Genomic DNA, 57,671 nt, shown 5'->3' on the forward strand with positions numbered 1-57,671 from the left:
GCTTATCGCTTACCCCATCATTGGCCGTTACGGACTTCAGCGAAACCCTGCTGTGGCACTCAGTGTGGGGTCTACCATGATAGCGTTGTTCCTCTCCCTGGTGGTGTTGGCTATGATCGTGGCAGCCCATCACGAAGGTGGCGACGCGCTTTTTTGGCTTTGGTTTGTGCTTAAAGTTGTGGCTTTCTGTGCGGGTATGGCTTTTTTCGTGCCTCGTCTCACACGTTGGTTCCTGCGTCGATATAGCGATGCCGTGATGCAATTTATCTTCGTGATGGCCATACTCTTCCTTAGCGCGTCCATTTCTTCAACCATTGGGCTCGAAGGTATCTTTGGCGCGTTCTTGGCAGGTCTTATCCTTAACCGCTATGTACCACGACTTTCGCCGTTGATGAACCGCATCGAGTTCATCGGAAACGCCATTTTCATTCCCTATTTCCTTATCGGTGTGGGCATGCTCATCAACCTTCGCCTGCTGTTTCAAGGTCAGGGCATCATCTGGGTTGTGCTGGCCATCACCGTTGTGGGCACATTGGGCAAGGCCATAGCGGCCTATCTCGCGAGTTGGAGGTTTCGAATGCACGCTCCTTCGGGACAAATGATGTTCGGTTTAACCTCTGCCCACGCTGCGGGAGCTATCGCCATCGTGATGGTTGGCATGCAATTAGAGATTGAACCAGGTCGTTATCTCATCACCGACGATATTCTTAACGCCGTGGTTATTATGATATTGATAACCTGCATCATCTCTTCGGTGATAACCGAACGTGCTGCCAAGACCTTTATATTGAGCGAAAAGAACATACCTGCTAGCGAATCAAACGAGCAAGACGATGAAAGCATGCTCGTGCCCGTGAAATATCCCGAGTATGCCAACCGCCTAATGGGCTTGGCTATCATGATGCGCAACCCCAAACTGAACCGTGGCATCATCGCATTGAACCTTGTTTACGACGACGAACACATGCGCGCCAACCAGGAAAAGGGGCAACAGCTGCTCGATCAAGTATCGAAATACGCTGCCGCCACCGATGTACGAACACAAACGCAGGTGCGTATCGCGGCTAATATTGCCAACGGCATTAAGCACGCCTTTAACGAATTTCATGCCTCCGAGATTATTATTGGTCTGCATAGGCATAAGGATGTGTCGCCAAAGTTTTGGGGGCAGTTCCACCAGAGCCTGTTCAATGGACTGAACCGACAGATTATCATGGCGCGATTGAACCAACCCCTAAGCACGATTCGTCGTATTCAGGTGGCCGTTCCCTCGCGTGCGCAATACGAACCAGGCTTCTATCGCTGGCTCGAACGCCTCGCACGCGTGGCGTTGAACCTCGAATGCCGCATCGTTTTCCATGGTCGTCAAGACACGTTGGCACTCATCAACGAGTTTGTTCGTAATCGTCATGCCACCATGCGTGCCGAATACGCGCTGATGAACCATTGGAACGAATTGCCATCGCTGGCTGCCACCATCGCGTCCGACCATCTCTTCGTGGTGGTTACGGCACGAAAGGGCACCGTGAGCTATAAAACGGCACTCGACCATTTGCCCGATGAACTGACCAGACATTTCTCGGGGACAAACCTCATGATTGTTTTCCCCGACCAATATGGCGATGGAAGCGAGGAACTTACCTTTGCCGAGCCACAGCATACCGAAGGAACTAGCGCCTATGAAGACGTTGGGAAGTGGATGAAGAAGTTGAAGAAGTAGTGGAAGTAGTAAGGTAGTAAGTGATAAGTAGTAAGGTAGTAAGTGATAAGTAGTAAGGTAGTAAGTGATAAGTAGTAAGGTAGTAAGTGATAAGTAGTAAAGGGATGAGTAGTAAGAATAAAGTAGTAAGTGGTAGTTTGAAATGTTAAGCAATTAAGGTGTTAAAAGAAATAGGGTAATACCTTTATGGGTTAGTTGGTGAGTTAACAAGTTAACGAGTTGACAAGCTAAGGAACTTACATGTGTGTTTGCCACTCTGCTTCTGAATCATTTGGCTTAACTCCTTTTACTCCTTTACTTCTTTACTCCTCAAGAAACTAAATCAATATGATAACAATAAAATCAATAACCAAGAGTTTCGGCTCGTTGCAAGTGCTTAAAGGCATCGACTTGCAGATAAACAAAGGCGAAGTGGTGAGCATCGTAGGACCTAGCGGTGCCGGAAAAACCACGCTGTTGCAAATAATTGGTACACTCGATCGACCTGATGGCGGTGAAGTGGTGGTTGATGGTGTGGATGTTGGTACGCTATCGAGTAAGAAATTGAGCGACTTCCGCAATCTGCATCTGGGCTTTATCTTCCAGTTTCACCAGCTGTTACCCGAGTTTACGGCCTTAGAAAACGTGATGATACCGGCCTATATCGCTGGTAAGAAGAAAAGCGAAGCCCTCGAAAGGGCCAACGAATTGCTTACTTTTCTTGGACTAGCCGACCGCGCTAACCATAAGCCAGCTGAGCTCTCGGGTGGCGAAAAGCAAAGGGTGGCCGTGGCGCGCGCATTGGTTAACGAGCCTGCAGTGGTGTTGGCCGATGAGCCTTCGGGTAGTTTAGACTCTAAAAACAAGGCCGAACTACATCAGTTGTTCTTCGACCTGCGCGATAAGTTTGGTCAAACGTTCGTCATTGTCACTCACGATGAAGAACTAGCGAAGCTTACCGACCGCACCATTCATCTGCGCGACGGCATGGTGGAGCGCGATTTGGCTGCCGACCAACCTGCTGAACCCACTCCGCAAGAGGCAGAAGAGGTTTTGTAAACAGCTTTCCGCCGTTTCGTATCTTATTCTCTATGCACTAAAGCAATCACGTTTTTCGTGTTTTTGCGTGAGGTGGTGCAAGGCACATGGAGGCCTTGCACCACCTCTTTTACTATTATCCGATTTGCGAAGTATTTATTTCTAAAGCACGTTTAATAAGATTTTGCAGCGAGCTTTTTAATTACTCGCCTTGTTACAGCTTAGATGGAATAGGGTTCCAGATGACATGGAACATTGTTCCAGATGATATGGAACAGGATTCCAGATGACATGGAATTGGATTCCCAATGGTTTAAACTTTTCCTATAGGCAAACTTTTGAATAACGTTCTTATAAGTAGTGCATAATGGCATTTATATAAGCGCATTACATTCGCACTTATGATGCACCAAGTCGAGATAACAAACAACACGTAATACCCTACTTACAATTGAGTGGTATTAGTTCTACTGCCAGGTGGTGGTTGAACTTTTGGACGGTAAGGGAAACAAAAGTGAAAGCGTGAGAAGGCGAAAATATAATATCAAGAAAGAAAAAGACCAAGACCTACGGCCTTGTTTCCTTCTTTCATTGCCTAGGCAGGGTAGGTCGCTTTGGCTCCCAACCCTGCCCTCCCAACAGACCAACCGCTACGCGGTAGTTGGCTCAATGCAAATGCTGTTTTTACTCCCGGCTCACATCAATCATGCCAACCGCTACGCGGTAGTTGGCGAAATACAAGCGTTTTTTTCCTCCAAACTCGCATCAATCATGCCAACCGCTACGCGGTAGATGGCTCAATGCAAATGCTGTTTTTACTCCCAACTCACATCAATCACGCCAACTGCTATGCGGTAGTTGGCTCAATGCAAATACTGTTTTTACTCCCAACTCGAATCAATCACGCCAACCGCTACGTGGTAGTTGGCTCAATGCAAATGCTGTTTTTACTCCAAACTTGCATCAATCATGCCAACCGCTACGCGGTAGTTGGTTCAATAAATGTTGTTTACGTTTTGTGCTTGCTTAATAGATATGGTTTCTTATCCTGAATAAACGAATTAATATATTGGGTTGTGATGGCAAATAGCTTGTAAAAGGTGGCATGTGGGTAAATGATATTACTAGACTGGCAGTTGGGTAAGCAAACAAAAAAGTTGGCAAGTTTACGAGCTTGTCCGTGCTTAACAAACATACGGACTTGCATACTCGTAAACTTGCCAACTTATTTATTTCTTAACTAGTTGGTTTATTTGTTTATCAGCTTGTTTTCTTGTTTGGTGTTGAGTTGCCTATTGGTTACACTGAGCAATATAATTACTCGAAAGCGCACCGGCTTTAAGTTCACAAATCTGATGAACTTACACCCTTATAAACTCACCTTACATATATCCCAACGCCCTCAACACATCGTTAAGGTTGGCCAATACCATCAGGATGATGAGGATGGAGATGCCTGCATACTCGGCACGTACCATGAATTTTTCGCTGGGTTTGCGCCTTGTTATCATCTCGTAGAGCAAGAAAAGCACATGGCCACCATCGAGAGCGGGTATGGGAAGAATGTTCATAAAGGCGAGAATGATGCTAAGGAAGGCCGTCATGAGCCAGAACATGTGCCAATCCCACATTGGGGGGAAGAGGCTGCCAATGGCTCCAAAGCCACCCAACGACTTGGCACCATCGGCCGAGAACAGGTATTTCATGTCGCCAACATAGCCTTTAAGCACCTTCACACCATAAGCTGCACCGGCTGGGAAACTTTCGAAAAACCCATATTCTACATGCGTTTCCTTGTATTTGGCTAGTCCGTTGGTGAACACCATGCCAAAAAGCAAGTCGGCATTAAGCTTAACCGAAGCGATGGTAGGTATTGAATCGCCCTGGTGAACAAAGGCAATGGTGGTGTTTAGAGCCTTGGCGCTGTCGGCAGGAGTAGTTGCTGCAGCCAGTATATCACCCAAACGCTCTTTCTCGTAGTTGAAATCGTTTTGCGAATCGATAGGTTTTCCTGCAAAAGCCACGATTTTATCGCCTGCTCGCAGACCCGCTTTGGCAGCCACGCTGTTAGGCATTACGCTGTCGATGGTGTTGGGCATCATGATCATCACGAAGCGCGGTGACGACTTGAGCATGTTTAGCAAGTCGAGATTGCCAGGCATGGGCAGACTCATTTGTTTGCCTTGGCGCACCAAGTCTACGCGAGTGGCAGTTGCCAAGTCGCGGAAGAAGTCGGCGTCGAAGGTCTTAAACTCGCCCTTCTCTGTTCCAAGAAGCACGTCGCCATCTTTAAATCCAAGGGCTTTGGCCTCTGAATTAAATTTCATTCCAGCCGTCATGTCTTTCACTTGCACGTAGCTGTCGCCCCAATGGAATAGCACCATCGAATAGATAAATAAGGCCAAGAGGAAGTTGACGATAACGCCACCCAGCATGATGAGTAGCCTTTGCCATGCCGGTTTTACCCTAAACTCCCACGGTTGGGCAGGTTTGGCCATCTGTTCGGTATCGAACGACTCGTCAACCATTCCCGAAATCTTGCAATAACCACCTAAAGGAAGCCAGCCCATGCCATAAGCCGTGCCGCTTTTTTTAGACTTAAATTCGAAGAGATGAAACCAAGGGTCGAAGAAAAGGTAGAACTTTTCTACCCTTACGCCAAACAATCGGGCAAAGAAATAGTGCCCTCCCTCGTGGAGTAGTACTAAAATAGATATGGCCAGCATGAACTGCAACAGCCTGATAAGAAATATTTCCATGTTTGTTTTATTGTTTTCTGTATTGTAAGTGGTGGCGTATGGGCTTGTGTTGAAGCCCTTTACGGTATGTTAATGTGCATTGCTCGAAACGGCATGAGCCGTCTTGTGCGGTGGGTTTTATCGCAGCTGGGCTACTAGTTCGCTAGCCTTTTGGCGCGCTTCGGCATCGGTTTGCAGATAGGTGTCTAACGAAGGAGCCGCATCGAAGGTCACTTTTTGCATCGTTTCTTCGATAACTCGTGGCATGTCTAGGAATCCAATGCGGTCGGCCCTAAATGCTTCGTTCACCACTTCGTTTGCTGCATTGAGTATGCAAGGCATGTTCCCACCGCGCTTGATGGCATCGAAGGCCAGTTGTAGGCAACGGAATTTGCGCATGTCGGGTTTGAAAAATTCCAGCGGTTGTGAGAAAAAGTCGAGTCTTTTGCCGTTAAGCGGTAGCCGATCGGGGTAAGAGAAGGCGTATTGGATGGGTAAACGCATGTCGGGTAATCCCAGTTGGGCCTTCACCGAGCCATCTTCGAACTGCACGGCACTATGAATAATGCTCTGCGGATGCACCAGCACCTGTATCTTTTCAGGCTCTACGCCGAACAGCCACTTAGCTTCGATCACCTCGAAGCCCTTGTTCATCATCGTGGCAGAGTCGATCGTGATCTTCGCACCCATGTCCCACGTGGGGTGGCGCAGTGCGTCGGCCTTGGTAACTTTGGCCAATTGGTCTTCGGGTAGCAAGCGGAAAGGGCCTCCGCTAGCAGTGAGCAATATTCGTTCGATGGCATTATCGCCCTCGCCTACAATGCTCTGGAAGATGGCCGAGTGCTCGCTGTCTACGGGAAGTATGGGTGCGCGGTGGGCCATGGCTAACTCGTTGATAAGCTCACCGGCAACAACCAGCGTTTCTTTGTTGGCCAAACATATCTTTTTATGTGCCTTAATGGCGTGTATGGTGGGTTCTAGTCCCGAAAAACCAACCATCGCCGTGAGCACCATGTCGATGGGTTGGGCCTGCACGATGTCGCAAAGCGCCTGCTTGCCAGCGTAAACCTTGATGTCGGGAAGGTCGGTTAAGAGGTCTTGCAGCTGTTGGTAGCGGCTCTCGTCGGCCACAACTACGGCCGCAGGATTGAACTTCCGTGCCTGTTGGGCCAATAGTTCAACGCGGGTGTTTGCCGTTAGGCTGTACACTTCGTACTTGTCGGCATGTTGCTCAATCACGTCGAGGGCTTGCGTGCCAATCGAACCCGTGCTGCCAAGAATGCATATTTGTTTCCTCATTTGTTCAGTCTAGGTCTAGAATTCCATCGGGAATGTGCATCGTTATTTCATGTTTCTGTGCGTCAACGCCTGCTATCAGGTCGTAAGAGGCAGGCAGAAGCAGGGGCGAAGAACCGTTAACGTCTACTTCGAAAAGGGTGTTCACGGTGCTATCGTCTACGGCTAGGATAGTGCCCAGCGGTTTGTTGGTGCCCGCATCCTTAACCGTGAAGCCCACGATAGCCGCCCATGACAGTTCGGCATCGGGGTTATCAGCACCCTGACGCGGAAAAAACACGTTGCAGCCCGTTAGCTCCTTTGCCCGTTCTTGCGTGTCTATGTTCACGAATTTCACCAATGCCGTTTCGCTGCCTTTGAACCGATATTCTTCGAAAAAGAAAGGAACGAGCAGCCCATCCACCTCGAGCGCAAGGAAATCGGCCTCTGTTCGGTCGAAGATATCGTCGTCGAAGTGGAAAGATATTTCGCCTTTCACGCCGTGAGGCTTACCCAGCTTGCCTATCTTATAGAAGTTGTCGGCTTGCCATTGCGGGCGTGTGGATGGTTGGTGGGACATGTAGTGTGGGGGTATGTTGCTTTTAATGTTTGTGAATAGGGTGGGGCGTGGTGGCCTGGATTTTTCTTTTTGCTAGGCCTATACGCGCTTAATGTTGGCTCCGAGGGCATTAAGCCGCGCCTCGATGTCTTCGTAACCGCGGTCAATCTGTGCGATATTGTCTATCTGACTGGTGCCGTTGGCGCTCAATGCAGCGATAAGCAAGGCGATGCCAGCACGTATATCGGGGCTTGTCATTCGGCCCGCGCGCAGTTGAAGCTTGTGGTCGTGACCAATAACTACAGCCCGATGGGGGTCGCAAAGTATGATTTGTGCGCCCATGTCGATAACCTTATCTACGAAGAACAGTCGGCTTTCGAACATCTTCTGATGGAAAAGCACACTGCCACGAGCCTGTGTGGTCACCACGATAAGCACCGAAAGGAGGTCGGGAGTTAATCCCGGCCATGGCGCATCGGCCAAAGTCATTATCGACCCATCGATAAATGCTTCTACCTGATAGTGCTCGTGGTGTGGCACAAAGAGGTCGTCGCCCTCTATGTTGATGTTTATTCCCAGTCGTTTAAAGGTGTCGGGTATCAGTCCGAGGTTCTCTACGGATACGTTCTTGATGCGAATGCCCTGCCCAACCATGGCTGCCATGCCGATAAACGACCCCACTTCAATCATGTCGGGTAACACTTGGTGGGTTGCTCCATGAAGAGATTCAACCCCTTCGATGGTAAGCAGGTTGCTGCCAATTCCGCCGATGCGTGCTCCCATGCGGTTAAGCAGTCGGCAAAGCTGTTGTATATAGGGTTCGCAGGCTGCATTATAGATGGTGGTTTTGCCTTTAGCCAGCACGGCGGCCATAATGATGTTGGCCGTTCCTGTTATCGATGCCTCATCGAGTAGCATGTAACGGCCCTGCAATTGCTTGGCTCGCAGTTCGTAAACGTTACGGTCTGGCACTCTCTCGAAGCTTGCACCGAGCATGCGGAATCCCAAAAAGTGGGTGTCTAGTCGGCGTCTGCCAATCTTATCGCCACCTGGTTGGGCCACCATGGCTTTGCCAAAGCGCCCCAAAAGCGGACCGATAAGCAGCACGCTACCACGCAGAGCCGCGCATTTGTGCACGAACTCGTCGCTTGAAAGGAAGTCGAGGTTCAGCTCGTCGGCCTTAAACGAATAGTCGTTACGGGTATGTCGCGTCACCTTCACACCGATGTCGGCCAGCAACTGGATAAGGTTGTTCACGTCTAAGATGTCGGGAACATTGCTGATACGCACCTCTTCGGTGGTGAGTATGGCAGTGCAAATCACCTCCAGTGCCTCGTTTTTGGCCCCTTGTGGCGTGATGGTGCCTTTCAACGGACGACCGCCTTCAATGAGAAACGACTGCATGGCTACTTTTTCTTGCGTTTTTTCTCGGGTTCTTTTGCGGGCAATTTCTCGAACTTAAACGTGTCTAGGTCGAGCTGTATCTTGCCGTTGGTGAACGCAGCAAGGTCGGATGCCACGCGTTCGTTATCTGCAGCACCGTGTCCCCATTGTGCCAGCGAACGCTTCATTTGGTTGGCGGTGAGCCTAACCAGTGCATCGCGTTCTTCGCCATCAGGCATTTCTTTCAGCCTTTCGAATGTTTCGAAGAGCAGTTTGCCATAATGTCGCACGGGGATGCGCGACGAAGTGTAACCCACATGTTGGGGTTTTGTGGCAGAACGTGTTGCCTCCGACACGTCGAACGGATAGTCGATGTCGAGCTTGAAGTTGCTCATGATGGCCAAATGATCCCATAGCTTGTGCTCAAGGTCTATGGCATCGTAGCCTTGGGGAAAGAGAATACTCATCGTTGCGATGATAGATTCGGCGCACGCTTGTCGTTCTTCCTTGGTGGGAAGCATGACAGCGTGGTTAACCATCTTCTGTATTTCACGACCATATTCGGGAAGTATCAGTCGCTCGCGTTGTGTATTATAGTCCAATCCTTCTATGTTCATTATCTTAGTGGTGGATGTTCGGTTGTTCATTCTTATTGCGTTATTCGGCATTTGGCGTGCCGTTGAATTTAGAGTAGCGGTTTGGCAGCCTTTGCCACGAAGTCTTTTAGATAGAACGGCACAAAGTATGCCACATCTTCGAAGCGTTCTTCGGCCATGGCTTTCTCTGCCAATGGTGTCATGTTCTTGGCCAGTGGCTCCACGTTGTCGATGAAGTGGGCGTTGGGGTGAACGATTTCCGTCTTGCATTTGCTGGCTCCGTTGCCGAAGAAATACACGGGGTGCTCGTCCAGAAAAGCCTTGTAGGTGTCGGCTTCCACAATGTCGGCTCCCACAGGCCTTACCTCTTTCAGTGCCCTAGTATAGAGAGCGGCGTACACTTCCATGCGTCGGGCGTCGAGCATGGGGCAAAGCAGGACCTCATCAGCCGTTATTTGTTCGCGCAAAAGTAGTGGAACGCACAGCAATTGCAGTGTAGGCACGGCCAAGAGCTTAGCGTTGCGAGCGTAGCACACACCTTTGGCCATCGAAACGCCAATCCGCAAGCCCGTATAAGAGCCTGGACCGCAGCTCACCGCTACTGCATCGAGTGGCAAAGCGTGGCTGTCGGCAAACGAAAGAGCCTCGTCTACGAACGTACCTAGCTTCACCGCGTGGTTCGGACCATCATGATCTTCGGCGTTAAAAATGCATTCGCCGTCGTTGCTAATGGCCACCGAGCATACCGCGGTGCTTGTTTCAATATTTAATATGCATGACATAATCCTATTCAGTATTCTTATATTAAACTGCAAAATTACGCTTTTTCCGTTTAAAATGTGTACATTTGCAGAAAATTAACGCGCAAACTATGATACAATCCATGACAGGTTACGGCAAGGCTGTTGTGACCTTTAACGACAAGAAAATAAACGTAGAGATTAGATCGCTTAACAGCAAGACGCTGGACCTTTCTACACGCATCGCTCCACTGTATCGTGAGAAGGAGATTGAGATGCGACAGATGGTGGCAAAAGCACTTACTAGGGGCAAGGTTGATTTCTCTATATGGGTGGATAAGGATGCGGCTGTGGACGCTACGCCCATTAACGGTGCACTGGTAGAGAACTATTACCGCCAAATTAAGGAGTTATCAGCCAAGGCGGGCATTCCCGAGCCACTGGATTGGTATGCTACGCTGCTCAAAATGCCTGATGTTACCACGCGCACCGAGGTGGAAACGCTAGACGAAGAAGAATGGAAGGCAGCGGCAGAAGCCATCGAACAGGCTCTGGAACATATCGTGGCCTTTCGCAAGCAAGAGGGTTTGGCCTTGCAAAAGAAGTTTGAAGAGAAACTGCAAAACATCGGTAAGCTGATGGCCGACATCGAACCGTACGAGAAGGCGAGAGTAGAGAAGATTAGAACACGTATTGTAGACGCGCTGAAAGATATACCCGAGGTGGACTATGACAAAAATCGACTGGAACAGGAACTGATATATTATATTGAGAAACTGGACATCAGCGAGGAAAAACAGCGGCTAGCCAACCATTTGAAGTACTTCGCCAAGACGATGAGCGACGAGAACGAGCAAGGCAAGAAGTTGGGTTTCATCGCGCAAGAGATGGGTCGCGAGATTAACACAACGGGTTCTAAGAGCAATCAAGCCGAGATGCAAAACATCGTGGTGATGATGAAAGATGAGTTGGAACAGATAAAAGAGCAGGTGTTGAACGTGTTGTAGGTTTATAAGTTTTTGAGTCGGTGAGGTTTTGAGTTTGTGAGTTATTAATCTTACGAATGATAAACTTGGCCACAAAATAAGGCCAAAAAACTCAGAATCTCACCCATTCATAAACTCAAAAGCTCAAATAAACTCGTCCCTTCAAAGCCTCAAGAACTCAGAAACTCACCCTCTCTAAAACTCAAATAAACGCAAAGATTATGGATAATAACCAGCATATCGACCCAAACGGGCAGTCTTCGACACCACACAAAGGCGCTTTGGTGATATTCTCCGCACCGTCGGGGTCGGGTAAAAGCACCATTATCAACTGGCTGATGCAAAAACATCCCGAACTACGGCTGGCCTTTTCAATATCGTGTACCAGTAGGGCACCTCGCGGGACAGAGCAACATGGCGTGGAATACTTCTTCCTTTCGCCCGAAGAATTTAGGCAACGCATTGCCCAGAACGAGTTTTTGGAATACGAAGAAGTGTATAAGGACCGCTTCTATGGTACGCTCAAAGAGCAGGTTCAGCGCCAATTGGATGCCGGACAGAACGTCGTTTTCGACGTAGATGTTAAGGGTGGGTGCAACATTAAGCAGTTTTATGGCGACAAGGCATTGAGCATTTTCATCCAACCGCCATCTATTGAGGCATTGCGCGAACGACTTGAAGGTCGTGCAACCGATGCTCCCGAGGTGATAAACGACCGTATTGCGCGAGCCGAATACGAACTGTCGTTTGCCCCGCAATTCGATAAGGTTGTCGTAAACGGCGACTTAGAGGAGGCCAAGCGTCAGATCCTCGAAGCCATTAACGCTTTTCTTGCGCGGTCATGATACGCACAGGCTTCTACGGCGGCTCGTTCAACCCCATCCATAATGGGCATTTAGCCTTGGCTCGGCAGTTCTTAAACGATATGGAACTAGACGAAGTATGGTTTGTTGTGTCGCCCCAAAATCCCTTTAAGCGTAACGCCCGCGACTTGATGGCTGATAAGGCGCGGTTCGAGATAGTGCGTGCGGCCACGGCCAACGAGCCCCGTTTCTGTGCCACCGACTACGAATTGCATCTGCCAACACCGTCGTACACCTGGCAAACGCTGCAAGCTTTGGCCCACGACGAGCCACAACGTTCCTTCGTTCTCCTTATTGGGGCCGACAATTGGGTGTCGTTTCCCAAGTGGGATCACTACGAAAACATACTCGAACAATACGACATCGCGATATTTCCACGCCGTGGATATGATGTAAACCCTAACACCTTGCCTCCCAATGTCACTCTGCTCAACACCCCCTTATACGATATTTCGAGCACCGACATCCGCCATCGCATTGCCGAAGGTTTGCCTATCGACCATCTTGTACCACCCGCTGTAAAGCAAATGGTGATGGAGGCGTATGGAAATGATAGGGGAGTGTAGGGGAGAAGAGTGCCTATTGAAGCATGAGGGGGCATCTGAATACAATGTGGTTGAGTGTTGGTAATCTCACGGGGTAGCTGCTTTCACCATCCCTTATTAACGCAAAAAATCTCGCTTTCGAAGTCGAAAGCGAGATTTGTTTTTGTGTGGGCGCTGACGGATTCGAACCGCCGACCCTCTGCTTGTAAGGCAGATGCTCTAAACCAGCTGAGCTAAGCGCCCCAATACTTTTGTGTTTCCAAAAGCGATGCAAAGGTAAGGAGATTTCGCCATACCGCCAAACAAAATGCGAAAAAAATGTTTTGAACCCCCGATTTTGTGGTGAATGCGCCTAATTTTAGTGTAGGAAGTAAAATAAAGTGGTAAAGGTGGCTTGTGGGAGTTGGTTTTTTATTACATTTGTAGCACTAACCCAAATAGGAATGTGAAAATGAAAAAGTTGTTTTATACATTTTTCCTGATGCCTTCTATGTTCATATTGGCATGCACAGGAAACAAAAAAGTCGATGCAAACAGTATCGGTAACGATTCGGTTGTTGCTAAAACGGACAGCGTACAGCTGTATGTTGAGGAAGAAGACAAAACCGACTACTCAAAATTCATCGAAAAACCTACGCGTGTAGACACCTCTTGGGGTGATTGGGAGATACATGCACGCCAATTCTACGACGGCAAAAAGTTTGTCTACGACAAGGTCATATACGCCGATTATGCAGTGAAGATAAATATATTTAAGGGTGGTAAGCCTGTGTTTAAGAACTACAAGGTAGACTCCAAATTGCTTATGGGCTCTGGTTGCATGAAGGGCTTTACTCTTGGCCTATACGAAGAGTTCGATATTACCCCCACGTCGGTGTACGTTGGCTTTAGCTATTGTGAGCCAGAGACCGACAATTGCGCCATCTTTACTTTGGCATTGAGTGCCGATGGCACTGTGCGCAAGTACGAAATAGACATCGCCTCGGCTGAAGGAGATATGGATGTCTATGTCCCTGACATCTATCGGTTTTACGCCATGTACGTAAACGAGTTGAGTCAGGCCAAACCCAGTGCGGCTGGCATACGGCAAGTGCTAAACAAATATTGTACAAAGGCTTTTGCCAAACAGTTGCAAAACGAGACGCTAAAGAAGAACTTGCTGTTGGGTTCGGCACAGTTTGATTATCGTTGGCTACGTTCTTTGGAAGTGCACAATATGGACACGGCCACGTGCACGTGTATCGTGAACTACAAACGAGCGGATGGAAAGGTGGTTTACAAGCGCATTCACCTGCAACTTAAGCGTGGGTCTGAATACGAGTATCTTATTAGTGGTGTGTCGGATGCCGATGCAGACGATTTGGATAAAAAGTCTCAGGACGGCGATGAAGATGTTGAGTCGAGCCCAACCGAATAGTATGGGTGAAGGGCTTGGCATGTCGTTCGATGCGAAAACAAGGGAAGATGGCGCAAGAAAACTACGCGAGTTCGGGATAAGAGAAATTTGTTATGCCTTCTGTCTCGTAACGCTAGTTGGCGAGATAGCCATTTCTTTACCTCTCCAATCTTATTCAGAGGGTATGGTTTCTTATTCCCGAACTTGCCAATTAACCATTCTGCCGTTCGCATTTTCATCGTTCTGATAATGCGCTTGCTAAGCCCTGATGATGCATGATTACATTAATCGCCGTGTTATATCTGTTTTGGACGGCTGTTCCATATCATCTGGACGACTGTTCCAGATGATATGGAACGTCATTCCAGATGAGATGGAACAGGGGTACATCTTAGCTGTAAGAAAATGTTTTGTGATAAAATGCTGTTTAAGGGCTTATTTGGCGTGTCTCAAGAGGTGATTGTTCGCAGGTGTTTTTCTTAAAGGGCAGCGAGCGATAAACGCAATCTTGTTTTGCCATTCATTATTAATACGCGTACATACGCACGCGAGTGAGGCAACGTTTAAACGGTTTTTCATTTGTGTTAGAACGAAATACAGAATGCCGTTCCTGCGCATAACTGCATCATCTTCTTCTTAATGCGTTCGCTAACCACCTCGTTGGGCAGGTTCTTTGCATCGGGAAACTCTTGTCGTTTCCACTCCGAGGGGTTTAATGTGGCTGTAAACGTATTGAACGAGTAGTTGAAATCCATGAATGCTCGCCAGCAATAGGCCTGCTTATAGGCCACGGTGAGCGAGAGACCAGTGCCCAAACGTAGTGCTCGATTGCCCTTTATGGTTAGGAAATCCCAGCTGGTTGTGTATGGTTCATGGGTGTCGGTGAAGCTTTCGGGCGTTCCGCTCTTCACCGTTCCTGTCTTCGTCGCCTTCACCGCGATGCTCTTGATGCTGTTGCGGCCCACGGTTAGCTTTCCACCCAGGGCTATACTACCCGAGAAAGGCAATGAAAGATAAATGCCAGTAGAGGAACAAAGCTCGTTCAACCCAGTGCGCAGGAAGTTAAATTCCACGTTAGCGGGGAGGTTTGCAGTGGGGGAGGGGTGTCTAAATGGTCTGTCGAGACGTTTAACGTGATGCCCAATCAGTCGCCAGTCGGTACCGATGCCGATGTAGGGGTTAAAGAAATAGGCAGCCTCGATACCCACCATGGCTCCCGTTCCAAACTGCATGAGAAACGGAAGATCGCCTAATGTGGGCTTGAAGCTTTGCGGCATGCGAATCCTTTGTTGTCCTAAAACTCCACCCATACGTATAGAGAAGAACGAAGGACGGTTACGCAGGTCCACTACATCATGTTTGTCGGGTACAATTAGTCCCTTTTTCTTGAACAATAGGTCGCTCAGGGCGTAGCCCATTTCGGTAGACATGATGCCGATGCCTGCTCCACAGAACACGTCGCTCATCCAATGGCGGTTGTTAAGCATGCGTATCACCCCCGTGGCGGTAGCCGCACCATATCCCGCAAGGCTGTACCAAGGGCTAACGGTAAGGCCATACTCTTTGTGAAGGATGGTTGCAGCCACGAAGGCCGTTGCCGTATGGCCCGACGGGAACGAGTTTCGCGTGCTGTTGTCGGGGCGCATTTGGTTGGCCGTGTACTTGATGGTGTTTACGATTATAGCCATAATGGCGAACGACATGGCACTGCTAGCCAGGTAACGAACGGTTGAACTCTTGCCAGGAACACCCATAACCTTCATCCCCGTGGCAAGTGCGAAGGGGGCGAACTGCACATAATCGTCTACCGACGACTTGAATTCGGGAACAAAATCTTTGTGCAAGTAATACACGCGATGGCGTTCGCCCTTGCCTAAGATGCCCGCAATGATGAGCGGAAGACCAACATAAGTGAGTCCTTTACCAAGTTTTAGGTTGTTGGTACAATGTTGGGCGGTGTCGTTCAATGAGGTCGTGTTTAGCGTATCAGGCAAAGTGCCCGACGAAAGGGTTGAATCTGCCGTTTCGTTGCTTATGCTTGTGGTATCTGTGGGCACGTCAACACACTCGGTATCACTGTCTTTGGCCGCGAAGCCAGAGGCAAACGATAACAAGAACATAACCAAAACAAACAACCGGATATGGCAGCAGGAACGAGGCGAGAATGTTGCCATCTCGCTCTTGCTTGTTTGACCATGTTTGCTTTGGTGTCGAGTTGTACTGTTCTTTAATATCATCATGGCGTCGTTGTTGATAGTAGGAACGACTTTTCCTGTTGGTTTGGCGCAAAGATAGCAAAAAATACATTTTCGGCAAAGCCTTTGTGGTAAAATAATTGTTGATTTTATGCGTTATGATGATAGACAGATGGCCATAAAGGAACAAAATTATGCCAAAAAAGTTCACGATAAGACACATTTTAATATATAAAAGGCGAAAGTGTCAATTTATTGTGGTAAATTTGCAATCCAATTAGTACTAAAAGTAATATGAGTCTTGACAAGCTTACAGCCGTTTCGCCAATAGATGGCCGTTACCGCGATAAAACCGAACCGTTAGCCAGATACTTTTCTGAATACGCCCTTATTCGTTATCGCGTGAGGGTAGAAATAGAATATTTTATTGCCCTTTGCGAGCTACCATTGCCACAGTTGGCAGGTGTGGGTAGCGAGCGTTTCGATCAGCTTCGCAATATTTATCGATCGTTTGATGAGGCTAAGGCGCAGCGCGTGAAAGACATCGAGAAGGTTACGAACCACGATGTAAAGGCCGTGGAATATTTCATTAAGGAAGAATTCGACGCTATTGGCGGATTGGACGCTTATAAGGAGTTTGTGCATTTCGGGCTAACTTCGCAAGACATCAATAATACCAGTGTGCCACTTTCCTTCAAAGAGGCTTTGGAAGAATGTTACTATCCCTTGTTGGAAGAGCTTATCGCGCAGTTGCGAGCGTATGCCGACGAATGGAAAGATGTATCCATGCTCGCCAAAACACATGGCCAGCCCGCCTCACCAACACGTTTGGGTAAAGAGATTGGCGTGTATGTGTATCGTTTGGAAGAGCAGTTGGCACAACTTAGGGCCTGCAAAATGTCGGCTAAGTTTGGTGGAGCCACAGGCAACTACAATGCCCACCACGTGGCTTACCCAGAGATAGACTGGCGCGAGTTTGGTAATCGCTTCGTAAGCGAGAAGCTGGGTTTGGTGCGCGAACAGCTAACCACGCAGATAAGCAACTACGACAACATGGGTGCAGCATTCGATGCCATGCGCAGAATTAATACAATCGTGCTCGATTTGGATCGCGACTTCTGGATGTACATATCTATGGACTACTTCAAACAGAAGATTAAGGCAGGCGAAGTGGGGTCGAGTGCTATGCCGCATAAGGTTAATCCCATCGACTTTGAGAACAGCGAGGGCAACCTAGGACTGGCAAACGCCGTGTTGCAGTTCTTGGCGCAGAAGTTACCCGTTAGTCGTTTGCAGCGCGATCTCACCGATTCTACCGTGCTACGCAACATTGGCGTTCCCATGGGACATGCGCTTATCGCCTTCCAAAGCACGCTTAAGGGCTTACGCAAGCTCATCCTTAACGAGGAAAAACTGGCCGAAGACTTGGAGAATACTTGGGCGGTGGTGGCCGAAGCGATACAAACCATCTTGCGCAGAGAGGCCTATCCCAACCCATACGAGGCGTTGAAGGCACTGACACGCACAAACGAGAAGATGACGGAGAAAACCATTCATGAGTTTGTGGCAGGGCTCGACGTGAGCGATAGCGTGAAGAGCGAGCTGCTGGCCATCAACCCATGGAACTACACCGGAGTGTGAATGCCCCGATAAAACGATTTCTTTGAAAAATAACATATAACCTATTTATAAGGGATGCACCGTTGCCGAACGGTAAAACACGCCACACCAATACGAGCAAAACAGTGCGGAGCATCCTAAAAGGAAAAGGAATTTAAAACTAACTAAACTGTAATTAAAAGTTAAAAAGTAAAAGTATTAACGCAACCGTGAGGTTTAAAAAGAAGTAAAATTATGGAATCAGAATTGGAAAAGATCCCTCAAGACACGTCGACAGGACAGCAAGAGGAAGGCCGTGAAGGCTACAACGCAGGTGGAAGCTATTCCCGAACCTATGGAACTGGTGGTGCGAGAACGCAAAGACCACGTATTCACACCCAACGCGCTTATAGCTCCGACCGCAGAAGCAGTGGTGGAGAAGACGATGGAGCATTCCGTCCCGAGGGATTTGGTGCCAACCTACAAGGTGGTGGCACATCTCAACAAAGGCAGTATCGCCCACGTTATAACAATTACAACAATGAAAGTGGTGGCTATCAGCAACGCAATTACAACAACAATAACAATCGCGGAGGCTACCAACAGCGACAAGAGGGCAGCTATCGTCCACGTTACAACAACGCTCCTGAAGGCGAAGGAGGCTACCAACAACGTGCCAACTACCAACCTAGGCAGGAAGGTGGCTATCGCCCACGCCAAGAAGGAGGCTACCAACCCAACCAAGAGGGTGGCTATCAGCAACGCTCCAATTATCAACCACGCCAAGAAGGAGGCTATCGTCCACGTTATAACAACGAGGAAGGGGGCTACCAACAACGCGGCGGATATCAGCAACGCGGTGGATATAACAACAATCGCGGTGGCTATCAACAACGCGGCGGTTACAACAACAACCGTGGCGGCTACCAACAAGGTGGCTATCAGCAGCGCGGTGGTTATCAACAACGTGGCGGTTATCAACAAGGCGGCTATCGCCAACGTACGTCCGACTACGACCCCAATGCTAAATACAGCCTTAAAAAGCGTATAGAATATAAGGAGGAGAACATCGATCCCAACGAGCCTATCCGTCTAAACAAGTACCTGGCCAATGCCGGCGTATGCAGCAGACGTGAAGCCGACCAGTTTATACAATCAGGTATGGTGAAGGTTAACGGCAACGTGGTTACTGAATTGGGAACGAAGGTACTCCGTACGGATGAAGTTATCTTCCACGAACAGCCCGTAACGCTCGAAAAGAAGGTATATGTGCTCATCAACAAGCCCAAAGATTATGTTACGACTAGCGACGATCCGCAACAGCGTAAGACTGTGATGGATCTCGTGAAGGGTGTTTGTCCCGAGCGTATCTATCCCGTTGGGCGACTCGACCGCAACACTACGGGTGTGCTGCTGCTTACCAACGATGGCGACTTGGCTAGCAAGTTGGCTCATCCTAAGTTCTTAAAGAAGAAGGTTTACCACGTGTTCCTCGACAAGGAAGTTACCGAACACGACTTGCAGCAGATTGCAACGGGCGTTACGCTCGATGATGGTGAAGTGCATGCCGATGCCATTGAGTATGCCAACGACAAAGATAAGACGCAGGTGGGTATCGAAATCCACAGTGGAAAGAACCGCATCGTGCGCCGCATTTTCGAAAGTCTAGGCTATCGTGTAGTGCGTCTGGATCGCGTGCAGTTCGCTGGACTCACCAAAAAGAACCTGAAACGAGGCGACTGGCGCTTCCTTACTGAGAAGGAAGTAGACATGTTGAGGATGGGTGCTTTTGAATAATAAACATAGGAGTTAAGAAGTTAAGGAGTTAAGGAGTTAAGCCAAATGCTTTTGTGGTGTTAGTGAAAACTCCTTATTACCTTGCTTCTTGACAACTTAGCTTATGATATTAAGACGTTAAGTCGTATGCAGACAAAATGCTTCCAAGATCTTGTTGCTTGGCAGAAGGCACATGCGTTTGTACTTGCGGTCTATCAACTGAGTAGTCATTTCCCTGCCCATGAACGGTTCGGACTTTGCTCGCAGTTTCAACGGGCAGCGGTATCGATACCCGCTAATATAGCTGAAGGGTATAGGAAGTTGGGAACAGCCGATAAATTGCGGTTCTTGAATATTGCGCAAGGTAGTTTAGAGGAGTGCAGGTACTACGTTATTTTGTCAAGAGACTTGGGTTACATGGACATCAACGCGTATGAGGCATTGGCCATACAGCTAGAGGAAGTAAGTAAAGTACTTAATGGATATTGTCGGGGAATACTGAATAACTCACATGGCAATGAACTGTAAAAGCTTAATTTAGTATGCCTTTTCCATGTTGATATGTGTAAGGCTTAACTCAATGATCTTAGTTAAGAAAGAGATATAGACAGATGAAGGAGTGAGAAATGAGAAGTAGAGAATAGGACGAATTGTTTTATAAGGATATTAAGCAGAACCTTCTATGATAAAGCTTGTCCATACTACATAGACATTTGGCTTAACTTCTTAACTCCATAACTCCTTAACTCCTAATAAAGAACATCAATGGAAAAAATTCGTAGAACAAAGATTGTAGACGTTCTTCAACGTACCGACTTCGCTTCTGAAGTCAACGTGAAGGGCTGGGTACGAACTCACCGCAGTAGCAAGGTGGTAGATTTCATCGCCTTAAACGACGGTTCTACCATCAATAACGTGCAAGTGGTTGTCGATCCGACGAAGTTCGATACCGAATTGCTTAAACAAATAACCACTGGAGCGTGCATAAGCGCAACGGGTAAGCTTGTTGAAAGCCAAGGACAAGGTCAAAACTCGGAGATACAATGCACCGAATTGGAACTCTTGGGCGGCTGTGGCAGCGACTATCCCATGCAAAAGAAGGGCCAAACCTTTGAGTATATGCGGCAGCATGCTCACCTCCGACTGCGCACTAACACGTTCGGAGCAGTTATGCGCATCCGCCATAACATGGCCATCGCTATTCATCAGTACTTCCATGATCATGGTTTCTACTACTTTCATACGCCCATCATCACCGCAAGTGATGCCGAAGGGGCGGGCGAAATGTTTCAGGTTACCACCAAGGACCTAAACGATCTGAAGAAAGATGAGAGTGGAAAGGTGAACTATAACGACGACTTCTTCGGAAAAATGACAAGTCTTACCGTGAGCGGACAGCTTGAAGGCGAGCTTGGAGCAACGGCCTTGGGTCAGATTTACACCTTCGGTCCAACCTTCCGAGCCGAAAACAGCAACACGCCACGTCACCTCGCCGAGTTCTGGATGATAGAGCCCGAAGTGGCTTTTATCGACCTCGACGACCTGATGGACCTCGAAGAAGACTTCATTAAGTATTGTGTGCGCTGGGCGTTGGATAACTGCAAAGACGACCTCGCTTTCCTCAACAAGATGATAGACAACACGCTGCTGGAACGTTTGCAGGGTGTGGTGAGCGAAAACTTCGTTCGTCTAGACTACACTGAGGGTATAAATATCCTCGAAGAAGCCGTTAAAGCAGGTAAGAAGTTCGAGTTCCCCGTTAGCTGGGGTATGGATTTGGCCAGCGAACACGAACGTTTCCTCGTTGAAGAGCACTTTAAGAAGCCCGTCATCATGACTCATTACCCCAAGGGTATCAAGGCTTTCTACATGAAGTTAGACGAAGATGGCCGTACCGTTCAAGGCACCGACGTGCTCTTCCCACAAATTGGCGAAATCATTGGAGGTAGTGTTCGTGAAGAGAACTACGACAAGCTGGTGGCTCAAATCGAAGAACGCCACATCCCAATGAAAGACATGTGGTGGTATTTAGACACCCGTCGCTTTGGCACATGCCCCCACGGAGGTTTCGGTTTGGGCTTCGAAAGGCTCATCCTCTTCGTTACTGGCATGCAAAACATTCGCGATGTTATCCCCTTCCCACGCACACCGAAGTCGGCTGAGTTCTGATAAGGCTGCACCGAAAGGGACAAACGTCAAACCGAACACTTATGAAAAGGCAAGAAAGAAACTAGCAGACACGCCCCGAAAGGGCGGCGCTAAGGCTCTTTCTTGCCTTTTCTTTTATTGCAAACTATACCTAAAACCTTGCTCAACACGCCATAACACGCTTGCTTGAGCTAAATTACCACAGAACAAACACCCTTCGTTCACCACACGAAGCAACCAAGAAAACGAACCAACAAAATAATAATAAGATGAAAACAATTACCTTAATGGCTTTGGCCATGTGCCTAAATGCGCTCTCGGCAGTGGCACAAGTAACAGCAAGAATCGAATATCCGCACCGCGGAGACTACGAAGACCAAGTGGTTGCGACACTCGGCGAACGTGGACTGATTGTCTATTCGTTCGCCAAGAAGGCTGATAATGGCAAACGGTACTTCAAAACCGAGTACCTGTCTACCGAACTTAAACCCCTGTTTACCGACTCTACATTGATAGACGAAGACTTGTATTTTTATAGTTGTACTTTTGATAACGATGTTAATTACACTGTTTTACGTGCCCGAAGTGGTGCTTTCTCGGTGTTCGCCTTCAACACCCGAGACCATAAAACAAAGGTAACCGACAGCGAATACACGCGTAAAGGCAGTATGCGCGGTTTGATGATACACGATGGCAAGCTAGTGTTCAGCTCCACGCAGAAACGTTTGGAACGTATAGGCATTGTGGATCTCAACACGGGAGAAAGTCGTTTCGCCGACGTACACATACCAGGCGTAAAAGACCGCAAAGTGTTTATACTGCAAAACACCATTCTCGACAACATCATCTATGCCGTTGTGAAGGGCGATCGCGAGCTTTATCTGGCTCGAATAGACTTCAATGGCACACAGTTGAGCATTACCAACCTCACCACCGAAATAGATCAAAACCTTCTTTCGGCATCGCTTTCAAAGGCCAACGATAAGTATTTCGTTACGGGAACTTACACCAAGAGCAAGAAAGGTGGGGCGGAAGGCATCTATTTTGCGCAGTTAGAAGACTGGAAATTTAAGAAGCAGCGGTTTGTTAACTTCCTCGACTTGAAGAATTTCACCGAGTATATGAGCGACAGACGTAAGGCCAGAGTGGAACGAAAGAAAGAAAAGGCCGAAAAGGCAGGCAAGGAATACAGCTTGAAATACAACATGGCATCGCACGGTATCATGACCGATGGCAAGGATTACTTCTATCTAGGCGAGGCGTTTTACCCCACTTACGTAACCTATTGGGCTGGAACCGTAATGATAACACAGTTTAACGGCTATGCATATACCCACGCGGTGCTGGCCAAGTTTGATGCCGATTGCAACCTACTTTGGGATAATTGCTTTGAAATGCGCCCTCGACAGAAGCCCATGTACGTTAAACAATTTATCTCGGCAGGCATTAAACAAAACGATGTAGACCTTGTTTACGCCGACGATAAGATGCTCGTGTCTAAGCTTTTCAACAATAAGACAGGCGAGGTAGCACAAGAACGCAAGTCGGAAATGATTGAAACAGACAACGAAGACGAAGATATTAAGAAGATGAGATACTCTGGGACGCTGCATTGGTATGACAAAAACTTCATCGTTTACGGAAGGCAAATCATCAAAAACCATAGCACGGGCGAACGTCGCAAGGTTTTCTCAATCACCAAATACACCATTAAATAAGCAATAACAAATGAGAACGACACACAAAATGCATGGGGTTGCACGCCTGTTTGCCATCCTACTCTTGAGCTTTTGCTCAGCAACGCCACTCTTTGCACAGGCCTTCGATGGCGAAGACGACAGTAAGATTTATCTCGGCTACACCAATGTAGGCGGTAAGCATGGTTGCGAACTGGGCTATGATGAAGGCATCAATGACTATCTTTCGTATGGTGCGAGATTCACGATACTAGCCAACAAGGTTGAAAACAATGAAGAAGAATCAAGGATTCTCGACTATTCCGACTTTGGCTTTTACTTCAATTTCCATTGGATGGAGATTTTAAAACTGCCCGATCAACTTGATATCTACATGGGACCAATGCTTAGCTTCAAGACGGCGTCTTTCCAAACGGGTGTGCGTTACAATTTCAGCGAGTTGTTCGGACTATATGCCTCGTGCCAATACAACTTCTTCGAGACGTTCAAGCCACGTCGCGATGCTGACGTTTTCCCGCATAAGTTCGCTTTTTCGGCAGGCATTACCATTAGCATTTGATGCTACCTAGAGGCTAATTTGTCTCTAACCCAAATTAAAAGGCGTTGCCTTCCACGCGAAGTACGTGGTAAAGGCAACGCCTTTTTTTATTCAACTACCAAGCGAAGACTATCCGCTTTAAGTCTTGCTCGTAACCATTGGTGCAGCCTATTCTTGTCGACAACCGATAGTTTTCTCTTACAGTCTACCACAGCCATCACATAATGGGTCGTGGTCGTCGTGTCTACGCGTGCCTCGGCCACATTGGTAAGGCTGATACTTGTTGCCTGTGGACAAACGGCTTGTATCTCTTTGCGCATGTCGTTGGCCAGTCTTGGCAGCCTTTCGTAGCTTTCGTTCTTTGCTTTCAGTGTCTGAATTTGGTAGGCTTGTTCCAATAGCGTCGTGTTCTTAGCCTGTCCGCTGTTGCCGTTTACGTTGAGCATTTGGCTCAACATCAGGCTATCTGTCTGCGTGCCTTGTATCACGTTCAGCTTAAACTGCTCCAGTTTATACTCGTCCATACGCTTCCGGGCGTCTGATATCTCAGCGTCTGTAAGTCGTTTACCCACTGTTACAATATTCAGCGCGCTACTTTTATCGTCTATCTTATGCGAAATAATCTGTGCGCCCTTTGTTTCGAACTCGTTCTTGACGAATTTCAAGATGTTATTTTCCTGCACACTCACTCTCACAATCTGCACTGTCATGTAGGTAGCGGGCAACATCGTGAGCACCACAGCACCTATAATATAGCGGTTAACGATGGCTAGTCGAGCGGTGTCTACGGTGTCTTTACGTTTAAAACGCAACATGCGAACCCCAAAGAACGTGGCTAGGGCGATGAAAACGGTGTTGATAAAATAGAGGTAAAACGCCCCGAAAAAGTACGAAAGGTTGCCTACGGCCAACCCATAGCCTGCCGTACACAATGGCGGCATTAAGGCGGTGGCGATGGCTACGCCAGGAAGTACGTTGCCTTTACCCTTTGTACAAAGTGCCAAAATACCTGCCGCACCACCGAAAAGGGCAATTAATACGTCGTAAAGTGTGGGCGACGTACGGGCAAGAAGTTCAGATTGGGCCTCGGTTAGTGGTGTTATGATGAAATAGAGCGTAGCCGTTAGCACGCTGATAACCGTTGCCACGAGGTAGTTTGTGGCCGAACGCTTAAGCAACTCTAAGTCGGTGATGCCCACAGCCAATCCCATGCCAATGATCGGACCCATCAATGGCGAGATAAGCATGGCTCCGATGATTACGGCCGTAGAGTTAACGTTCAGTCCGAGCGAAGCAATCAGGATGGCGAAGATAAGTACCCATAGGTTTGCGCCATGAAAAGTAACGCCACTGCTTATCTGGCGGATGGTTTCTTTCTCATTCTCTTTGTCGGGCAGAGCGTTAAAATATCCTTTAACTACCTGCCAAAGCGATTTTTCGTGATATGCCATATTTAGTCGTTTATCCGCAAAGTTACGTCTTTAAGCTGACATCTCAAAGCGTTAAAGCCTTAAAAATGCGACAAGCCTACCTTGCCAAACGCATTATTTTTCGTACTTTTGCATAAGTTAGGTGTTGCTTGGCGATAAGAAAACAAGTTTTCATTGCGCTCACAGGCACTAACGTTGCATCAAGGATAGGTGCGTTTCAAGTATTGATTTCATTTAGAAACGGTGGGCAGAGGCTATCGTTATTGCAGATATGAATTGATGGAACGCACGATGTGTTTTTAGATTTTCCAATAAAAGTAGATGAGACAACATTACCAAAAAGAGTTAGAATCTAGGCTTGTAATACCCACCTTGCAGTTCTTGCACCGCGAACGTTCAAGCGGAATTGTGCTTGGCATCTTCGTGTTATTGGCCCTTGTGCTGGCCAATTCGCCTTTTCGCGAAACATATACGCACTTCTTAGAACACCATTTCGGGTTCTCGATAAACGGCCAAACCTATCTAGACTTCAGTCTGGAACATTGGATTAACGATGGGTTGATGTCGATGTTCTTCTTCGTAGTGGGACTAGAACTAAAACGCGAGTTCATCGGTGGCGAGCTACGCGACTTGCGTAAGGTTACGCTTCCTGTGGTGGCAGCCCTTTGCGGTATGCTTTTTCCTGCTGCCATCTACCTGATATTCAATGCAGGTGCAGCCACTTCGCAAGGCTGGGGAATACCCATGGCCACCGATATAGCCTTTGCTTTGGCCGTGCTTCAGCTCTTGGGCAATCGTGTTCCTATGTCGGCCAAGGTGTTTCTTACCACCCTCGCCATTGTCGACGATCTTGGTTCGGTGGTCATTATCGCCTTGTTTTATACCACAGAGATATCTTTTGCCAGCTTGGCCATTGGTTTTGTGGTGCTCACGGTGATGTTTGCAGGCAACCGTTTGGGCGTAAAAAGCGTGTGGTTTTATGGTGTTTTGGGTATAGGTGGTGTGTGGTTGGCCTTCCTAACCTCGGGCGTTCATGCCACAATCTCAGCTGTTTTGGCGGCCATGGTTATTCCTGCCGACGCCCGAATACCAGAAGCGGCTTTCCTTGCACGTATTAGGAAGCTGACGCGACAGTTCGAAAACGCTGCACCTAACGATGTGCGAACTCTCGAACCCGAACAAGTGGAGATATTGGCACGTGTGCAAGCCGACTCGTCTAGGGCCATTCCGCCCCTCCAAAGACTTGAACATGGCTTGCATCCTTTGGTTGCCTTTGTGGTGATGCCCATCTTTGCCCTTGCTAATGCAGGCATATCGTTTGTCGATTTAAACCTTGGTGCGGTGTTCTCTAGTGGTGTTGCCATTGGCGTGATGGCTGGTTTGTTGGTTGGTAAGCCTGTCGGCATCGTCTTCGCCGTATGGATTACCGAGCGATTGGGCTTTGGACGCCGGCTGCGTGGTATGACATGGCAGCGCGTTTGGGGACTAGGCTTCCTTGCAGGCATAGGTTTCACCATGTCGATGTTTATCACCATGCTCGCCTTTACTTCGCCCGAAAATGCCATCCAGTCTAAATTAGGCATCTTCGCGGCATCGATAGTGGGCGGAATAGCAGGCTACATCATCCTGCGAAAGTCCAGTCATAGCAGTAGGGAAAGGACCTAACCCCACGGTTTTGGGTTGAGATTGGTTTGCCGTTTACTTATTAACGAGCCTCACGCCCCCTTCTTCAATGGTTATCAAACGGCGTTTATATAAGTCGCCAACCGCCTTTTTATACACCTTTTTGCTCACTTCGAAGCGACGTTTGATGTCTTCGGCAGGGCTTTTGTCGCCCAAGTCGCAATAGCCTCCGTTGTCTTTTAGATATTGCAAAAGCGTTTCGGCAAAGTCGGTTGTTTGCTTCCTGCCCTGCGGTTGCAAACTAACGTCTATCTTTCCATCGGGTCTTACGCCCGTGATATATCCGCGAAGGCGGTCGCCAACATGAAGCGAGCGGAACACTTGCGACCGATATACCAGCCCCGGATAGGCATTATCGACAATCACTTTAAACCCAAGCTCGGTGGGTTGCCACACCAAGAGGTCTACTTCTTCACCTTGGTTGTATGGCGGGAAGTCGGTGGCGAAGAAATGTTCAACCTTCGCCGAGGCGGCGATACGGTAGCTTTCTTCGTCGATAAACACAGCCACCACGTAGCTTTCACCAATCTTCATGCGCTGTTTTTGTTCGCGGAAGGGACAGAAAAGGTCCTTCATCAGTCCCCAATTCAAAAAAGCGCCATGCTCGTTCACCCACGATACATCCAAGCAAGCAAACTCGCCCACCTTGGCCAGCGGTGTTTCGGTGGTGGCCACAAGGCGTTCGTCTTGGTCTAGGTAAAGAAACACGTTGAGCATATCGCCCAGTTTACAGCCTTTTGGCACGTAACGCTTGGGCAAAAGCACCTCGCCTTCGTCGCCTGCATCTAGATACATGCCAAAATCCACTTCCTTTACAACTTCCAGTTGGTTATAATCACCAAGTCTTATTCTTGCCATTCGCTTATTCAAAAAATTAAGTTTGCCATTTGTGCAAATGTACGCAAAAATGCTGGAAATGTATTAACTTTGCATGGATAACGTGCAATCGAGGTGAAGAAAGTGGCCTCGCGGTATTGTCAAAGCCTCCGAATGCAACGCTTAGATACGTGTATTTGGCTACCGATAGCGCTTACGTGGCGGTAATGTCCCATCTGTCCGCGCCCCATTTCACCCTTTCTCTCCAGTACGAACAACTTCAATAAACAATGGAACAAATACAACTCACAGCAAGCAAACGCATCATCGTAGGCGTTCAATTTCTCTTTGTGGCCTTCGGCGCGACGGTATTGGTGCCGCTACTTGTGGGGCTCGACCCCTCAACGGCACTCCTCACAGCAGGTTTGGGAACATTTATCTTTCATTTCTTAACGAAAGGTAAGGTTCCCATTTTTCTTGGTTCGAGCTTTGCTTTCATCGCTCCCATCATCGCTGCAAGCAAACAATGGGGCATGCCTGGTACTTTGGCGGGCCTTGTTGGCGTGTCGTTGGTTTATTTTGTGATGAGTGCCTTGGTGCGTTGGCAGGGCAAACGCCTGCTTCGTAAGCTTTTCCCGCCTGTAGTTATTGGTCCGGTAATCATCCTTATCGGCCTTTCGCTCTCGTCGGCAGCGGTCGATATGGCCAAAACCAATTGGATTTTGGCGCTCGCTTCGCTGGTTACGGCCATCTTGGTGCTAACCCTTGGGCGCGGATTGCTTAAGCTCGTGCCCGTGGTTTGTGGTATCGCGGTGGGCTATGTGTTGGCTTTCTTCATGGATGAGGTAGATTTTCAGCCCGTGATAGATGCCCAATGGTTCGCGCTTCCTGCTAGTTTAGCTCACTTTTCATTACCGCAATTCAGCTGGGAACCCTTACTTTTCATGATTCCTGTGGCCATTGCGCCCGTGATAGAGCACATCGGCGACGTTTATGTGGTGGGTGCTGTGGCCGATAAAGACTTTACCAAAGACCCTGGATTGCACCGCACGCTTCTGGGCGATGGTGCTGCGTGTCTTGTTAGCGCTTTCTTGGCGGGTCCTCCTGTCACCACCTACTCTGAAGTTACGGGTGCAATGAGCATCACCAAGGTAACTTCGCCTGCCGTTATACGCATCGCTGCGGCCACGGCCATCGTGTTTTCGGTTATCGGTAAGCTAAGTGCGCTGTTGCGAAGCATCCCCCAAGCTGTGTTGGGTGGCATCATGTTGTTGCTCTTTGGCACCATTGCCAGTGTGGGTTTGCTCAACTTGATGCGCAACAAGGTAGACCTAAACCAAACGCGCAACATCATTATCATTGCCGTAACCCTCACTATGGGCATCGGCGGTGCAGTGCTTTCTTACGGCAACTTCGCCATTAGCGGCATCGGCTTATCGGCCATTGTGGGCATCACCCTTAACCTTTGTTTGCCGCAAGAGAAAGAAATGAAGGAGGAAGAGAAGAAACAGGCCTCGAAGTAAAGGTAAATATAATGTTAAGCGGGTTATAAAAACGCCTTAAAGGTGATTTTATAACCCGCTTAACATTATAGCCATACGGCAAGGTTGCATTCTCCCTCGCGCGCGTATTAATAATAGATATAGCTGTGGATTGCAGGCCGAAACAGGTGTTAGAACTTGTCGTTATTACATGATAACTTGCTTATAATGACATGTTCAACAGCTTACAATCACCCACTAGGGATTACCCTTAGTGAGTCAGTTTATACATTTCTTTTACCAAAGGACTATCTTCAGGATATATCTTTGTTACTTTACAAATAATATCATTCACCAAATAATGTTTGGTTTTCTTCATAATACATTCCATCCAACCTTCATCTGGAAGACTGCGCCAGAAATCGTGCTCATTAAAATCCATATCAAGTTTCACTTCTAGTATAACCACAGTGGGATTATCAGAATCAATGACGCTTGATGGATAGTTATAAAAAATGACCCCCCTTGTACGTTCCTCTCCCCAAGGCCCAGCACTAACGGTAGACATGTGTTCTATGGGAAACCCTGCAGTTTCCAATTTATAAAATAATTTTTCAGCAGGTTCACGCAGGAAGAGTTGTTTGTTCTCCACTAAATATTTTGCATAGGCTACGGTTTCCTCATGCGACAAGGTCTCCTTTTTTTGTGCGAAAAGATTGGCTGAGACTAGTGTTAACAACCATACTATCATCATTAATCGTTTCATATCATTGACATTTTATGGGTTTGTAAGATGGTTTTCTCTTCTTCGATACAACAGGTGCCACATCATATACTGTAGTTGTTTTTCCTTGTTTCCATACGTTTAATTTTTAGTATTTGATAAACAGCTAAGTTCATTCCTTGTGTCGCACTTGGTGAAATGGATAATTGCTTATGTCAGTAATGCAAAATTAGTAAAAAAACAAATAGGTTGTTTTATTTTGGGAGATATTTTTTGCAACGGAGCTTTCTGTCTGACTTTTACTGAATTCAGCTTAATTGATGAGAAAAGAATAATATTCCTTTGCGCGTGCAAATAGGTGATGATGAGCAGATGGGTTTAGCCTTGTCTTTATAATGTGTTCTTGTCAGAACATACAAGTTGTGGTAAGTTGTAAAGCTAGATGCTAACTAAAAACTCAAGAGCTATCCCTTAGATGGTAATAAATGATGGTATGCAAAATTATTAGCGTGCCATTGAAAGCCTGTTTAGCATCTACCGTCTTGTTACTTGTTAGCTGGAACCCTGTTCCAAGTGACATGGAATGCTGTTCCATCTTATCTGGAACAACATTCCATCTTATGTGGAACAGCATTCCCGCTTAGTGGTAGTGGGGTGGGAGATAAAAAGACGTTCTATAATGCCATACATCAGCGTGTCTCGGTGATAATGTTATGCCGTGTGTATAATGCAATTTGCCCCACGTTAACCTTGCGGAACGTGGGGCAAATGAATGGTTGTAGGGAGGCGTTATCGTCTTTTTAAAGTTGGCAAACCAACGAGTTAACTGGTAGACGAGCGCCTTTTTTAGTTGACAAGTTAACCAGTTAACTGGTTGGCAAGGCCGCCTTTTCTGTTTTTATATAAACATTTGGATTAACGAGAAGGTGTTCCTTTCAGTTCGAACGTTATGTTGCCACCCTTCAAAAGTTCTTCGTGCGACACGCGATAGCCCTTAAATGGCTTGTTGCCAAGGGTGATGCCGTTGATGAAAATGTCGGTGGGCTGTTGGCGTTTTGCCTCAATAACCAACTCGTTGCGTCCCCATTGTTCCTTATCTAAGTGAATGGTTACGCGGTTGAACACGGGCGACGAGAGCGTGTAGGCAGGTTCGCCGGGGCAGTCGGGATAAAAGCCCATCATGTTAAACACCAGCCATGCCGACATCGTTCCTGTATCGTCGTTGCCTGGGATGCCGTCGGGTGCGTTCTTAAAGTATTTCGCCATCAGTCGATGAAGCTCTTTTTGCGTGCGCCACTCTTCGCCCTTGAAGTACGAAAATAGGTGCGGATAGGCAATGTCGGGTTCGTTGGCAGGGTCGTAAAGCTCTTTATCGAACACCATTTGCAGCTTATCTACAAAGGGCTTTTGACCACCCATCAGCTTGGCAAGCCCTGTTACGTCGTGCGGAACATAGAAAGTGTAGTTCCAAGCGTTACCTTCGTGAAAGCCTGGACTAGGCTCGAAGTTCTCGCCTTGTTTGGGATTGAAGGGCGAATAGAACTTGCCGTTGGGCAGGATGGGCCTAAGTGTGCCGTATTCTTTGCTGTAATAGTGGCGATAGCCAAGCGAACGGTTATGGAATAGTCGTGCATCGGCCTTCTTTCCCAAAGCGGCGGCCAACCGCGACAGAGCGTTGTCGGCTATATAATACTCTAACGCGTGCGAAACAGAGTTGTCGTACTGTTCGCGTAGCGGCACATAGCCCAGCGAAAGATAGTCGTCGTTGTCGGGACGAAGTAAGTTTTGGGGGCCAGGAGTGGTTGCACCCTTGCGCATAGCCTCGTATGCCGTGTTGATATCATAACCACGAAGGCCTTTAAGCCATGTGTCTACGATGACGGGAATGGCTGGGTCGCCCTCCATGGTATAGGTTTCGCGGCCGTAGAGTTCCCATTTGGGTAGCCAACCATGCTCGCGATACATGTCGATCATGGTGCGAACCATGTCGCGTTGACGGTTGGGGTAGACGAGTGTGAGCAGTTGGTGCACGTTGCGGTAGGTGTCCCACAGCGAGAATACGGTGTAACGGTTGCCCTCGCGCATAGTTTTCACCTCGCCGGTTTCAAGTGTTGGGTATTGTCCGTTAACGTCTTGCAAGATATTGGGGTGCAACAAGGTGTGGTAGAGGGCCGTGTAGAACACCGTTTGTTGGTCTTCTGTTCCGCCTTCAACCTCTATGCGCGACAGGTCTTTGTTCCAAGCGTTGCGTGCCTCTTCCTTTATCTTGTCGAAATCTTTGCCCTTTTGTTCGGCATCGAGGTTTTCGCGGGCGTTGGCCATGCTAACAAACGAAATGCCCATGCGTACCACAACGGGTTCGTTGGCATGGCTGTCGAAATTGAGATACACGCCAATGTCGTCGCCGGCTATCTCTTTCGTGTAGTTGGTGTATAGCTTATATTTGCCGTTGTCCTTATCCCATTCGGCCTCTACGCCCGTCATGGGACGTTGTTTTTTCCAATATCCCGCAGCCGTGGGTTTAGTGTCTACGCGCATAACGAAGTAGATGGGGAACACGGCTTGCGGGTTGTAGCAGAACGTTCCCAGCAGTTTCACGCCCTCGTATTCGGTATCGCTTACGCGGCGAACCATCGCTCCCGTTTCGTTTGTTAGTCCTTCGCCCAGGTTAAGCAAAATGTTGCTTTTGCCTTTGGGGAACCAAAAGCGCGCCATCGAGGTGCGCGGGGTGGCCGTTACTTCGGTGCGCACGTCGTAACGGGGTAAGTAATTGCTGTAATAACCTGGCGAAGCCTGCTGCTGGGTCATAGGACTGCCATACGCTTTGTAGTCTACTTCGAGCTTGCCTGTTGTGGGCATGAGCAGCAGCGAACCCAAATCGGGACAGCCAACACCGCTAAGGTTGACGTGCGAATAGCCTGTGAAGTAGACGTTATGATACTCGTAGGGAGTAGACCACCAACGTGCGTCCTTGTCGAACTTATTGTTTGCGGAGCCCATCACATTGAAAGGCACCACCGACATCAGGCCATTGGGGCACACTGCACCGGGATTTGTAGTACCGAAATTTGTTGTCCCGATAAAAGCGTTCACATAGTCTACGGGCTGTTTTTGTGCTTTGACCACGTTGGGTAGTATGGTGGCGATACACGCAAGTGCTGCAAATAGGCTGTTGAAGCTAAGCACACGTAGTGCAAAAGATGGTTTGGAGGATTGTGATATGGGCATGTTGCGCAATTGAATGCTGGTTTTTAAGTTGTCAAGGCATGTTCTATAAATTCCCCGCTAGGGTTCGGTTGTTGTTCCTTGTATCGCTCTTCACTGTCTTTTTGCTTTTATCTGGCATCTATCGTAGTCTCTTTCAGTCGCATAGTCCATTATGTTCTTTCAAGAGGTAAGCGTGATCTGCGCAGCTAAAAGCAAGAGATACAGTGGAGGTAACTTCTAGAACCTGCCTTAAAAGACAAGTCGCTGCCCCACAAGTGGTGCTTGTATGTACAGGATGGTAACAGCGAATGTCTTTTGTTTTGCAAAAATACGCAAAATAAGCCATATCTACAAACATTGTAGGTCGTAAGTTGGACAGTGTTGTTTTGGTGCCAATGGATGTGTTGGGATAAGCATACAAAAAGCCAACCCCAAGATGTCACTGGCCAAAACATTGGGGTTGGCTTATTCGTTTATTGTTTTTATTGTGCGCCAATGGCGCTATTTGTATGTGTTAGTTAATAAGTTGGGTGTGTTGTTTACAAAGCAAACTTATACCCAGCGGTGAATTGGAACACGATGTGTCTGTCGCTAGAGGGTGCGTCGCTCAAGATTTTTACCAGTCCAGGACAGTACCTTGCGTCCAGCATCACATTGCTAAATTCGTATGATACGCCGATGGGGATGCTAAAATCGAAGTTTTGTAGTTTCACATTGGAGTATTGTGGCGTGTTCTGTATTAGTTTTTCGATGCCAAATTCAACAGAAACACCATTTCGTTCTACAATCGCCTTGTCGTTTATCAAGAAGCCAGGTTGCACTCCTACTTTAAGGGCTAGCCCTTTGACTACGTGAAAATTGATGAGTATTGGCACGTTAATGTAGTCGAGTTTCATGGTTACGTCAGTCCCATTAAGACTTTGTTTGGTGCCTTGTTGAGAATAAATGGTGCCAAGCGAGAAGGAAAGCAGCTTGTTAAGTTGGTAGTTGGCCTCTGCTCCAAATACAAGTCCGGCTTTTGCTCCGTTATCTCCATCAGATGAAATGATGTTGCTTACATTAATACCTACTTTGGGTTGTAGGCTGAATGTACCAGGTTCGGTTTGAGCAAATGTCGTTGCCGAAAGTAGCAACGATAAGCATAGGGTAGTAAACTTCTTCATTTTAATTAAGATTTTGATTGTTGTTTGATGTAAAAAAATATATTTTCGGACAAGCCGAGAAAGGTTTTAATAAGGTTGTTGGCGTGGTAGTTATCGTCTAATGCCACCCTTCGCGCGATGCGAAAGGTGGCTTTAGACGGTGGTCATGTTACAGGTCGAACTTATATCCAACGGTGAATTGGAACACGCTGTTGCGTCCGTTGCGCCACCATGTGCGGTTGGCAACGTTGTTTAAGCCCATGTTATAGCGTGCGTCGAACACCAATTGACGGAATTGGTACGAAATGGCGAAAGGTATCGACATGTCTACCGACTCTGCATGGGCATCATCCCAATCTAGGCGTTTCATACCATGGTGGAAGTCCCCTTCGTATATGTATCCATTGCGTTTTAGCGTTACGGCATCGTTTACCAAGATACCCGGCTGCAAACCCACTTTAAGTTCAAGTCCTGGAGCAACGTTGAAGTGCACCATGAAGGGCAAGTTGAGATAGTCGAGACGGATATACGTGTCGTAATCCCTATCGAAGAACCACGAGTTTGTTCCTTGTTGCGAGTAGATAAGCGAACCAGAGAGCGTAACGACATCCGAAACGCGACAGCCTAATTCGCCACCTAGCGCCAAGCCGAAACGTACATTGTTGCCCCAGTTGGTAACTGTGGCGATGTTAAATCCGCCCTTAGGCATGATGTACCATTGTGAAGAACGCGCATAACTGCGGCGCATCGTGCGTCGGCGTTGTGAAAACGCGCTAAGAGTTACTGCCAAAAGCAGCGCAATCATTAAAATCTTTCTCATAATTTTTTGTGTTATAGTCTAAATGATACGTAAAAATTAATTAACAAATAGCGTGGTGCATTATATGCGCCTCAGTATGTTTTCAAGGTACTCTAATTCTTTACGTTGGCAAAGATAGGGAAAATATCAGTATAAAGGCTAGATAGTCGTATATTTTTAACTTGTTTTAGACAAATTCATACATAAGTGTTTCGTCCAATATTTGCCTATGCCAATAAAAACGTTTATCTTTGCATAGCAGGGGTTATGGCCCATAATGGCCAGCCGCTAACCATAACAATTGATGTTGGGCTTGTTCGTATGGTCTTCGATGGGGCTGAAAATGTCCCTGGCGAAAAGGCAGAACATGCCACAAAAACAAACTAGATTGCCCCTTATGAAGCATACCGCGAAGATAGATGTTGCCGTGTTGATATTGTTTTTTAACCGTCCCGAACCCTTCGAAAAGGTTTTCAGGGCGGTGAAAGAGGCGCGCCCGTCGCGACTTTTTTTGTATCAAGACGGACCCCGAGGTGCGAAAGACATGCCTGGCATTGAGGCCTGCCGACGCATTGCTGAAGACATAGACTGGGAATGCGACGTAAAACACCTATACCAAGAACGTAATTACGGGTGCGATCCCTCTGAATATATCTCGCAAAAATGGGCTTTCTCGATGGCCGACAAGTGCATCGTGCTAGAAGACGACGATGTGCCCACGCAGAGTTTCTTCCCTTTTTGCAAGGAAATGCTCGACCGATACGAGCACGATGAACGTGTGTGGATGGTGGCGGGATTTAATAGCGACGAGCAAACGACAGACGTTTCGGGCGACTACTTCTTCACTTCGGTGTTCTCCATTTGGGGTTGGGCGTCGTGGAAGAGGGTTATTGATACGTGGGATGCCGACTATCGGTTTATGGACGACCCGCAAACGCTGCGCCAACTGCGCCAACTTATCGCCCAACGGCAGCTTCGCCCCGACTTCTTAAAGATGTGCGCCGACCACAAAGCCAGTGGAAAGGCCTATTACGAAACCATTTTCTGGGCGTCGATGCTGCTTAATTCGGGGGTGGCCATCATGCCCACGCGCAATCAAATAAATAATATCGGGGTGATAGAAGACTCTACCCACTTCTCAACGCTTAACACCATGCCCGCTGCCTTGCGTCGCATCTTCACCATGAAGCGTATTGAGCAGAGTTTTCCCCTTACCCATCCGCCCCACATCATCGAGCACGTGGCCTTTAAAGAACGCGTTTATCGCCGCCACGCATGGGGACATCCGTGGATAAAAACGCGCTATGCCTTCATCGAACTGTGGCTCAACCTGCGCCACGGACATTTCAAGCAGATTGGCAAATCTATGGCTAAACGCGTAAGGATGTGGCTCGGCATGGAGAAACATCGTTGATAACGATGCGCAGGCAATGCCCTACGGCAATATGCCAACAAACTGCCTTACCGTTCTAAAACAAGATAACAAATATAAAAACAACAGATATGATCAAGAAAAAACTCTTTGCCTTAATCGCATTCCTCGCTGTAGGGGTTGGCGCTTGGGCGCAAAACTTAACCCAATATGTAGATCCCTACATCGGCACAGGTGGACATGGGCACGTGTTTTTAGGTGCAAACGTGCCTTATGGCTTGGTGCAGGTAGGCCCAACGCAATATAAACGCGGCTGGGATTGGTGCTCGGGCTATCATTATAGCGACTCGGTTATCATTGGTTTCGGGCAAATGCACCTCAGCGGAACGGGTATTGGCGATCTGGGCGACATTGCTTTGCTGCCCACAACCGATGCTATGCAACGCGACGTGATGTTCTCGCACAAGGGCGAACATGCGCGTCCGGGCTATTATTCGGTGATGTTGAAGTCGGGTATAAAGGTCGATCTAACCGCCACTGCTCGCGTAGCGTTGCATCGTTACAGCTATCCCACCGACGCACAAACGGCTTTCGTAAGGCTCGACCTATCGCAAGGCATCGGTTGGGACAAGATGACGAAGAGCGCGTTCAAGCAAAATTCGCCCACAGAGCTGTCGGGCTATCGCTACTCCACAGGTTGGGCGAAAGACCAACGCGTGTATTTTGTGGCCCAATTCTCGCGTCCCGTAACCCTTGCTACAAGCCAAGGCGACAGTCTGGCCGTGCTTTCCACTCCCAATAACGACGAACCACTGCTGGTGAAAGTGGGTATTTCGCCCGTGAGCGAAGACAATGCGCGAGCCAATATCGCTGCCGAACTACCCTCGTGGGACTTCCGCGGCACGGTGGCTAAGGCTAACGAGGAATGGAATAAAGAGCTGGGCAAAATCGTTATCACAACCGACGATGCTGCTGCACGCCGCACTTTCTACACGGCCATGTATCATTCGATGTTCGCCCCTTCGGTGTTCAGCGATGTTAACGGCGACTATCGTGGGGCAGATGGTAAGGTTTATCGTGGCGATTTCAAAAACTACACCACCTTTTCGCTGTGGGATACCTATCGCGCAGCACATCCACTGATGACCATTATTCATCCTGAGAAGCAACGCGACATAGCGCAAACCATGCTGCATATCTACGATCAGCAGGGCAAACTGCCCGTTTGGCACCTCGTGGGCAATGAAACCGATTGCATGGTGGGCAATCCGGGCATCCCCGTACTGATTGATATTGCCCTGAAAGGCTTTGATGTGGATAAGAATAAGGTGCTTGAAGCAGCCAAGGCATCGGCTATGCGTGACGAACGCGGAATGGGTTTGCTTAAGAAATACGGCTATTTGCCTTGCGACCTAGACCCCGAATACGAAACCGTTGCTAAGGGACTGGAGTACGCTTTGGCAGATGCAGGCATCGCTAAGCTTGCTAAGCAGCTGGGACGGACCGAAGATTACAACTATTTTTATAAGCGCAGCCAATCGTATAAAGATCACTACTTCGACAAGAGCACAAAGTTTATGCGCGGAAAGACATCCGATGGCAAATTCCGCGAACCGTTCGACCCCTTCAATTCGGTGCATCGCCAAGACGATTACACCGAGGGCAACGCTTGGCAATACGTTTGGTTGGTACCCCATGATGTGCATGGACTGGTGAAATGCTTTGGTGGCGAGAAACCGTTTGTGGCAAAACTCGACTCACTCTTTATTCTCGATGGTAAGATGGGGGCAGATGCGTCGCCCGATATATCGGGTCTTATCGGTCAATATGCTCATGGCAACGAGCCCAGTCACCATATTATATATATGTACAACTATGTAGGTATGCCTTGGAAGGCTGCTCTTAAGTTGCGCCAAGTGATGAACACGCTTTACAACGACGGTATCGACGGACTTAGCGGTAACGAAGACGTGGGTCAGATGTCGGCTTGGTACATCCTTTCTTCTATGGGATTGTATCAGGTAGAGCCTGCTGGTGGCAAGTATATATTTGGTTCGCCACTCTTCAATAAGGCTGTGGTGAACGTGGGTGGTGGCAAAACGTTCACCATTGAGGCTAAAAACAATAGCGCCAAGAACATCTATATTCAGAGTGCTAAGCTTAACGGCAAGCCATATACCCGTTCGTATATCGACTATAAGGACATTATGCGGGGTGGCAAACTCGAATTTGTGATGGCCGAGAAGCCCTCAACATTTGGCACAAAGGTAAGCGACAGGCCTTAATAATGAGGCTTAGGGCATCGTGCTTGTTTCATGGATGTACCGCAGAACATAAGGAATGGCGTTGGAGTATGCCCTTTAGGGGGTGGCTCCAACGCCATTCCTTATATATGTGTGCCCTGTGTAAACGCTTTCTACACCCTGTTCTCGCCCGTACATATACTATGAATGGCACTGCAAAAGATGTGTGTGCAGACCCCATTAATGCAGCGAAAAGAAGTGTAGAGAAACCAATTTGAGGTGTACAAGATGCTTTGTAGGGTGACTACAAAAGGCTTTGTATGGCGACTACAAAAGTGTTGTAGTGGGACTACAAAAGGTTTGTAGCGGCACTACAATTGGCTTGTAGCCACACTACAAAACGCTTGTAGGGCAACGTGAACGTATAAAGCGGTGTTTAAGCGTTTTGTTGGCGTGTGGTAAAGGCTGAGTGTTAGTGGGGTTATTGCCCGCCAAGTCGGTCGAAAAACACGATGATATCGTCCCAGGTTTTGAGGTCGTTACCGCCAAAAAGGATGGCCGAACCAAGAAAGTTGGGGTGTTCGTGGCGCGAGATAAGGTAGTCGCCATAGAGCAGGTTGCTGTTGTTGCAGAGCACCACACGATTGAATGCGGGTGCATTAAGGTGCTGTTCCACCCATGCCATCTGTGTCGTTATATGCTCGGGGGCGTTTGTTGGCGATGGCGCAAGTATGTAAACGTCGTAGTTTTCGATAAGCATTTCGTAGGCCTTGTGCATGCTGGGCATCGGCTTTTGGTAACTATCGGCCAGCGTATTGGCGTCGATGAACACGATAGGACGTTGTCGGCCTATCTGTCGGTCGTCTATTTGGCGTATCAGTGGTACGAGATAGTGCAACGCCACCTTGTCGGTAAGTCGGTGTCCACCATGAAAACGAATAGCCGTGGGGTAGTGTTGGGCGAAAATATCAAAGGTGTCTACGCTCGTATCTTCGTCACCAAAGAGGCCCGTTACGCGTTGCCGCTCGGTTTCGTCTATGCCATTGAATAGCTGCGTGGTAATTTCCTTATATTCGTTTACCAATGCTTTGGTTACGATAAAGTCTTGTACACCGTCTACCCGTGGGTTTTGAAAGGTCTGTTTGCCCACCATATTGTGCTTCACCATCGTGTCGCCCATCTCGAAAGCGGGGTTAATCAGGATGCGGTCAACACCTCTAAGCATCTCGGCATACATGCCGCCCATCGAGGTTCCAATGATGAGGTCGGGCTTTTCGGTATCGCACGTCTGCCGAAGAAGCGCTAAGGCCTCGGCGGGATGCAAAGGCAGATCGGGCGCAACGACTGTGGCCTCGGGCATAAGTGTGCGCAAAAGCGTTACCGTTCCCGACTGCCCCGACGAGCCAAAGCCGTGAACGTACATTATTTTCTTGCCCTTCATCAGGGCGGGGTATGTTTTTGTTGGGTCCATTTTTAATTAGGAGTTATGGAGTTCTTTTTGAGGAGTTATGGAGTTAAGGAGTTATCACTCGCTTTGCTCGTTAGGAGTTAAACCGTATGTATGGGGAGTTGAGGGTTGATTTCTTTTGAGGAGTTATGGAGTTTAGGAGTTATCACTCGCTTTGCTCGTTAGAAGTTAAGCCGTATGCATAGGAGTTGAGGGTTGATTTCTTTTGAGGAGTTATGGAGTTAAGGAGTTATCACTCGCTTTGCTCGTTAGAAGTTAAGCCATAGTTACTCTGCAGCAAGACTATTGGCTTAACTCCTTAACTCCTTAACTCCATAACTCCTCAAAAAGAACTTCATAACTCCTCAAAGAGAATTCCTTAACTCCTCTTCTTAAACGGCAATTCAAGTTGTATCCATTGTGGACGATGTGGCCCGTCGTTGATGTTCGAAACCTGTACGCCCAGCAGTCTTATGGGGTGCGAGGAGTAGTCTACATCGCTTAATAAAGCCTTTGCTATGGGCAGGATCTCTTCTTTTTTTCGAAGGATGTGAAGTGCTGTTCTGCTGCGCGTAATCTGTGTAAAGTCGTGGAACTTCACTTTTAGCGTCAGCGTTCGCCCCTTAAAGTCGTTCCTTTTCAGGCGTTCCACCAACTCTAACACCAAGCGATAGAGCTCGGTTAGCAGCACATTGGGGCTCGAACTGTCTTCTTCGAAGGTGCGTTCGCATCCCACCGACTTCCTTACCCAATGTGGTTCAACGGGTCGGGGGTCGATGGCGCGAGCGAAGTTGTAGTACGTCTCGCCTGCCTTACCGAACACTTGTCGCAGTCGAAGTCGTGAAAGCTGGCGCAAGTCGACACCATTGAAGATGCCCATAGCGTGCATCGTCTCGGCAGTTTTATGTCCAACGCCCCAAAAGTCGGTGATGGGCAGATTGTCGATGAAGTGCATGGCGCGACTGGGATGTATCACCGTGATGCCGTTGGGCTTGCGAAAGTCGGACGCAACCTTAGCCAGGAACTTGTTAAACGACACACCAGCCGAGGCTGTGAGGTGCAATTCGTCGTATATCTCTTGTTTGATGCGCTTCGCTATGTCAACGGCCAGTTCTATTCCTTGCTTGTTTTGTGTAACGTCTAGATAAGCTTCGTCTAGCGATAGCGGTTCAACGATGTCCGTGTAGCGGTGAAATATCTCGTGAACCTGTTGCGACACCTGCTTGTATTTCTTGAAATTGGGTGGTATCAGTATCAGTTCGGGACACATTCGCTTAGCTTGCGCGCCCGACATGGCCGAATGTACCCCGTATTTGCGTGCCTCATAGCTGGCCGTACACAACACCCCGCGCTTGTCTTCACTACCAATGCCCACGGGTTTTCCACGCAACGAGGGGTCGTCGCGTTGTTCCACCGAGGCATAGAAGGCATCCATGTCGATGTGAATGATTTTGCGATTGAAGTCTTGCGCCATACTATTATACATCCAATGCTTGTAGGAAGGTTATTCCTTTGGCCGTGTTGGTGAGGCTTTCTGATATCGTTGCAGTGCCTATGCTTCTTCTCCAACTTCCTATTCACCCTCTTCTTCCAGTGTCTCTAACACAAAAATGGCGTGGATTTTACGTTTCTCTACGGGGGGAATTTCCATGTAATTGCGGTAGAGGTCTTGCAGGTAGGCATCGGGATTGCAAGGGGCCATGAAGCGTTTGCCCTCGAAAGTGATTTCGGTTAAGGGGAAAACGCTGTCTTGACGGTGCATGATGCCGTAGCCGTTGTTGTGTAGGATGTTGGAGATATACGTGTTGCGGTCGTTGTTAAAGGCGCACAACACAGCCCAAACAGTACGGCAAATGGCGTATTTTGCACCAAACCAGAAGAATTCGGCAAACGAACGGAAACTGTAATGGTGGGCTTTATGGAGGATGGAATAGCTTCGTGAGATGCCCAACGTTAGCTTTTTAACGAGTTTGCGCGAAAGGGTGGGGTAGGGAATGAAGGGAAAGATGTCTACAAAAAGGCCCTTTTCGTAATCGTGCGAGAAGTCGTCGCCAGGCTCAACGAAGAACGAATTGAGGTCGCGCACTTTGGTAATGGGCTCTTTCAGATGTTTGTCTATCAATGGCGACTGCACGATTAGCCCCTTGGGAAGTTCCTTTTGCGCCACTTCCACAAAGCGCATCATGTCGGCCTTTCGCATGGCGATGTCTATGTCGTCATCCCAGGGGATAAATCCACCATGCCTTACCGCGCCCAAAAGTGTTCCGCCGTCGAGCCAATAGGGTATGGCGTGGCGTTGGCAGATATCGTGTATGGCCTCGAGGATGGTCAGTTGTTTAAGTTGACAGGCTCGAAGGTGGCGTTGTTTGAAACGTTGCAGGGGCGAATTAGTGTTCATCGTGTGCCCTCCTAACGTCTATCACCAATCCTGTATCATCCGAAAGCAGGGTGCGCAAAGTAGCTTCGGCCACCTTTTCAGATGCCAGTAGGGTGTCGTCGGGTTCTATTCCGAAGTTCTTTACACGCATGGGTGTCTTCGTTCTTTCGGGGTTGATGCAGTTAATACGAATGCCGTCGGCCTCCCATTCTTGTGCAACGGCTTGCACAAAATTAACGATGGCGGCCTTGGTAGACGAGTAGATGCTGTAAAAAGCGCGACCGCGCGTGTACGACGAAGAGGTGAAAAACACCAGCCTACCACCGCTCTGCTTGAGGTGGGGATAAGCGGCGAGAGCCACATTTACCGTTCCCATGTAGTTGGTTTGCACGCTATAAGCGATGTCGGCATAGTTCATCGTGGCCAAAGGTTCCTTTTGTAGTAGTCCAGCCGTATTTACCACGTAATCTATTCTGCCCTCTTTCTGAGCCACTTCTGCAAACGCGCGTGCTACATCTTCTTTGTTGCCCACGTCTACGCCATTGCTACTGCGCGAGAAACAATGCACCTTAGCCCCCCGCTCTTCCAGCATCTTGGCCGTGTCGGCACCAATTCCGTAACTACCTCCAAACACGATGGCCACCTTCCCAGCGAGCGAAACTTGGGCCAAATCGATACGTTCGGCCTCGTTGTTGCGCAGCTGAAAAAGCTTGTCTAGCATGTAAGTGTCTTCCTTGTAGGTAAGTTTCATGTTGCTTTCTTCGCCTTCCACCACGTAGATAGGCGTTTGCGGCAGGTATTTTTTCACCACTCCGCAATCGTCGGTGGTCTTGAAATTGGGGTCGAGTAGTGCCTTTTCGTAGGCCTCTTTGATAACTTCGAGCGCGAAAGCCTGCGGCGTTTGTCCACGACGAAGCCGTGAACGGTCGGGTATATGACTGATAAAGTCGCCCTCAACCTCAATAATGGTGTCGGCAGAAGGCATGGCCACGTCGATGGCCGAGTAGGTTTGCAATGCCTCCACCACATCATTAAGGATGCGTTGGCTAACTAGTGGGCGCACGGCATCGTGGAAAATAAGGTTAACGGATTCGTTTTCGTAGGCCTTAATGGCCGAAAGGCTCGACTCGTAGCGTTCGTTTCCACCTTTAAGGATACGCTTCACCTTGGCCCACCCGTTTTTAAGTACGATGTTTTCGATGTCTGCAATGAGCATGGCGTTGCTTACAATGGCTATCTCGTCAATGTGCGCGTTACGCTCGAACACATCCACCGTGTGCTCGATAACCATCTTTCCAGCCACTTTGAAGAACTGTTTGGGTGTGGTCATGCCCAATCTCTTTCCCACTCCGCCCGCCAAAACGACGGCGATGTTACGTTTTGCCATATTGATGCGTTTGTGTTTCTTTGTATGCAAAGGTAGTGTAAACTTACTGATTTTACAAGGAAGACAGGAAAAAAGCCTCACCTCCAAATGCTCTCCAAATGGAGCGAGGAGAGCGGTGCTTTGTAAATGGCGTGATGAATGGCGCTAAATCGCCCCCTCATCTTTTCGCTTGTCGTCGTGATTTAAAGGATAAAATGGTGCCGTTATTCGTATAATCGGCAATGGATTTTGCTCCCTGCTCCCTTTGGGGAAATGCTGAGGGTGAGGCCTGTTGTTGCTGTTTGTTCGCCTTATTTACACCAATGGCGGGCAAACCATTATGGTCTGCCCGCCATCGTTGTGTTTTTATAATGTCTTAAATCTAGTGTTTCATATTTTACGAGTAACGTAGAATTTGTCCTGGCCTAATCTTATCGTTGCGGCGCATGTGGTTAAGTCGACAGATCGTGTCGATGCTAACGCCACGCTTTTCTGCGATAGTGGCCAATGTTTCGCCCGATGATACCTTATGATAAAGTTTCTCGGTAGCGTTGTATTGAGGTGCTTGTGGTGCTTCGTCCTTATCACGTCCCACCTTTCCATACACGTCTTCGCGGTTATATCCACCGTTTCCAACTACTCCACGCAAACGTGTTGCCTCGGCCGAAGCCATTTCGTAGTTAGAGCGACGGAACATATAGTTATCGGCAACCACGTCTTGTGCCCTGAAGTCGAAGAATAGGGCGGGGTTAAGAGCTACACCGCAGAGGCGTGTTTCGAAGTGAAGATGCGAACCAGTGCTTCGTCCGGTGTTGCCACCAAGTCCAATTGGGTCGCCTGCCCTTACGTCTTCGTTCTCTGCTACCAGTTGTTTGGAGAGGTGTCCATAGATGGTTTCCAATCCGTTGGGGTGTCTAATCACGATGTACTTGCCGTATCCAGCAGCCTCGTATTTCACTATGCGCACCTTGCCAGAGAATGCTGCGCGTATGGTGTCGCCAATATAAACCTTTATATCCAAGCCTTTATGTTGGCGGCCCCAACGACTTCCGAAGTTACTTGTTACAACTCGGCTGGGTGTTGGCATGCAGAAATGACGTAGGTTGATGAGAAACGAGTCGGGCAGAGCCGTGACGTTGTGGGTGCGGGTGTTGTCCCACGAGTCGTAGAGGTTTGATGCAGGCGACATTGCCGCTTCTCTTCTTAGGATGTTTTGCAGTGCGAGCGTGTCTACCGATTTCATTTTTCGGTCAACGGGTGCTTGTCTAGCCAGTAGGTCTTGCGCTGCCATTGGTGTGGCGCACATCGTGAGAAGTGCTGTAAAAGCAATCGTTTTAATTGTTCTTTTCAGTCTCATTTTAAATTCTTATAGGTACAACATGGGCGAAATGAATAATGGTATCAAAATTCGCTTGTTAAACCATTTTTGCATGGTTGCTGATAGGTGTGTGTCAAAAGACGATGCAAATATAGCGAATTATTATCTAAAACCAGCCCTTTTCTCTTCTTTTTCTTTAAAGGTTAACATGTTTAATAACATGTGTCGAATTGGTATAATGCCCTTATATAAAGTGTTTAAGGGTGATTTTGTAATATTTTCGGTTATAATTTATTAACGTTTGTTACTCTTGCTTGGGCATAAATATTTACAGATTTACAAGTTTTAGGCCTCAAAAAAGACTTTTTGGGGAAATGTATAGAAATGCAAAAGCGGGAGAGAAAATATGGTTTTGGTGTTGCCTCATGTCTTTGTGCCTGCTCCTGAAAAATGGTTTTATGAGCCTGAGATTTGGCAATTAGCCTACGTCTTTTTGTGTGTGGGCGATATGATTGGGTTGCCATCGTTTTCTGTTCAGAATGCTTTTGCGTTGGGTTGGCTATTGTTTGAATTTCCTTGAAAACAGCCTTTGTAGCGAGCTTTTTAGGCACTTGGCAAGTTCCCAATGTTTGGTACCTTTGTTACATGTAAGATGGAAGGGTGTTCCAGATGATATGTAACAAGGTTCCATTTAACAAGTAACAGGGTTACATCTTAGAGGTAACAAAACGTTGGATGATAAACTTCATCGCATGGGTTTAACAAGAGTGTTGTGCGAGGTTAGAAAATGGGGGTAGATGGGGTGAAATATGGTGGATGACTAACGAGAAAGAAGTTTTGAAAAAAGTAGACAACGACAAACGTTTTCTCTCGCGTACGCGCGCGCGTACATATTATATAAGGAGGGGTGGCTTCCTATATGCTGGGATGGGAGGATGTTATTTTCGTGGGAGTGATGAAGGAAACGTGGCCGACAGAATCACTGTCGGCCACGCATTGATGCCATGGGTAGTACCTGATAATAGTGCCCCCTGCTTGGCAATTGTTTGCTTAAGGCGCGTGTAGCCTTACATCTTGTGCCTTATTGGGTCGTTATATTGCTCTTGCAGGCGTAGCAACTCTTTCTTCAAGTCGCGTGTAACGGCCTCCGTTCCAGGTTTACCATAGATGTTGTTCAACTGTGACGGGTTGGTCTTTAGGTCGTAAAGTTCCCATGCGTCGATGTCGTCGTAGAAGTGCATCAGCACATAACGTTGGTTCTTTACACCGTAATGTCTGCACACGTTGTGCTCGTCGGGGAACTCGTAATAGTGATAATAGAGCGACTTACGCCATGGCACACGCTTGCCTTTGAGAAGAGGTAGCATCGAAACACCCTGTATGTCGCTCGGCACTTTTACGCCAGCGAGCTGCAAGAAGGTAGGGGCGTAGTCGATGTTTTGCACCATCTCCGTGATGTCGCCACGCTTTCCGCCGGGCATATATATCAGTAATGGCGTGCGAAACGACTCTTCGTACATGAAGCGCTTATCAAACCAGCCGTGCTCGCCCATGTAAAAACCCTGGTCGGAGGTGTACACGATGAGCGTATTGTCTAGCAAATTGTGTTCGCGAAGATAGTCGATAACCCTACCCACGTTGCGGTCTACGCTATGGATAACACGCATATAGTCGTGCATGTAGCGTTGATACTTCCATTCGGCGAGCGCTTTTCCCGTGAGCTTATCTTCCTTAAACTTCTTGATAATAGGGTCGTAGTGCCTATCCCATTGTTCTCTTTGCGATGGCGACATGCGCAATCGGGCCTCTCTTCCCCATTTTTCGAGCCACTTGTTCGAGTGAATCTCGTTCTCTTTGTCGGCCATTTTCAGGTCGTAAACAATGTCCATATCCTTTATGATGCTCATCTTTTGCTTGGCGGCAGCCTGTCGGCCTTCGTAGTTGTCATAGAAAGTGGCGGGTAGGGGATAGGTGCGATCGCTGTAAAGGTCGAGGTCGCAGGTGTCGGGAGCCCATACGCGGTGTGGCGCCTTATGGTGAAGCAGCAGGCAGAAAGGTTTATCCTTGTCGCGTTTGTTTTCTAGCCAGTCGAGCGCAACGTCGGTAATGACGTTGGTTACATAGCCAGGCCGTTTCATTTTCTGACCGTTGCATTTGAAATCGGGGTTATAATAGTCGCCTTGACCAATGAGAATGTCCCAATAATTAAATCCTGTTGGGTCGGAGGTAAGGTGCCATTTGCCAATCATTGCCGTTTGGTAGCCCGCCTTTTGCAGCAGCTTGGGGTAGGTTTGTTGGCTTCCGTCGAAGGTCTTGGTGTTGTCTGTAAAGCCGTTGGCATGACTGTGTTTGCCCGTAAGCATACAAGCGCGCGAGGGACCGCTAAGCGAATTGGCCACATAGCTGTTGGTAAATCGCACGCCATTGTTGGCAATCCAGTCGATGTTTGGCGTCTCGATAAACCGTTTATCGTATGCGCTGATGGTTTGATACGAGTGGTCGTCGCTCATGATATACACGATATTCATGGGCTTCTTGTGCTGTACTTGCTTGGTTTGAGCCGTGGCGTCGGTCATCGGTGCAAGCAATGCCGCTCCCGTTAGGGAAAGAGAGAGGTTTCTGTTCATTGTTTGTGATTGTAAAAAGAGGTCTCACCACCAATCCTTTCTTTAAAGGGAAGAGGTGAAAAAGGCCTCACCCCCAACCCCTCTCCAAGAGGAGAGGGGAGTGAGATGCTTTGTTGTTTTAATTATTAGTCTACTTGTTAACTCGTTTACTTGTGAACTTTTCAGCTGATTAACTTGTCAACTTGTTCATTGATTGACTTGTCAACTCGTTCACTGATTAACTTGTCTACTTGTTAATACGTCTATTCGTCAACTACTTCACTTGCTATTCCCATCCAGGATTTTGCTTCCATTGATTCTCGGTGAGGTTAAGCATGCGTGGGGCGATGGGTAGCAGGTAGTCGCGAGCGGGGTTAAAACGCCAGCCTTGCTCGTTGCCCGCAGGGTTGCTGGGCAGAATATAGCGCAGTTCATCGCCCGTTTTACCCGTCAGGTAGAGGTTGTTGCCCGTGGCTTTGTCGTAAACTAGCTTTCCACCGTATGCAGGATTGTTCTCTAAATTGCTGCCCACGAAGAGTGCGCCAACGGCTCGTTGACCCACGATGAGTTCTTGAGCGGCAGCCCAACGCATGATGTCGTCGAAGCGTTTGCCTTCGATGGCTAGCTCAACGCGCCTTTCGCGCCTAACGGCTTGTAAGTATTTGTCGAGCGTATGGAAAGGATAGTCGGCCGAAGTGTTGTATTCGCGGTCGAAATCCATATCGGGCATGCCCACGCGTTTACGTAAGGGAGACACCAACTCCACAATTTTTGCGGCGTTTGCAGCACCATCCAGTTCGGCCAACGCTTCGGCATAGTTGAGCAAAACCTCTGCATACCTGAACTGAATGCCTGGTGTGCTGCCACGGAATTCGGCGTCTAGGCTTCCCTTGAAGTCAATTTGTACGTGCTTGAGTATGGAGTAGCCCGTCTCGTTTTTGTGATAGCTTGCCCCCGTTAGCGGTGGAAGCTTGTACGGACCTTCGTCAGGACGCAGCTGTTGACCCGGCATACACACCGTTTGAGATAGGCGCGGGTCGCGCAAGGTGGGTTTAAGTTCGTCGCCAAAAACCTTCTTCGCGTCGGTCTTAGCCGTGCCAACAAAGGGCTGTCCGTCGATGGTTAGGTAGTCGTCTACCAGCGAAGCCGTTATGCCAGCACTTCCTCCGCCCTTGTTAAGGTAACGGTCTACGTTGTTTCCGATGTTCGTTCCATCGTAGCGTTTAAACCAAAGCACTTCCTTGTTGTTAGATAAGTCTTCGGTTTGGAACAGCTGTCGATAGTCGTTCGTCGTGTTGTTGGTGGTGTAGATGCTCCACACTTTGCGGTCTACGATGGCCTTGCAGGCCTCAACACATTGGTTCAGATAGTCCGAAATCTTTTCAGGCGTAACGGTAGGATCGAAGAAAGGGTCGTTCTTTGCTTTGTGATATTTCTCCCAAGTAGCTTCGTATAGGGCCACTTCGGCCTTTAAGGCGCGAGCCACATCACGATGAACGCGCATCGATGCCGCACTGTTTTGCTCGTTAAGGTTGGCAATGGCCTTGTCTAGTTCAGAGAGAATACTGTCTGCAATCACCGTTCGGTTGGCGCGTGGCAACAGCATTTGGTCTGTATTTGGGTCAAGGGGCTTGTCCAACCACGTAAGTTGTCCGTAGCTTTTAAACAGCGTATAGTAGAACCAAGCCTTGAAATAGTGCGCCTCGCCCACGCATTGCTTGTAGCGTGCAGAGCCCTTTTCGTCGCAATTGCCTAGGTTGGTAAGCATAAAGTTGACGTTGCGTATATGGGTATAGGCATCCAATTTACCTGCGTTGGCAAGGGTGAGGTCGCCGTTGAGACGAGTGTTGATGGCGCTTCCCGACATGTTGTCGCTGATCAAGTCGCCGCTAGCGATGTACGCTCCCGTCCAATTGAAGCCCTGTTCGCGTACCCCCGACTCGTAAAATTGGTCGAGATAGCTGGTCATTTCGCCAACTCCCGTAAACGGCTTAACGGTAGAAAGCACGCCTTCGGGTTCTTTATTGAGGTCGAAGCAGCTCGAAACGGATAGCGTCAACGCTCCTATATATATATAATGTGTAAGTTTCATCTTGCGTATATTTTAGTTATAAGTTGACAGTAAGCCCAAACGACACCACCTTATTCATAGGATAGTTCTTGCCACCTTCCTTGTTATAGTCGTTTTGAGTAAAGACTCCTTCGGGGTCGAACATGCCTTTAAGCTTGGTAAAGGTAAGTAGGTTCTCGCCAGAGAAGAACACGCGCACCTGCTCAAGGTTGGCTTTCTTCACCAAATGTTTGGGTAGGATGTAGCTAAGCGTTATGTTTTTGAGCCTGCAATAGGCTGCGCTTTGCAGATAACGGTCGGTTGTGTGGCGCAAGGTTTTGGCACTATGCGCGCCCACAGCACCTGCTGTGTTGATGTAAGGTCGTGGATAGTAGGCGTTGGGGTTATCTTTTGTCCAGTAATCAAGGTGTTCTTTGAACACAGTTACTTGTGCGTAGGGGCCCGAACCCCAAAAGTAGATGTTGCCCGCAGGGTTCCAGTCGCGCTTACCCACACCTTGGAACATCAAGCTAAGGCTCAATCCCTTCCAGCTAACCATACCATTGATGGTGTATTGATAGCGGGGCGTGGTGTTGCCGATAACCTCCACGTCGCCCATATCGCCCAAAACGTTCTTGCCGTTGTTAATGTTCTTGTCGCCGTTAAGGTCTCTGAACTTCAAGTCGCCTGGTTCCCAGGGCTTGGTTGTAAAGTACGAGGTGTTGTAGGTGCTGTTATATTGGTCGGCTTCGGCCTGTGTTTGTATGATGCCATCTACGCGATAGCCCCATATTTCACCAACTCGCCTGCCCTTGTACCAAGATCCTGCGGGGTCATTACCCGTTGGGTTGGCGTATTCGGTAACAACGGTCGATGCGTCTGACAGCGAACCACCCACTTGGAAGTCGATGTCGCGACCTATTTTACCACGATAGTTCAGCGTTAATTCCCATCCGCGGTCGCGCAACGAGGCATTGTTGGTTTGCGGTGCTTTAGCTCCGAAGTAGTCGGGATAGTCTACACTTGGGCCAAGCATGTCGCTAGTGTTGCGCTCGAAGAGGTCGAAACTACCCGTAAGGGCATTACCCAGCAGGCCAAAGTCTAGTCCGATGTTTTTGCTATTTACCTTTTCCCACGTCGTGGCGCTGTTTATCACGGCTGGCGCATTGATGTACATGCGGCGTCCTTCGGGGAAGATGTACTGGCCAAGCCTGTCGCTTAGTTGCATGATAGAGACAAAAGTGTAGAGCGCTGCACCCGATTGGTTGCCCAAACGACCGTAAGACATGCGCAGTTTAAGGTGAGAGAGCGTGCTGGTGATAGGCTCCATGAACTTCTCTTGTGTGATATTCCAGCCCACCGACACAGAGGGGAACCACCCCCAACGATGTTCGGGCAAGAAACGAGAAGAACCGTCGTAACGTCCGTTGAACTCAACGAGGTAGCGACCTTTGTAATCGTAGTTTATCCTACCGAAGAAACCGCGCGTGGCCCAGCCATTACGCGTGTCGGTTACAGGTCTGTCGCCCGTTCCCATACCCACATTTGGGTTGGTGGTAGAGTAAATTCCCGTGATGCCGTTGTAGAGATAGTCGTAGTCGTTGTCTTCTTCTTGGTAGCCACCCATAAGCGTCAGGTTGTGGGCATCGAACAACGAGAACGTGTAATTGCCGTAAAGACTGATGTTTTGGTAGCGTGTATGGCTCTCGGCACGCGTAAAACCGCCTTGCGCCGATATGCCTAGCTCGCTGCGAACGCCCTTAGACGTGCTCACGCCATCGGCTCCATAGATGAGCGGAGCCACGCTCTTGGCCTGATACGACCAGTTGGAGAGCTTGTAAGTATAGTCTAAGTAGATGTTGAAACCCTTGAAGGGGTTGAACTCTAAACCACCGCTGAGGTTCATCAGGTCTTGTTTGGTGCGGGTGTATGTGCCACTTTGCAAGTAGGGAATCATCGAAAGTTCGGTGAAATGTCCGTTGGGGTCTACCACCGAAACCGTAGGACGGAAGCGCGCCAGCGAGTGGAAGAACCCATCGGCGATAGCACCGCTGCCGAAGGGAGTCTTATCTAGCGAGTGGCGGAACTTCAAACCAAACTTCATTTTCATCCACGGCGTAATCTGCGAATTAATGGTCGAGGCTACGTTCATACGCTTATAGTTGATGTCGGCATAACGAAGAATACCGTCTTCTTCAAGATATCCGCCTGAGATATAATATTGTGCGGCTTTAGTTCCACCGCTAAAGCTCAGGTTGTGTTGTTGTTTAAAGGCGCTGTTTTTGTAGTGCAGCTTAAAGTAGTCTACGTTTCCCACACCGCTTTCAGAGTTTTCGAAGGCGGGGTTCATGTTGGCGTTGGCTGGCAACTCATACCAGGGGTTCACGCTTTCGGGGTTTTCCATGTACTGTCTAAGCTTTTCCAACTTCTCTGCGCTATAAAGGCGCGACGAGCCAGCATTGGTAACGCCGTCGTTCCAGAAGTGGGCGAACTCTAAGGCATTAGCCATTTTTGGCAAAACCGTTGGCGACGACCATCCCACCGAGCCTTGATAGCTAACGTGCAGTTTGCCCTCGGCACCCTTCTTTGTCGTTACCAAGATAACGCCATACGCGGCACGAGCACCGTAAATGGCACAAGCGGCGGCGTCTTTAAGCACCGAGATGCTCTCAATGTCGTTGGGATTAATGTCGGATAGGCTCATTTCGATACCGTCAACCAGTACGTATGGGTGACCAGTTCCAGAGAGGTTGCCCTGTCCGCGAAGGCTTAGCGTACCCGTTGCGCCAGGTCGGCCAGCCTTGTTGTTGGTAACAAGCAGACCAGGCACCATGCCCTGCAAGCCCTGCGAAGCGTCGGTGATGGGGCGCATCTGCAATTCGTCGCCCTTAACGGCCGATACGGCACCCGTTAGGTTCACCTTCTTTTGCACGCCATAACCAACCACCACCACTTCGTCTAGCGATTCTTCGTTGGCTTTCAGCACGATGGTTACGTCTTGAGCAGCCTTCACCGTTTGGTCGGCAAAGCCAATATAGCTCACGGTTAGTTCGCTTTGGGCAGGCACTTCGATAGTGAAGTTGCCGTCGATGTCGGTAACGGTGGCGTTTTTCGTTCCGCGTTGCGTCACCGTTGCACCCACAATGGGCTCGCCATTGGCATCTGCCACATGTCCTTTCACTCGCACTTGCCTGCCCGTTTGCAGATTGGTGGCATTAGATGGTTGGTGTTCGATTGTGTTTAATGCGGTTGGCGAACTGGCAGGGGCGGTAGTTTCTTGCGCATTGGAAGGGCTTTTAGCCGTGCCAACCGTAAGTGCATGCGCCTGCAAACCCATACTGCCATACAACAGGAGGGTTGTTGCAAGAACCTTTTGAGGCTTGCATTTTGATAGGTAAAATGTCATTGTGTAAAGATTTAGTTTAATAACTTAGTTTCATTTCATCTTATGTTAGCGCGCAGAAGCATAGCAGATTGCGTTATATGCGTCTTTGGTAAATAGTCGATATGTTAGTGTTACGGTGCAAAAGTAATAATAAAATAAGAGAAATAGGCTATCTTTTGGGCGAAAACAGGCAGGATAGGAAAAGATAACTTCTTTTTAGCAAACTTTTGATTGGTGGGCGTGCAGTGTGCCCTCGTTTGGCGTTTGCGATGTGTACGGTCAATGTTGCGCATGTTTCTCTCAATCCTGCCCATTGCAACGAACCAACCATTATGCGGTAGATGGTACAATGCTGCGCAGTAGTTTGCGCAATATCCTTCACCTATATGCCGGCATTTGCGAGTTGTTTGTTAACTTGGGCAGGCGCATCATCAATGCGGATGTAATGCGCTGATATAAATGACATAAAGCATTGATTATATATTCGTTATGAATAATCTTATCTATTGGCAAAGTTTATATCATTGGGAATCGAATTCCATATCATTTGGAATAGGGTTCCAGATGAGATGGAAGGATGTTCCAGATGACATGGAAGAGGGTTCCATCTATGCAATACCAAGGCGAGTAATTAAAAAGCTTACTACAAGAACTTATTTAACGTGTTTCAGAAGCAAATGTTTCGCAAATCGAACAGTAAGAAAGCGCTTTGTGGAGGCATAAAAGATGCCATGCAACTGGATTGCGTTTGGGGTATGACCGCTTGACTTTCTATGGCAGAAACCTAACGAAGGATTTGGTTTTGGCTTCAAGGTTAGGGGGCGAACGACTTGGCTTGCTCGCCCAAAACCATTTCGGGAACACAGGCGTTTATCTCTATGGGGATGGTTTCCACGTGCGCTTCGTTCGCCGTAAGCACCAGTCTAACCACGCAAGCGCGAGTGTTGATGGGTTTTGTTTGGTCGAAAATAAAGTTGCCGATGCTGTAAAAGATGGTGCTACCCCTGTATTGTTCGGTGGTTTGCAGGGTATGGGTGTGATGGCAAACAAGGAGATTGGCTCCTGCGTTTACCAATAGGCGCGCGTGATGGCGTTGCTGGGCCGAGGGTGAGAGCTGATGTTCGGTGCCCCAATGCAGGCTTACCACGATGTAGGCGTTGGGCTGACTTAGACGCAAACGCTTGATGCGGGCCACCAAACTGTCTAAGGGTTCTTGGCTAACGCATGGCTTATCGGTTAGGTATGCAAAGTTTTCGAGTGGCAGACGTAGAGAAGCCAAGATGTAAACGGGGCGCGGATGGGTGGCCAGCAGTAGGGGCTGTGAGGCATCAAGCATGTTTTCGCCCGCCCCGAAGGGTGTCATGCCTGCCTGTTTAATGTTCAGGTGCGTATCCATCAATGCGTCGCGGCCTTGGTCTATGCTGTGGTTGTTGGCCAAGTTGAGGTGGGTAAAGCCGTTATTGGTGAGCCATGAGAGCCATTCGGGTTCGCCCCTGAACACGAAACGCTTAAACACGGGCCGTTTGATTTTGGTTGCGGGGCATTCTAGGTTACCCACTACGAAGCGCGATTGCTTAAAAACTTGTTGCAGCTTTGGCCTAACAAGGCTGCGCAACCCTAGGTATTCGATGCGTTTACGCACACCTCGGTCGAGCAGAATGTCGCCTGTGAACACCACGGATAGCGTGTCGGAAGTCTGCGCTTGCACACCACCCGCGAACGAAAAGGTTAGGTATAAGACCATAAGCACGCTGCGACAAAGACTTGCAACATGTAAGAAGAACGCGCACCCCATTGCCTTAAAGGGCAACAGGGGTGCGACGTAGAAGTGTTGAAATACTTTTTTAAGCATGCTTATTATCCTTAGTCAAGGAGGCGCAGTTCGGGGGTGCGGCCCTGGTTTGCTAGTGATACTAGGGCACAGGGCGTTTTAGCGAGTTGTATTTCCTAGGTGTTCTAGGCAGGCTCACTCGCCTAACATCCCGAACTATAAAACATTTCTTCGTTATCTAGTGGCATATTGTCTAGCGGAACGGTAATTTCGTCCATCCATTTAGGCACGCCCAGATAAGGTTTGGTTTTGAGTTTCTCTTGCCATTCCTCGTCGGTGAGCCGTTGTTGGTCGGTCGACTGTTTCAATTCGCGGTATGATAGCACTGCGCCACGCATTAAATAAAGCTCGTTACCCACAGGTACGGCCACGTAGATGACGAATGCCGGGCCTGTACCTGCATAGAGAATGGAGGGAACGGGGTTGTTAGACATGTTGGCGGTGTATATGTCGGCTATCACGGCCACGCTCTTATCGGCCCCTTCCACGTTGTCCCAGCCATCTAGATATTGGTTGTCGTTCCGCACCAAGTCAAGCGAAATGTTCTCGACAGTCGAACCGATAATCTCGATGCTTTGGTATTCCTCGTCTGTGAGAATGGGGTCGGCAGACAGTTCTTTTTCACTAATGCGTAGCAGAAATTCGGCCATTTCCTTCACCCTTTCTGTGGTGGCGTCCATCTTGGGCGTGTTTATCTTGTAGCGTTTAAACACCTCATCGATTTGCGTCATTAGCTCTACGGCCTTCTTCCAGAACGGAACGTTGGGCTCAACATAACCTTTCACGATGGGTTCGGGTGGTCCTGCGTCGCCACATTCTGCTCCCATGGGTTGCTTGGCGTATAGAATGGCGTCGTGTTTCAGTTCTGCCCACGAGGCCAGAGCGGTGTTCAGGTTCTTCTTTTCCCATTGCGTGGTGAGCATGAAGTAAGGTGCGCGTGCCACAGGCTTGTTCATTTTGGCCAAGGCATCAACCCATCTGTTGGCCACACTGCTGTTCCAGTCAATCTCTTTCATGCGTTGCTTCATGGCTTTCAGCGTGGGTAAAAAGCCCTCCCAGCGTTTGTCTTCCTTCTGTTCTTCTACCAATATGCGCTCGGCAGCCGATGTTCCAAGGGCGGCAAACACGTCGAGCCCACTCGGAACGTCGCGTTTGGTGGGCTTGTGTTTCTCGTCAACCATTTCGTTTAACACCTCGGCGTCGGGCATGTAACGTTGAGGCATCAGGTTAATCTTATTGCGCGAGGTGAGACTCACTTTGGGACGGATGCGCGTTTGCTTTTCGCCCACTTCGTCGATACGTTTTGCAATGTCGTTCAACCATTGTTCGTTAACGAACACTTTCTCGGGAGCAGCACCCTGCATCAGGTCGTAAACCTGCATGATGGTGATGTTGTCGGGTTCGCCAAAGAGGAAAGTGATGGGCTCGAACAGGGCGTTGTAGGCGCTCTTCATCTGTGGGTCGCTGCCAACGACGTGTGCAATGAGCATGGCTCGTTTGAGTTGGTCGGGCCTATCGGTGCCAAACGGCACGCTTTGTAGCCACATCATGGTGCGGAAATAATGCTTGATGCGTTCTGAACGACTGTAATGCCCACGCGGACGATAAAGCGAATAGGGATATTTTACCTCGGTATAGCCCAAGAATGTAGAATAGGTGTTTTCTGAAGCTTTAACCTTCTTAATCTCGGAAGCCACATGCTGCTTATAGGCGGCAGTAACTCCGGCAGGCGTTTTGCCTGTAGAAAGGGCGATGGCCACGGCAAAATAGGCCTGGCAGAAGGCTGCTGCGGCCTTGGTTTGCTTGCCCGTTGAGGGCGTGGTTGCCAGTTTGGTCATGCGGTTAAACATCCCTCGCGAGAAGGCCGTTACCAGCGAGTCGAGCTTTTTCTCTTCGGTGTCGCGCAGGATGTTGTCGAAATAGAAGTGGAAAAGCTGCAAATAGAGGTCGGTGGTTACGAAACTGGGGAAGTTGGAGTAGTCGTTCTTCTCGTAAACGTGGAACAACTGCTGCAACCGCTCTGGTACGATGGCGAAGCCTTGACGACTCATGGCAGCGTGCAATCTGGGGTCGAAGGTTTCTAGCTGATAAGGATTGAGCAGCAGGTCGAGGTTAACGACGTGGCCTTTTGGCAAGATGGCCTTGTTGTTCAGTATCTTTTTCTCTTGCTGTTCAATCTTCTTGAGGAAGGTTTGTTCGGCAATGGTTAGTTGCGGGAGCCTTTGTCCCCAGTCGTTGGGATTGTTTTCGTCGAGCGTTTCGTTAAGGTTGTCTGCGCGGTTCCACATAATTGAGTCGTACCACGATGTTTGTCCGTAGATGCCACGCAGGTCGGCTTCTTTGAAGATGAAGCCTTCGCGTGCCTTGAAAGCGTTTTTTAGTATGCGCAGTTCGGCAAGCGAGAGTTTCGAAAGGTCGGTTTTTAGGTTCACCTCCTTATTGAAACGCTCCACGTCTAGTTTGCCCTTACCAGGTAAAATCACCCGTTTGGAGTTGTTGTCGGCATACACTGCCATCCCCAATGCGATGAATACGATTAGTAGTAGGGTTTTTCTCATTGGTAATTCTGTTTTAATGAGGTGCGCGCCATTACCTTGTAAGATGGCTTGCACTTCGGGTTTTG

The 57,671-nt window shown here is 48.5% G+C and carries 39 protein-coding genes and 1 tRNA gene (1 of these 40 only partly in view); 16 read left to right on the forward strand and 24 right to left on the reverse strand.

Translation table 11 applies throughout. The features are described 5' to 3' along the window. Both F453_RS0110525 and F453_RS0110530 read left to right on the forward strand, forming a co-directional pair. Positions 1-1,720 carry the 3' portion of a cation:proton antiporter gene (locus F453_RS0110525; protein WP_018967972.1) on the forward strand. It extends 395 nt beyond the left edge of the window, so 1,720 of the gene's 2,115 nt are visible here — the last part of the coding sequence; its start codon lies beyond the left edge, outside the window; its stop codon occupies positions 1,718-1,720. Between the two features lie 327 nt (positions 1,721-2,047). Next, positions 2,048-2,758, forward strand: a complete 711-nt coding sequence (locus F453_RS0110530) for an ABC transporter ATP-binding protein (protein ID WP_018967973.1) — start codon at positions 2,048-2,050, stop codon at positions 2,756-2,758. Positions 2,759-4,119: 1,361 nt separating this feature from the next. Here the strand turns inward: F453_RS0110530 and rseP are convergent. The 6 genes from rseP to tsaB form a co-directional block, all read right to left on the reverse strand. After that, positions 4,120-5,496 (reverse strand): RIP metalloprotease RseP, encoded by a 1,377-nt coding sequence (rseP, locus tag F453_RS0110545; protein ID WP_009237788.1) that lies wholly within the window; start codon positions 5,494-5,496, stop codon positions 4,120-4,122. A 117-nt stretch (positions 5,497-5,613) separates the two neighbouring features. Continuing rightward, positions 5,614-6,774 (reverse strand): 1-deoxy-D-xylulose-5-phosphate reductoisomerase, encoded by a 1,161-nt coding sequence (locus tag F453_RS0110550; RefSeq protein WP_018967976.1) that lies wholly within the window; start codon positions 6,772-6,774, stop codon positions 5,614-5,616. A 4-nt stretch (positions 6,775-6,778) separates the two neighbouring features. After that, positions 6,779-7,330, reverse strand: coding sequence for a ribosome maturation factor RimM (rimM, locus tag F453_RS0110555; RefSeq protein WP_018967977.1), 552 nt, complete (start codon positions 7,328-7,330; stop codon positions 6,779-6,781). 78 nt (positions 7,331-7,408) lie between these two features. After that, positions 7,409-8,713: a UDP-N-acetylglucosamine 1-carboxyvinyltransferase gene (gene murA, locus F453_RS0110560; RefSeq protein WP_018967978.1), complete on the reverse strand. Its 1,305-nt coding sequence runs from the start codon at positions 8,711-8,713 to the stop codon at positions 7,409-7,411. 2 nt (positions 8,714-8,715) lie between these two features. Beyond that, complete coding sequence (locus F453_RS0110565) at positions 8,716-9,339, reverse strand: DUF4290 domain-containing protein (protein WP_018967979.1); 624 nt, start codon at positions 9,337-9,339, stop codon at positions 8,716-8,718. Positions 9,340-9,377: 38 nt separating this feature from the next. Beyond that, the gene (tsaB, locus tag F453_RS0110570) at positions 9,378-10,070 is read right to left on the reverse strand and encodes a tRNA (adenosine(37)-N6)-threonylcarbamoyltransferase complex dimerization subunit type 1 TsaB (protein WP_018967980.1); all 693 of its coding nucleotides are present in this window, start codon (positions 10,068-10,070) and stop codon (positions 9,378-9,380) included. 89 nt (positions 10,071-10,159) lie between these two features. Between tsaB and F453_RS0110575 the strand changes: the two genes are divergently transcribed. From F453_RS0110575 to nadD, 3 genes are all read left to right on the forward strand, one after another. Beyond that, the gene (locus tag F453_RS0110575) at positions 10,160-11,035 is read left to right on the forward strand and encodes a YicC/YloC family endoribonuclease (protein ID WP_025790105.1); all 876 of its coding nucleotides are present in this window, start codon (positions 10,160-10,162) and stop codon (positions 11,033-11,035) included. Positions 11,036-11,235: 200 nt separating this feature from the next. Further along, complete coding sequence (gmk, locus tag F453_RS0110580; protein ID WP_018967982.1) at positions 11,236-11,859, forward strand: guanylate kinase; 624 nt, start codon at positions 11,236-11,238, stop codon at positions 11,857-11,859. Then, complete coding sequence (gene nadD, locus F453_RS0110585; RefSeq protein ID WP_018967983.1) at positions 11,856-12,443, forward strand: nicotinate (nicotinamide) nucleotide adenylyltransferase; 588 nt, start codon at positions 11,856-11,858, stop codon at positions 12,441-12,443. The genes gmk and nadD overlap by 4 nt, the downstream gene beginning before the upstream one ends. A 147-nt stretch (positions 12,444-12,590) precedes the next feature. On the opposite strand, the gene F453_RS0110590 is transcribed toward nadD, so the two are convergent. Continuing rightward, positions 12,591-12,665, reverse strand: a tRNA-Val gene (locus tag F453_RS0110590). Between the two features lie 208 nt (positions 12,666-12,873). Here F453_RS0110590 and F453_RS0110595 point away from each other — a divergent pair. Next, positions 12,874-13,839 carry a hypothetical protein gene (locus F453_RS0110595; protein WP_018967984.1) on the forward strand — a complete coding sequence of 322 codons (966 nt, stop codon included), beginning with the start codon at positions 12,874-12,876 and terminating at the stop codon, positions 13,837-13,839. Positions 13,840-14,402: 563 nt separating this feature from the next. On the opposite strand, the gene F453_RS0110600 is transcribed toward F453_RS0110595, so the two are convergent. After that, positions 14,403-15,938 carry a phosphatase PAP2 family protein gene (locus F453_RS0110600; RefSeq protein WP_018967985.1) on the reverse strand — a complete coding sequence of 512 codons (1,536 nt, stop codon included), beginning with the start codon at positions 15,936-15,938 and terminating at the stop codon, positions 14,403-14,405. 369 nt (positions 15,939-16,307) lie between these two features. Between F453_RS0110600 and purB the strand changes: the two genes are divergently transcribed. The 6 genes from purB (at position 16,308) to F453_RS0110635 (ending at position 23,792) form a co-directional block, all read left to right on the forward strand. Continuing rightward, entirely contained in the window at positions 16,308-17,654 is a 1,347-nt protein-coding gene (gene purB / locus F453_RS0110610) for an adenylosuccinate lyase (protein WP_018967987.1), read from the forward strand. 213 nt (positions 17,655-17,867) lie between these two features. Further along, positions 17,868-19,409 (forward strand): pseudouridine synthase, encoded by a 1,542-nt coding sequence (locus F453_RS0110615; protein WP_018967988.1) that lies wholly within the window; start codon positions 17,868-17,870, stop codon positions 19,407-19,409. Positions 19,410-19,535: 126 nt separating this feature from the next. Next, a complete protein-coding gene (locus F453_RS0110620; protein WP_018967989.1) occupies positions 19,536-19,916 on the forward strand; it encodes a four helix bundle protein in 381 nt (126 codons plus the stop codon). Between the two features lie 237 nt (positions 19,917-20,153). Next, on the forward strand, positions 20,154-21,557 hold the full coding sequence (gene asnS, locus F453_RS0110625) for an asparagine--tRNA ligase (RefSeq protein ID WP_018967990.1): 1,404 nt from the start codon (positions 20,154-20,156) through the stop codon (positions 21,555-21,557). Between the two features lie 248 nt (positions 21,558-21,805). Next, the gene (locus F453_RS14720) at positions 21,806-23,254 is read left to right on the forward strand and encodes a hypothetical protein (RefSeq protein WP_009237807.1); all 1,449 of its coding nucleotides are present in this window, start codon (positions 21,806-21,808) and stop codon (positions 23,252-23,254) included. Between the two features lie 10 nt (positions 23,255-23,264). Then, on the forward strand, positions 23,265-23,792 hold the full coding sequence (locus F453_RS0110635) for a DUF6646 family protein (protein ID WP_025790104.1): 528 nt from the start codon (positions 23,265-23,267) through the stop codon (positions 23,790-23,792). An 86-nt stretch (positions 23,793-23,878) separates the two neighbouring features. On the opposite strand, the gene F453_RS0110640 is transcribed toward F453_RS0110635, so the two are convergent. Then, on the reverse strand, positions 23,879-25,222 hold the full coding sequence (locus F453_RS0110640; RefSeq protein WP_018967993.1) for a DUF389 domain-containing protein: 1,344 nt from the start codon (positions 25,220-25,222) through the stop codon (positions 23,879-23,881). Between the two features lie 300 nt (positions 25,223-25,522). Between F453_RS0110640 and nhaA the strand changes: the two genes are divergently transcribed. Next, entirely contained in the window at positions 25,523-26,866 is a 1,344-nt protein-coding gene (gene nhaA / locus F453_RS0110645; protein WP_018967994.1) for a Na+/H+ antiporter NhaA, read from the forward strand. A 33-nt stretch (positions 26,867-26,899) separates the two neighbouring features. On the opposite strand, the gene F453_RS0110650 is transcribed toward nhaA, so the two are convergent. Further along, positions 26,900-27,742: a CvfB family protein gene (locus F453_RS0110650; RefSeq protein ID WP_018967995.1), complete on the reverse strand. Its 843-nt coding sequence runs from the start codon at positions 27,740-27,742 to the stop codon at positions 26,900-26,902. A gap of 248 nt (positions 27,743-27,990) precedes the next feature. Here F453_RS0110650 and F453_RS0110655 point away from each other — a divergent pair, with 248 nt between their 5' ends. Next, positions 27,991-29,223: a uracil-xanthine permease family protein gene (locus F453_RS0110655; protein ID WP_018967996.1), complete on the forward strand. Its 1,233-nt coding sequence runs from the start codon at positions 27,991-27,993 to the stop codon at positions 29,221-29,223. Between the two features lie 229 nt (positions 29,224-29,452). Here F453_RS0110655 and F453_RS0110660 read toward each other — a convergent pair whose 3' ends face one another. The 4 genes from F453_RS0110660 to F453_RS0110680 all read right to left on the reverse strand — a co-directional run bounded on the left by F453_RS0110660 (position 29,453) and on the right by F453_RS0110680 (position 35,074). Beyond that, complete coding sequence (locus F453_RS0110660; RefSeq protein ID WP_018967997.1) at positions 29,453-29,947, reverse strand: hypothetical protein; 495 nt, start codon at positions 29,945-29,947, stop codon at positions 29,453-29,455. 873 nt (positions 29,948-30,820) lie between these two features. Further along, positions 30,821-33,133 (reverse strand): GH92 family glycosyl hydrolase, encoded by a 2,313-nt coding sequence (locus F453_RS0110670; protein WP_081619164.1) that lies wholly within the window; start codon positions 33,131-33,133, stop codon positions 30,821-30,823. A 518-nt stretch (positions 33,134-33,651) separates the two neighbouring features. Beyond that, a complete protein-coding gene (locus F453_RS0110675; protein WP_018968000.1) occupies positions 33,652-34,275 on the reverse strand; it encodes a porin family protein in 624 nt (207 codons plus the stop codon). A 148-nt stretch (positions 34,276-34,423) separates the two neighbouring features. Next, positions 34,424-35,074, reverse strand: a complete 651-nt coding sequence (locus F453_RS0110680) for an outer membrane beta-barrel protein (protein ID WP_025790103.1) — start codon at positions 35,072-35,074, stop codon at positions 34,424-34,426. Between the two features lie 376 nt (positions 35,075-35,450). On the opposite strand from F453_RS0110680, the gene F453_RS0110690 reads away from it, so the two are divergent. Continuing rightward, positions 35,451-36,467 carry a hypothetical protein gene (locus tag F453_RS0110690; protein WP_018968003.1) on the forward strand — a complete coding sequence of 339 codons (1,017 nt, stop codon included), beginning with the start codon at positions 35,451-35,453 and terminating at the stop codon, positions 36,465-36,467. A gap of 89 nt (positions 36,468-36,556) precedes the next feature. Further along, positions 36,557-38,710 carry a GH92 family glycosyl hydrolase gene (locus F453_RS0110695; protein WP_018968004.1) on the forward strand — a complete coding sequence of 718 codons (2,154 nt, stop codon included), beginning with the start codon at positions 36,557-36,559 and terminating at the stop codon, positions 38,708-38,710. 439 nt (positions 38,711-39,149) lie between these two features. Here F453_RS0110695 and F453_RS0110700 read toward each other — a convergent pair whose 3' ends face one another. From F453_RS0110700 to F453_RS0110760, 10 genes are all read right to left on the reverse strand, one after another. Beyond that, the gene (locus tag F453_RS0110700) at positions 39,150-40,139 is read right to left on the reverse strand and encodes a YqiA/YcfP family alpha/beta fold hydrolase (protein WP_018968005.1); all 990 of its coding nucleotides are present in this window, start codon (positions 40,137-40,139) and stop codon (positions 39,150-39,152) included. 355 nt (positions 40,140-40,494) lie between these two features. Continuing rightward, positions 40,495-41,601 (reverse strand): DNA polymerase IV, encoded by a 1,107-nt coding sequence (dinB, locus tag F453_RS0110705; protein ID WP_234398554.1) that lies wholly within the window; start codon positions 41,599-41,601, stop codon positions 40,495-40,497. 87 nt (positions 41,602-41,688) lie between these two features. Beyond that, a complete protein-coding gene (locus tag F453_RS0110710; protein WP_018968007.1) occupies positions 41,689-42,513 on the reverse strand; it encodes a LicD family protein in 825 nt (274 codons plus the stop codon). Beyond that, positions 42,503-43,879, reverse strand: a complete 1,377-nt coding sequence (locus F453_RS0110715; RefSeq protein WP_018968008.1) for a bifunctional cytidylyltransferase/SDR family oxidoreductase — start codon at positions 43,877-43,879, stop codon at positions 42,503-42,505. Before F453_RS0110715 ends, F453_RS0110710 begins: the two co-directional genes overlap by 11 nt. A 376-nt stretch (positions 43,880-44,255) precedes the next feature. Then, the gene (locus tag F453_RS0110720; RefSeq protein WP_025790102.1) at positions 44,256-45,215 is read right to left on the reverse strand and encodes a peptidoglycan DD-metalloendopeptidase family protein; all 960 of its coding nucleotides are present in this window, start codon (positions 45,213-45,215) and stop codon (positions 44,256-44,258) included. Between the two features lie 1,028 nt (positions 45,216-46,243). Then, entirely contained in the window at positions 46,244-47,803 is a 1,560-nt protein-coding gene (locus tag F453_RS0110730) for a sulfatase family protein (RefSeq protein WP_026292555.1), read from the reverse strand. A 265-nt stretch (positions 47,804-48,068) separates the two neighbouring features. Next, entirely contained in the window at positions 48,069-49,874 is a 1,806-nt protein-coding gene (locus tag F453_RS0110735) for a RagB/SusD family nutrient uptake outer membrane protein (RefSeq protein ID WP_018968012.1), read from the reverse strand. Positions 49,875-49,890: 16 nt separating this feature from the next. Then, positions 49,891-53,238 (reverse strand): SusC/RagA family TonB-linked outer membrane protein, encoded by a 3,348-nt coding sequence (locus F453_RS0110740; protein WP_026292556.1) that lies wholly within the window; start codon positions 53,236-53,238, stop codon positions 49,891-49,893. A 793-nt stretch (positions 53,239-54,031) separates the two neighbouring features. Beyond that, positions 54,032-55,069: a CapA family protein gene (locus F453_RS0110755; RefSeq protein ID WP_148295839.1), complete on the reverse strand. Its 1,038-nt coding sequence runs from the start codon at positions 55,067-55,069 to the stop codon at positions 54,032-54,034. Between the two features lie 122 nt (positions 55,070-55,191). Beyond that, the gene (locus tag F453_RS0110760) at positions 55,192-57,606 is read right to left on the reverse strand and encodes a DUF3160 domain-containing protein (RefSeq protein WP_026292557.1); all 2,415 of its coding nucleotides are present in this window, start codon (positions 57,604-57,606) and stop codon (positions 55,192-55,194) included. Positions 57,607-57,671: the final 65 nt, after the last annotated feature.

It is taken from the genome of Hoylesella loescheii DSM 19665 = JCM 12249 = ATCC 15930, from assembly GCF_000378085.1.
Classification (GTDB): Bacteria; Bacteroidota; Bacteroidia; order Bacteroidales; family Bacteroidaceae; genus Prevotella; species Prevotella loescheii.

Excerpts from the sequence above, each read along its gene's own strand:
- F453_RS0110530 (WP_018967973.1), top strand. The coding sequence starts at position 2,048 with ATGATAACAATAAAATCAATAACCAAGAGTTTCGGCTCGTTGCAAGTG.
- rseP (WP_009237788.1), bottom strand. The coding sequence starts at position 5,496 with ATGGAAATATTTCTTATCAGGCTGTTGCAGTTCATGCTGGCCATATCT.
- F453_RS0110550 (WP_018967976.1), bottom strand. The coding sequence starts at position 6,774 with ATGAGGAAACAAATATGCATTCTTGGCAGCACGGGTTCGATTGGCACG.
- rimM (WP_018967977.1), bottom strand. The coding sequence starts at position 7,330 with ATGTCCCACCAACCATCCACACGCCCGCAATGGCAAGCCGACAACTTC.
- murA (WP_018967978.1), bottom strand. The coding sequence starts at position 8,713 with ATGCAGTCGTTTCTCATTGAAGGCGGTCGTCCGTTGAAAGGCACCATC.
- F453_RS0110565 (WP_018967979.1), bottom strand. The coding sequence starts at position 9,339 with ATGAACAACCGAACATCCACCACTAAGATAATGAACATAGAAGGATTG.
- tsaB (WP_018967980.1), bottom strand. The coding sequence starts at position 10,070 with ATGTCATGCATATTAAATATTGAAACAAGCACCGCGGTATGCTCGGTG.
- F453_RS0110575 (WP_025790105.1), top strand. The coding sequence starts at position 10,160 with ATGATACAATCCATGACAGGTTACGGCAAGGCTGTTGTGACCTTTAAC.
- gmk (WP_018967982.1), top strand. The coding sequence starts at position 11,236 with ATGGATAATAACCAGCATATCGACCCAAACGGGCAGTCTTCGACACCA.
- nadD (WP_018967983.1), top strand. The coding sequence starts at position 11,856 with ATGATACGCACAGGCTTCTACGGCGGCTCGTTCAACCCCATCCATAAT.
- F453_RS0110595 (WP_018967984.1), top strand. The coding sequence starts at position 12,874 with ATGAAAAAGTTGTTTTATACATTTTTCCTGATGCCTTCTATGTTCATA.
- F453_RS0110600 (WP_018967985.1), bottom strand. The coding sequence starts at position 15,938 with ATGTTCTTGTTATCGTTTGCCTCTGGCTTCGCGGCCAAAGACAGTGAT.
- purB (WP_018967987.1), top strand. The coding sequence starts at position 16,308 with ATGAGTCTTGACAAGCTTACAGCCGTTTCGCCAATAGATGGCCGTTAC.
- F453_RS0110615 (WP_018967988.1), top strand. The coding sequence starts at position 17,868 with ATGGAATCAGAATTGGAAAAGATCCCTCAAGACACGTCGACAGGACAG.
- F453_RS0110620 (WP_018967989.1), top strand. The coding sequence starts at position 19,536 with ATGCAGACAAAATGCTTCCAAGATCTTGTTGCTTGGCAGAAGGCACAT.
- asnS (WP_018967990.1), top strand. The coding sequence starts at position 20,154 with ATGGAAAAAATTCGTAGAACAAAGATTGTAGACGTTCTTCAACGTACC.
- F453_RS14720 (WP_009237807.1), top strand. The coding sequence starts at position 21,806 with ATGAAAACAATTACCTTAATGGCTTTGGCCATGTGCCTAAATGCGCTC.
- F453_RS0110635 (WP_025790104.1), top strand. The coding sequence starts at position 23,265 with ATGAGAACGACACACAAAATGCATGGGGTTGCACGCCTGTTTGCCATC.
- F453_RS0110640 (WP_018967993.1), bottom strand. The coding sequence starts at position 25,222 with ATGGCATATCACGAAAAATCGCTTTGGCAGGTAGTTAAAGGATATTTT.
- nhaA (WP_018967994.1), top strand. The coding sequence starts at position 25,523 with ATGAGACAACATTACCAAAAAGAGTTAGAATCTAGGCTTGTAATACCC.
- F453_RS0110650 (WP_018967995.1), bottom strand. The coding sequence starts at position 27,742 with ATGGCAAGAATAAGACTTGGTGATTATAACCAACTGGAAGTTGTAAAG.
- F453_RS0110655 (WP_018967996.1), top strand. The coding sequence starts at position 27,991 with ATGGAACAAATACAACTCACAGCAAGCAAACGCATCATCGTAGGCGTT.
- F453_RS0110660 (WP_018967997.1), bottom strand. The coding sequence starts at position 29,947 with ATGAAACGATTAATGATGATAGTATGGTTGTTAACACTAGTCTCAGCC.
- F453_RS0110670 (WP_081619164.1), bottom strand. The coding sequence starts at position 33,133 with ATGCCCATATCACAATCCTCCAAACCATCTTTTGCACTACGTGTGCTT.
- F453_RS0110675 (WP_018968000.1), bottom strand. The coding sequence starts at position 34,275 with ATGAAGAAGTTTACTACCCTATGCTTATCGTTGCTACTTTCGGCAACG.
- F453_RS0110680 (WP_025790103.1), bottom strand. The coding sequence starts at position 35,074 with ATGAGAAAGATTTTAATGATTGCGCTGCTTTTGGCAGTAACTCTTAGC.
- F453_RS0110690 (WP_018968003.1), top strand. The coding sequence starts at position 35,451 with ATGAAGCATACCGCGAAGATAGATGTTGCCGTGTTGATATTGTTTTTT.
- F453_RS0110695 (WP_018968004.1), top strand. The coding sequence starts at position 36,557 with ATGATCAAGAAAAAACTCTTTGCCTTAATCGCATTCCTCGCTGTAGGG.
- F453_RS0110700 (WP_018968005.1), bottom strand. The coding sequence starts at position 40,139 with ATGGACCCAACAAAAACATACCCCGCCCTGATGAAGGGCAAGAAAATA.
- dinB (WP_234398554.1), bottom strand. The coding sequence starts at position 41,601 with ATGTATAATAGTATGGCGCAAGACTTCAATCGCAAAATCATTCACATC.
- F453_RS0110710 (WP_018968007.1), bottom strand. The coding sequence starts at position 42,513 with ATGAACACTAATTCGCCCCTGCAACGTTTCAAACAACGCCACCTTCGA.
- F453_RS0110715 (WP_018968008.1), bottom strand. The coding sequence starts at position 43,879 with ATGGCAAAACGTAACATCGCCGTCGTTTTGGCGGGCGGAGTGGGAAAG.
- F453_RS0110720 (WP_025790102.1), bottom strand. The coding sequence starts at position 45,215 with ATGAGACTGAAAAGAACAATTAAAACGATTGCTTTTACAGCACTTCTC.
- F453_RS0110730 (WP_026292555.1), bottom strand. The coding sequence starts at position 47,803 with ATGAACAGAAACCTCTCTCTTTCCCTAACGGGAGCGGCATTGCTTGCA.
- F453_RS0110735 (WP_018968012.1), bottom strand. The coding sequence starts at position 49,874 with ATGAAACTTACACATTATATATATATAGGAGCGTTGACGCTATCCGTT.
- F453_RS0110740 (WP_026292556.1), bottom strand. The coding sequence starts at position 53,238 with ATGACATTTTACCTATCAAAATGCAAGCCTCAAAAGGTTCTTGCAACA.
- F453_RS0110755 (WP_148295839.1), bottom strand. The coding sequence starts at position 55,069 with ATGCTTAAAAAAGTATTTCAACACTTCTACGTCGCACCCCTGTTGCCC.
- F453_RS0110760 (WP_026292557.1), bottom strand. The coding sequence starts at position 57,606 with ATGAGAAAAACCCTACTACTAATCGTATTCATCGCATTGGGGATGGCA.